This window comes from Ruminococcus sp. (genome assembly GCF_024684275.1).
On record NZ_JAIKXF010000010.1, the window covers coordinates 1 to 57,671 of the forward strand.

The 57,671-nt window shown below is 41.6% G+C and carries 50 protein-coding genes, 1 tRNA gene, 2 rRNA genes and 1 pseudogene (1 of these 54 running past the window's edge); 36 read left to right on the plus strand and 18 right to left on the minus strand.

The window, feature by feature from the left end; genetic code table 11:
• The 3 genes from K5677_RS00885 to K5677_RS00895 all read left to right on the plus strand — a co-directional run.
• A 23S ribosomal RNA gene (locus tag K5677_RS00885) occupies window positions 1–130 on the plus strand; the annotation flags it as partial.
• A gap of 59 nt (window positions 131–189) precedes the next feature.
• A 5S ribosomal RNA gene (gene rrf, locus K5677_RS00890) occupies window positions 190–306 on the plus strand.
• Between the two features lie 48 nt (window positions 307–354).
• Window positions 355–431, plus strand: a tRNA-Ile gene (locus K5677_RS00895).
• A gap of 75 nt (window positions 432–506) precedes the next feature.
• Here the strand turns inward: K5677_RS00895 and K5677_RS00900 are convergent.
• Window positions 507–2,138: a CotH kinase family protein gene (locus tag K5677_RS00900; protein ID WP_296723587.1), complete on the minus strand. Its 1,632-nt coding sequence runs from the start codon at window positions 2,136–2,138 to the stop codon at window positions 507–509.
• 163 nt (window positions 2,139–2,301) lie between these two features.
• Window positions 2,302–4,191: a GGDEF domain-containing protein gene (locus tag K5677_RS00905; RefSeq protein ID WP_296723588.1), complete on the minus strand. Its 1,890-nt coding sequence runs from the start codon at window positions 4,189–4,191 to the stop codon at window positions 2,302–2,304.
• A 1,078-nt stretch (window positions 4,192–5,269) separates the two neighbouring features.
• Between K5677_RS00905 and K5677_RS14410 the strand changes: the two are divergent.
• From K5677_RS14410 to K5677_RS00930, 5 genes and pseudogenes are all read left to right on the plus strand, one after another.
• Window positions 5,270–6,559, plus strand: a pseudogene (locus tag K5677_RS14410) (EAL domain-containing protein).
• Window positions 6,560–6,726: 167 nt separating this feature from the next.
• Window positions 6,727–7,779 (plus strand): lysylphosphatidylglycerol synthase transmembrane domain-containing protein, encoded by a 1,053-nt coding sequence (locus K5677_RS00915; RefSeq protein ID WP_296723590.1) that lies wholly within the window; start codon window positions 6,727–6,729, stop codon window positions 7,777–7,779.
• Window positions 7,780–7,883: 104 nt separating this feature from the next.
• On the plus strand, window positions 7,884–8,393 hold the full coding sequence (locus K5677_RS00920; RefSeq protein WP_296723591.1) for a MotA/TolQ/ExbB proton channel family protein: 510 nt from the start codon (window positions 7,884–7,886) through the stop codon (window positions 8,391–8,393).
• A complete protein-coding gene (locus K5677_RS00925; RefSeq protein WP_296723594.1) occupies window positions 8,390–8,947 on the plus strand; it encodes a hypothetical protein in 558 nt (185 codons plus the stop codon). The genes K5677_RS00920 and K5677_RS00925 overlap by 4 nt, the downstream gene beginning before the upstream one ends.
• 11 nt (window positions 8,948–8,958) lie before the next feature.
• Window positions 8,959–9,369: a hypothetical protein gene (locus K5677_RS00930; protein WP_296723597.1), complete on the plus strand. Its 411-nt coding sequence runs from the start codon at window positions 8,959–8,961 to the stop codon at window positions 9,367–9,369.
• Between the two features lie 34 nt (window positions 9,370–9,403).
• On the opposite strand, the gene K5677_RS00935 is transcribed toward K5677_RS00930, so the two are convergent.
• Entirely contained in the window at window positions 9,404–10,666 is a 1,263-nt protein-coding gene (locus K5677_RS00935; protein ID WP_296723600.1) for a hypothetical protein, read from the minus strand.
• Between the two features lie 221 nt (window positions 10,667–10,887).
• Here K5677_RS00935 and thyX point away from each other — a divergent pair, with 221 nt between their 5' ends.
• From thyX to K5677_RS00965, 6 genes are read left to right on the plus strand one after another with little or no spacing between them, the layout of a single operon-like run.
• Entirely contained in the window at window positions 10,888–11,664 is a 777-nt protein-coding gene (gene thyX, locus K5677_RS00940; RefSeq protein WP_296723603.1) for an FAD-dependent thymidylate synthase, read from the plus strand.
• Entirely contained in the window at window positions 11,665–12,555 is an 891-nt protein-coding gene (locus K5677_RS00945) for a phosphatidylglycerol lysyltransferase domain-containing protein (protein WP_296723605.1), read from the plus strand.
• Between the two features lie 13 nt (window positions 12,556–12,568).
• Window positions 12,569–13,111: a DJ-1 family glyoxalase III gene (locus K5677_RS00950; protein ID WP_296723607.1), complete on the plus strand. Its 543-nt coding sequence runs from the start codon at window positions 12,569–12,571 to the stop codon at window positions 13,109–13,111.
• A 1-nt stretch (window position 13,112) separates the two neighbouring features.
• Window positions 13,113–13,673 (plus strand): 5-formyltetrahydrofolate cyclo-ligase, encoded by a 561-nt coding sequence (locus K5677_RS00955; RefSeq protein ID WP_296723609.1) that lies wholly within the window; start codon window positions 13,113–13,115, stop codon window positions 13,671–13,673.
• Window positions 13,666–15,153 carry an endolytic transglycosylase MltG gene (gene mltG / locus K5677_RS00960; protein ID WP_296723612.1) on the plus strand — a complete coding sequence of 496 codons (1,488 nt, stop codon included), beginning with the start codon at window positions 13,666–13,668 and terminating at the stop codon, window positions 15,151–15,153. Before K5677_RS00955 ends, mltG begins: the two co-directional genes overlap by 8 nt.
• Window positions 15,146–16,363, plus strand: coding sequence for a U32 family peptidase (locus K5677_RS00965; RefSeq protein WP_296723613.1), 1,218 nt, complete (start codon window positions 15,146–15,148; stop codon window positions 16,361–16,363). The genes mltG and K5677_RS00965 overlap by 8 nt, the downstream gene beginning before the upstream one ends.
• 162 nt (window positions 16,364–16,525) lie before the next feature.
• Here the strand turns inward: K5677_RS00965 and K5677_RS00970 are convergent, their stop codons facing one another.
• The 5 genes from K5677_RS00970 to sigK form a co-directional block, all read right to left on the minus strand.
• Complete coding sequence (locus K5677_RS00970) at window positions 16,526–17,485, minus strand: ATP-binding protein (protein ID WP_296723615.1); 960 nt, start codon at window positions 17,483–17,485, stop codon at window positions 16,526–16,528.
• 12 nt (window positions 17,486–17,497) lie between these two features.
• Window positions 17,498–18,481: a DnaD domain protein gene (locus tag K5677_RS00975; RefSeq protein WP_296723617.1), complete on the minus strand. Its 984-nt coding sequence runs from the start codon at window positions 18,479–18,481 to the stop codon at window positions 17,498–17,500.
• 81 nt (window positions 18,482–18,562) lie between these two features.
• Complete coding sequence (locus K5677_RS00980; RefSeq protein WP_296723619.1) at window positions 18,563–19,006, minus strand: HD domain-containing protein; 444 nt, start codon at window positions 19,004–19,006, stop codon at window positions 18,563–18,565.
• Window positions 19,003–19,920 carry an NAD-dependent epimerase/dehydratase family protein gene (locus K5677_RS00985; RefSeq protein ID WP_366848676.1) on the minus strand — a complete coding sequence of 306 codons (918 nt, stop codon included), beginning with the start codon at window positions 19,918–19,920 and terminating at the stop codon, window positions 19,003–19,005. The genes K5677_RS00980 and K5677_RS00985 overlap by 4 nt, the downstream gene beginning before the upstream one ends.
• A 79-nt stretch (window positions 19,921–19,999) precedes the next feature.
• Complete coding sequence (sigK, locus tag K5677_RS00990) at window positions 20,000–20,683, minus strand: RNA polymerase sporulation sigma factor SigK (RefSeq protein ID WP_296723622.1); 684 nt, start codon at window positions 20,681–20,683, stop codon at window positions 20,000–20,002.
• 234 nt (window positions 20,684–20,917) lie between these two features.
• Between sigK and rpe the strand changes: the two genes are divergently transcribed.
• The 11 genes from rpe (at window position 20,918) to pfkA (ending at window position 33,240) form a co-directional block, all read left to right on the plus strand.
• Window positions 20,918–21,577: a ribulose-phosphate 3-epimerase gene (rpe, locus tag K5677_RS00995; RefSeq protein ID WP_296723623.1), complete on the plus strand. Its 660-nt coding sequence runs from the start codon at window positions 20,918–20,920 to the stop codon at window positions 21,575–21,577.
• Window positions 21,571–22,554 (plus strand): RnfABCDGE type electron transport complex subunit D, encoded by a 984-nt coding sequence (locus K5677_RS01000; RefSeq protein ID WP_296723625.1) that lies wholly within the window; start codon window positions 21,571–21,573, stop codon window positions 22,552–22,554. The genes rpe and K5677_RS01000 overlap by 7 nt, the downstream gene beginning before the upstream one ends.
• Window positions 22,547–23,179 (plus strand): Rnf-Nqr domain containing protein, encoded by a 633-nt coding sequence (locus K5677_RS01005; RefSeq protein ID WP_296723627.1) that lies wholly within the window; start codon window positions 22,547–22,549, stop codon window positions 23,177–23,179. The genes K5677_RS01000 and K5677_RS01005 overlap by 8 nt, the downstream gene beginning before the upstream one ends.
• Window positions 23,163–23,735: an Rnf-Nqr domain containing protein gene (locus tag K5677_RS01010; RefSeq protein WP_296723630.1), complete on the plus strand. Its 573-nt coding sequence runs from the start codon at window positions 23,163–23,165 to the stop codon at window positions 23,733–23,735. The genes K5677_RS01005 and K5677_RS01010 overlap by 17 nt, the downstream gene beginning before the upstream one ends.
• Before the next feature lie 34 nt (window positions 23,736–23,769).
• Window positions 23,770–24,972, plus strand: a complete 1,203-nt coding sequence (locus K5677_RS01015) for a putative glycoside hydrolase (RefSeq protein ID WP_296723633.1) — start codon at window positions 23,770–23,772, stop codon at window positions 24,970–24,972.
• A 40-nt stretch (window positions 24,973–25,012) separates the two neighbouring features.
• Window positions 25,013–25,972 (plus strand): HPr(Ser) kinase/phosphatase, encoded by a 960-nt coding sequence (gene hprK, locus K5677_RS01020; protein ID WP_296723636.1) that lies wholly within the window; start codon window positions 25,013–25,015, stop codon window positions 25,970–25,972.
• A gap of 41 nt (window positions 25,973–26,013) precedes the next feature.
• The gene (gene murB / locus K5677_RS01025; RefSeq protein ID WP_296723638.1) at window positions 26,014–26,916 is read left to right on the plus strand and encodes a UDP-N-acetylmuramate dehydrogenase; all 903 of its coding nucleotides are present in this window, start codon (window positions 26,014–26,016) and stop codon (window positions 26,914–26,916) included.
• Window positions 26,917–26,942: 26 nt separating this feature from the next.
• The gene (rapZ, locus tag K5677_RS01030) at window positions 26,943–27,815 is read left to right on the plus strand and encodes an RNase adapter RapZ (protein ID WP_296723639.1); all 873 of its coding nucleotides are present in this window, start codon (window positions 26,943–26,945) and stop codon (window positions 27,813–27,815) included.
• A 17-nt stretch (window positions 27,816–27,832) separates the two neighbouring features.
• Window positions 27,833–28,741, plus strand: coding sequence for a DNA-binding protein WhiA (gene whiA / locus K5677_RS01035; protein ID WP_296723862.1), 909 nt, complete (start codon window positions 27,833–27,835; stop codon window positions 28,739–28,741).
• Window positions 28,731–32,138, plus strand: a complete 3,408-nt coding sequence (locus K5677_RS01040) for a DNA polymerase III subunit alpha (RefSeq protein WP_296723641.1) — start codon at window positions 28,731–28,733, stop codon at window positions 32,136–32,138. Before whiA ends, K5677_RS01040 begins: the two co-directional genes overlap by 11 nt.
• A 139-nt stretch (window positions 32,139–32,277) precedes the next feature.
• Complete coding sequence (gene pfkA, locus K5677_RS01045; RefSeq protein ID WP_296723642.1) at window positions 32,278–33,240, plus strand: 6-phosphofructokinase; 963 nt, start codon at window positions 32,278–32,280, stop codon at window positions 33,238–33,240.
• A 42-nt stretch (window positions 33,241–33,282) separates the two neighbouring features.
• Here pfkA and K5677_RS01050 read toward each other — a convergent pair whose 3' ends face one another.
• Entirely contained in the window at window positions 33,283–34,200 is a 918-nt protein-coding gene (locus tag K5677_RS01050) for a S1 RNA-binding domain-containing protein (protein WP_296723644.1), read from the minus strand.
• 61 nt (window positions 34,201–34,261) lie between these two features.
• Window positions 34,262–34,618 carry a hypothetical protein gene (locus K5677_RS01055; protein ID WP_296723646.1) on the minus strand — a complete coding sequence of 119 codons (357 nt, stop codon included), beginning with the start codon at window positions 34,616–34,618 and terminating at the stop codon, window positions 34,262–34,264.
• Between the two features lie 170 nt (window positions 34,619–34,788).
• Between K5677_RS01055 and K5677_RS01060 the strand changes: the two genes are divergently transcribed.
• Genes K5677_RS01060 through K5677_RS01080 form a run of 5 tightly spaced genes read left to right on the plus strand, consistent with a single transcriptional unit; the run spans window position 34,789 to window position 39,218 of the window.
• Entirely contained in the window at window positions 34,789–34,977 is a 189-nt protein-coding gene (locus K5677_RS01060; RefSeq protein WP_296723649.1) for a DUF951 domain-containing protein, read from the plus strand.
• Window positions 34,978–35,026: 49 nt separating this feature from the next.
• Window positions 35,027–36,100, plus strand: a complete 1,074-nt coding sequence (gene prfA, locus K5677_RS01065; protein WP_296723652.1) for a peptide chain release factor 1 — start codon at window positions 35,027–35,029, stop codon at window positions 36,098–36,100.
• A 5-nt stretch (window positions 36,101–36,105) separates the two neighbouring features.
• Window positions 36,106–37,119: an L-threonylcarbamoyladenylate synthase gene (locus tag K5677_RS01070; RefSeq protein ID WP_296723654.1), complete on the plus strand. Its 1,014-nt coding sequence runs from the start codon at window positions 36,106–36,108 to the stop codon at window positions 37,117–37,119.
• On the plus strand, window positions 37,116–37,763 hold the full coding sequence (gene coaE, locus K5677_RS01075; protein WP_296723656.1) for a dephospho-CoA kinase: 648 nt from the start codon (window positions 37,116–37,118) through the stop codon (window positions 37,761–37,763). The genes K5677_RS01070 and coaE overlap by 4 nt, the downstream gene beginning before the upstream one ends.
• 51 nt (window positions 37,764–37,814) lie before the next feature.
• A complete protein-coding gene (locus K5677_RS01080) occupies window positions 37,815–39,218 on the plus strand; it encodes an aminopeptidase (RefSeq protein WP_296723659.1) in 1,404 nt (467 codons plus the stop codon).
• 451 nt (window positions 39,219–39,669) lie between these two features.
• On the opposite strand, the gene K5677_RS01085 is transcribed toward K5677_RS01080, so the two are convergent.
• The 5 genes from K5677_RS01085 to K5677_RS01105 form a co-directional block, all read right to left on the minus strand.
• Window positions 39,670–40,608, minus strand: a complete 939-nt coding sequence (locus K5677_RS01085) for a LysR family transcriptional regulator (RefSeq protein ID WP_296723661.1) — start codon at window positions 40,606–40,608, stop codon at window positions 39,670–39,672.
• A 309-nt stretch (window positions 40,609–40,917) separates the two neighbouring features.
• Window positions 40,918–41,523 (minus strand): DUF308 domain-containing protein, encoded by a 606-nt coding sequence (locus K5677_RS01090; protein ID WP_296723664.1) that lies wholly within the window; start codon window positions 41,521–41,523, stop codon window positions 40,918–40,920.
• 1 nt (window position 41,524) lies between these two features.
• A complete protein-coding gene (locus tag K5677_RS01095; protein ID WP_296723667.1) occupies window positions 41,525–44,281 on the minus strand; it encodes a transglutaminase-like domain-containing protein in 2,757 nt (918 codons plus the stop codon).
• A complete protein-coding gene (locus K5677_RS01100; protein WP_296723669.1) occupies window positions 44,281–45,474 on the minus strand; it encodes a DUF58 domain-containing protein in 1,194 nt (397 codons plus the stop codon). Before K5677_RS01100 ends, K5677_RS01095 begins: the two co-directional genes overlap by 1 nt.
• A 9-nt stretch (window positions 45,475–45,483) precedes the next feature.
• Entirely contained in the window at window positions 45,484–46,437 is a 954-nt protein-coding gene (locus K5677_RS01105; protein WP_296723672.1) for a MoxR family ATPase, read from the minus strand.
• Between the two features lie 443 nt (window positions 46,438–46,880).
• On the opposite strand from K5677_RS01105, the gene K5677_RS01110 reads away from it, so the two are divergent.
• The 6 genes from K5677_RS01110 (at window position 46,881) to K5677_RS01135 (ending at window position 55,558) form a co-directional block, all read left to right on the plus strand.
• A complete protein-coding gene (locus K5677_RS01110; protein ID WP_296723675.1) occupies window positions 46,881–47,852 on the plus strand; it encodes a cell wall hydrolase in 972 nt (323 codons plus the stop codon).
• Window positions 47,853–48,020: 168 nt separating this feature from the next.
• The gene (locus tag K5677_RS01115) at window positions 48,021–48,371 is read left to right on the plus strand and encodes an arsenate reductase family protein (RefSeq protein WP_296723678.1); all 351 of its coding nucleotides are present in this window, start codon (window positions 48,021–48,023) and stop codon (window positions 48,369–48,371) included.
• An 83-nt stretch (window positions 48,372–48,454) separates the two neighbouring features.
• Window positions 48,455–50,965, plus strand: coding sequence for a heavy metal translocating P-type ATPase (locus tag K5677_RS01120; RefSeq protein WP_296723680.1), 2,511 nt, complete (start codon window positions 48,455–48,457; stop codon window positions 50,963–50,965).
• A gap of 136 nt (window positions 50,966–51,101) precedes the next feature.
• The gene (locus tag K5677_RS01125; protein WP_296723683.1) at window positions 51,102–53,081 is read left to right on the plus strand and encodes a toprim domain-containing protein; all 1,980 of its coding nucleotides are present in this window, start codon (window positions 51,102–51,104) and stop codon (window positions 53,079–53,081) included.
• A gap of 11 nt (window positions 53,082–53,092) precedes the next feature.
• The gene (locus K5677_RS01130) at window positions 53,093–53,317 is read left to right on the plus strand and encodes a hypothetical protein (RefSeq protein WP_296723685.1); all 225 of its coding nucleotides are present in this window, start codon (window positions 53,093–53,095) and stop codon (window positions 53,315–53,317) included.
• Window positions 53,318–55,558: a DNA topoisomerase (ATP-hydrolyzing) subunit A gene (locus tag K5677_RS01135; protein WP_296723687.1), complete on the plus strand. Its 2,241-nt coding sequence runs from the start codon at window positions 53,318–53,320 to the stop codon at window positions 55,556–55,558. It abuts the gene before it with no gap.
• Window positions 55,559–55,685: 127 nt separating this feature from the next.
• Here K5677_RS01135 and K5677_RS01140 read toward each other — a convergent pair whose 3' ends face one another.
• The 3 genes from K5677_RS01140 to K5677_RS01150 form a co-directional block, all read right to left on the minus strand.
• The gene (locus K5677_RS01140; protein WP_296723689.1) at window positions 55,686–56,660 is read right to left on the minus strand and encodes an aldolase catalytic domain-containing protein; all 975 of its coding nucleotides are present in this window, start codon (window positions 56,658–56,660) and stop codon (window positions 55,686–55,688) included.
• 185 nt (window positions 56,661–56,845) lie between these two features.
• Window positions 56,846–57,649, minus strand: coding sequence for a putative ABC transporter permease (locus K5677_RS01145; RefSeq protein WP_296723692.1), 804 nt, complete (start codon window positions 57,647–57,649; stop codon window positions 56,846–56,848).
• A gap of 3 nt (window positions 57,650–57,652) precedes the next feature.
• Window positions 57,653–57,671, minus strand: the 3' portion of a protein-coding gene (locus K5677_RS01150; protein WP_296723694.1) for a lactate utilization protein. It continues 653 nt past the right edge of the window; 19 of the gene's 672 nt are visible here — the last part of the coding sequence; the start codon falls outside the window, past its right edge; the stop codon is at window positions 57,653–57,655.

The window sequence follows — 57,671 nt, forward strand, 5'->3', positions numbered from 1 at the left end:
CCGACCTTAAGATAAGATATCCCTTCGTAAGAGTAAGACCTCTCATAGACTATGAGTTTGATAGGCTCAAAGTGTAAGCGTGGTGACACGTTCAGCTTGCGAGTACTAATCGGTCGAGGGCTTTTCCTTTTTACTTCATTCTTTGTTCTCCCTCGCATTACGCTTTATTCGTTTCAATACTTCAAAATAGTCGGTGCTTATGGCAATGAGGTCACACCCGTTCCCATTCCGAACACGGAAGTTAAGCTCATTCGCGTTGACGATACTTGGCTGGTGACGGCCCGGAAAACTAAATCAGTGCCGACATTATATACATTATCGGAAGCTGAAAAAGCTTCCGATTTAATGTTATAAGGGCCATTAGCTCAGTTGGTTAGAGCATCCGGCTCATAACCGGACGGTCTGGGGTTCGAGTCCCTAATGGCCCACCAAAAAAGCACTTCTATTACGAAGTGCTTTTTTATATGTATAAGAAAGCCACCTGATAAACTCAGGTGGCTTTGGTATTAATTATGCCATTGGCTGTTAAGGAACTCTATCCTGCTTTCAAGCCAGGAAAGGAGAAAATCTGCTGCTTCCTTTTCAGTTTTGCATTTTCTTGCTGGTTTAGAAAGCTCGTTTACGAAATCCTCGTTATTTTTAATATTGTTCCATTTTTTGTAGTTTTTTTCAAAATCAATTTTTAAATCTGTACTATAGTTGGAAATTAGCTTACAGGTTCGATCAAAAACACCATTATCATATGCTTTTGTCCATGTTTTCTTAATCATATCCTGATACCATTCCTGATGAGCGAGTATAACAAGCCAGGGATTTATTGTGTCATATCCGTTAAATTGACTTCCTCCGTTGACATCGGGGACGACGTTAGAGGCGTAAAAGCCTGTTCCGTCAATACAGCGTTCCTTGTTGCCCATTGATGAATCGAAGTCCCAGGGAGCTTCAAATACAAGTTTTTTCTTGCCATCAGGACCGAAATCAGCATCCATATAAAAGCTTGACCAGTAAATATCTGCGTCGCAGGTAAGTTCGCTTATTATGTACATATCAACAAGGGATTGAACGTCAACGACATTTTCTATTGCTTGCTGTGGAGTAATATCCGTAGTTTCTGAAAGGTTTTTATATTCTGAGTCAAAAACGAAAGCCTTGTTATTATAAGCAGCTTCATACATTATTCTGTAGGTGTTATTTACAAAGTTATCGATAAAATCATGCTGTTCCTGAGAGTATATATCGCTTTTTATACTAACTCCTACTGGCTTTTTTTGTTCATTCGGTGAGTCGGGAAGTGCTTTTATACTTTGACCTTTATCGGTGCCGTTGAAAGTTATAAGCGGTGCATTTCCGGCTAAATCAAGGGGAAATCTGTGAAGCTCATCTTCATTTTCAAAGTAGCCGTCGTATTCCATAAAATAGCCTATATCAGTTCCTGTATAGTCTTTATCAGGCTCTGTGATATTGACTCTGTGTGATGATACCTGCTGATTATCGGAAAGAAGATATAGTCCAAAATATTCACCGTTTATCTCGACCTGTACAAAATCTAAGTCAGCTGCGAAAAGTCCGTCACTGCTAAGTATTTCCCGTGAGGCATAAAGTGCAGCTTTATTTCTGAGCATTGAGGCGTCCTTGTATTCAGCAAGCAGCAGCCAGTTTTTCTGCTCAGCACCGTTATTTAATCCGAGAAGGCTCTGCTTTTCGGTGAATTTTATTTTCAGCGGCTTTTTATCGTACAATGTTGTCCAGTTTCCTCTGACCTTGACCTTTGCCTCTGCGCTGTCAAGCATTATGTCTCCATATTTGCTTTTAAGAGTAATTGTACAATCCTCATAATATGGCTCGGGAGGGATCTTATATTTAGGAGTCCATGAGGCAATGTCTTCTGAAACGTGACCGGCAACAGGCTTTGTTATGAAATCAAGCACGTTTTCGTCCTTGCTTTTTGTTTCAATGGAAAGCACAGGTAGAACAGAAGCTATAGATTCTTCTGTCAGCGCCTGAGTTGATGTTGTGTCAGTTGTCTGCTCTTTTTGTTTTGATTCAGTATTTGAATTACTGCTGTTATTATTACCGGAGCAGCCAAATAGCATTAATGTCGCAACAGAAATAGAGATCATTTTTGAGAATATCTTCATTTTTGTTAGCTCCTTTAAAGATAAATAATACTTATATATTATCATATATTACATTATTAATCAAGTCTATTTTGCATTTCAGAATCAATTCGGTTACAGAGTAATACTGTGTTTCTTTAAAAATATGATATTTACAGAAAAAACCACACAAAAAAGGGTGGTTTTATTTTCTTATATTACGCTTGGCTTTTTTGGTTTCATACATTCTGGCATCGCTTATTTTAAGAAAGTCCTCAAGTCTTCCTGTTGCGTCAGTTTCTACGAGATAAGTTCCGCAGCTCAGTGATACTGAATAAGGTTTTTTGGAGTAACCATTGAAGCTTTCACATAGGTCATTGAGCCTTTCAGTGAATCGCTCAAGTTTTTCCTCTGTATAATCGGGAGCAAATATATAAAATTCATCGCCGCCTGCTCTTCCTGCGATCTCACCTGAGTCGCAGCAGCGAGTAATTATATCCGCAGCACCCTTTATAGCGCAGTCGCCCTCGTGATGTCCGTAATCGTCGTTTATGTGTTTAAGCCCGTCCATGTCAATAACCATAGTGCATACAGTACACTTTTTTTCAATTGCACGTATAGCCTCACGTGACATATCGTCGAAGCCACGGCGGTTCAGCATACCTGTAAGAACGTCTTTTATACTGAGATTCTCAAGAGAACATATAAGCTTATTGATTCGGTCATTCTTCATAAGTGTTTCAAGAGTCATCGCAATATTCAGCAGCCATACATTGTAGAATTCGCTGAATACATCTTTTTCTGCCATTTCTATTGCAGCATATCCGAACATACGCTCAGCGCAGTGAACACTCATTATGTAAATTGTATGGGGCTTATTGGATTTTGTTTTCGGAACCATTGATGAAAAGTCAAAGGTTAGGGGAGAACAGTCATATTCATTGTTTTTATCGATCCAGATAGCAGGCATGAATTTTCCTGAAGGATCGGTATAATCACTTTCACTTGAAAGCCTGCCGTTTTTATCTACATGAAGCATAAGGAAAAATGCATTAAATTTTCCGAAATTTGAGGAATCTGTTTTAAAAACTTCAGCAAGACCATTTAGATCATTAATTTTGTTGAGTTTAAGAACAGAGGATTCAGCTTCATACAGAGCATATGTCATAGAACGGTTTATCGCATGGATTTTATTAATATTTTCTGTTTCCTGTACATAATCCAAAGGATGACAACCACATGAATGTGTAAAAATAGAAGTAGGTACGATATGAAGATCAGGCATGACATTTTGTTCGTCACTTAGTCCTTTTAATAGCTGTATACATTTATATGCTATTTCATATCTTGCTCTTGTAGCTGTTGTGATATGCGGTACATATTCCCTTCCTTCGATCGAGCCGTCATATCCTGATACCGCTATATCTTCAGGGACATTTATTCCTCGCTCCTTCAGTGCTGATATAAGTGAAATAGCCATATAGTCATTTGCGCAGATTATAGCTTCCGGACGTTCGGGCAGCGAGAGAAAGTAATCCGCAGCCTCCTCACCCTTATGAAACCAGAAATCTCCCTCAAATACGCCTGCTCCATTCTTTGGAAATCCCCGTTTTTCCATTACTTCATTGAATACCCTGAGGCGAAGCTGTGCATCAGGGTGAGTAAGATAACCTGACATAAAGCCGATCTTTGTAAAATGGTGATAGTCGGTCATGTGCTCGATAAGCTGGCGCATACCTCCTGCGTCGTCAAAATCAATATTATAAAAGCCTTCAACATAGCTGCTCATGGAAACTACAGGACATTTAGCGCCGCGGAGCTTATGAATGATCTTTTCAGTAATTCCGTCGATATTGTATCCCTCACCGTCGTAAATAATCCCGTCAAACTGATCAAGGTCGATGAACTCTATGAGGTCAAATTCATAGTCACCGTATTGCGCATTTTTTCCGCCTATTTTCCCGAGTGAATTGATAAAAACAAGATTTACATTCAGTTCCTGAGCGGCTTCATTGAAAGCAGCCGGCAGGCTCTGTCTGTACAGACTTGAATATGAACAGCCAAATATAGCAATAGTTTTGAGTTTTTCAGTCATTATCAAGCTCACCTCGATCGGATAATACCCTAAATATCAATAAACAGCATTTCTGTTTTGTAAAAAGTATATATATATACTCTATTATATTATATATAATACCATATTTTTGTTTGTTAGTCAATGAATATTTTGTTACAAAATAACATTTTATGTGTAGAAAACATCTGTTGTTCAATTATTAAGGTAATGTAACTCGATAACAGACTTATTACATAGTATATTGTTTGCAATTTGATAGGATTTACAGAATGTTCATACATTATTATTAAATATAAACAAAATATCTGCTATAATATGCTATAATAAATATAGTATTCATTATAAATTACTTGAATACCATGTAGATTCGTTGATCAAAGGTGGATATTGCACTGAACTCAGTTCAGAAAGCGCAAATTCATTAAAATTATGGGATTTGCGCGTCATATTTTTTGTCAGACTCATGGTAAGTTGCTGAGACATTAAGTAAGCTCATTTAGGGGGTGAGTTTTTGACTCAAAGTCTACAGATGCAGCTGTGCGCAATGATACTTATGCTTCTTGTGTGCTATTTTTCCTTTAACAAGCATACTGTAATACTGAAAAGTATGCTGCTTTACAGGCATCTGCTCTTAGTTACAACAGGCTGTGTTGCTGCTGATATCATTTCAATTATTGGTATCGCTCACGCTGATCAGCCTTTGACTGATATATTATGCAAGGTGTATCTATTCTTCGTTATATGGACAAGCTTTCTGTCATTCAATTATGTATGCTATGATATTGTAAAGATCAGACGTATGTCCGGACTTCGCCGATCTTGTATGATTTTTACACTTGTCAGCAGTATTGCACTGTTTTTTCTGCCCATTGAAGTTTTCAATTCAAAAGATGAAATATACAGCTTTGGTCCTGCGGTAACTTATACTTTTGTTATTGCTCCTATATTTATTATTGCTTCTATGATACTTATCCTGATATGTAAGAAGCATATGAACCCATATCGCAGTAATGCAGTTTTTATATGGATGCTTATGGAGACCGCAGGAGCTGTTATCCAGATAAATAACCGAAGTGTTCTTCTCGTTAGCTTTACGATGGCATTAGGTGTTACGATACTATTCGCAAAGCTTGAAAATCCTGACAGCGGCATTGAACGTGTAACAGGCTGTTATCGTGCATCACTTCTGAGGGAATATATCCAACAGCTATATGACAATGATGATAAAGAAAGAGCTGTTATCATTATTGAAAATGATGAACTGGAAAGAGAGTTTTCAGCCGAAGCTATAATGCTTATTGAGATAGCAAATTTTCTTAAAGGATTAAACTGCGGAAATGTGTTTCACGGTATTGAAAATGATTTTGTTATCGTTTTAGATGATGTTAGTGAAGCTAAAAGAGTTTTTCCTGTGATCAAAGAGCGATTTGAAATGGTGTGGCATGATGGTAATATACTTCACCCACATTATCTGCTCATTCCTTCTATTACTGTATTTGAGAGTATAAGTGAGCTTTTTGCTACATATCGGTATTTTTCAAATATGACCGAGGAGAGCAGTGAGTCATTTTTCATCATAGATTCTGAAGCTCTTGAAAAAATGAAAGAGTTCCGATTCATGCAGAGCGAGATAAAGTCTGCACTTAAAGAAAACAGGTTTGTTGTTTTTTTGCAGCCAATATATTCCGTAACAGAAGGTCGATTTGTTTCGGCAGAGGCGCTCGTTCGTATGAAAAGCCGCGATGGCACTCTTATAATGCCCGGAAGCTTTATCCCTATTGCCGAAGAGACAGGACAGATCGAGCAGATAGGGGAAAGAGTGTTCGAGATAGTTTGTGATGTCATCAAAGAGCATGAGATTTAGGATCTGGGACTTAGTTATATTGAGATTAATCTTTCTGTCATTCAGTGTGAGAACCGAAATATTGCCGTTCGTTTTTCAGAGATAATCAGCAGATATGATATTGAACCTAACACTATTAATCTTGAGATAACCGAATCAGGCTCTATAAAGCAGAAGAACATACTTCTTGACAACATGGATTATCTCAGCAGATACGGCTGTACATTTTCCCTTTATGACTTTGGTACAGGTGAATCAAACCTTAATTATATAGTGAATATGCCTGTTGACATCGTAAAGTTTGACTGTTCAATGATACTTTCCTATTTTTCTACGGAAAGAGCTGGGATCATGCTTGAATATGTAACAGGAATGATAAAGCGCATGGGTATGAAGATAGTTGCAGAAGGTGTTGAGGAAAAATACCAGTTCGAGGCACTATCAAAGCTTGGTATTGACTATATACAGGGGTATTATTTCTCTAAGCCTATACCGATACCTGATTTTATCAGCTTTATCCGCCGTGCCAATATGAGAAAATAACAGCACGTACTGTTTCCACAAACAGTTTCAGAAAACTGCCTGCCGATATCATGTCGGCAGGCAGTTATGATCTTATGTTGATTATTCGTCAAATAATACGATTTGTATTGACAAAAAAAAGTGATTATGTTATAATTTAAGTTGGTAAAATTCTATATCGCGCGGGGGTGAAATTAATCAAAAAAATATTGAAATACGCGTTGAATATAGGGCTTATTCTTATTATTACACTGTTTACGCTAAATTTAATATTCAAGGAACAGGAGCTTTCTGAGATCATCCGCGATTTGAAATTAGCGGATCCGCGCTGGATAGCCTTTGGAGCGGCAGCGGCAATATTCTTTGTAGCAGGGGAATCGTCTATAATACACTATATGCTGAGAGTTCTTGATCAGAAGACCAGTTTTTTCAGGTGCCTTAAATATTCATTCATCGGATTCTTTTTCAGCTACATCACTCCTTCATCAACAGGCGGTCAGCCTATGCAGATGTACCATATGAAAAAGGATAAGATAAAAATAGGCTATTCCACTTTGATAATGCTGCTGATAACTATAGCTTATAAGTCGGTGCTTGTATTACTTGCATTGGGCTTTCTGGTATTCAATTTTGATACTGTCGCAATGTATGCAGGTGATATGAAATGGCTTATAGTTCTTGGGTTTGCTCTGAATCTTGCTTTTATAATCTTGCTTTTGCTGGTTTTCATAAAGCCTATCTGGGCGAGAGCTCTGGGTATAAAGGTCGTTGACCTGCTGACTAAGCTTCACATAATGAAGTACAGAAATAAAGAAAAATACACCGAAAAGCTCATCAGGATTTGTGATACCTACGCAATGGGTGCGGATTATATAAAGAAGAACCTTTCGGTGGTTTTCAATGTATTTCTCATGACTGCGGCACAGCGTATCTGCCTGTTTTCCACTACATGGATAATCTACAGAGCATATGGAATGAGCGGAACAAGGTATATTGATATTCTGACCATTCAGATAATGATAGCCGTTGCAGTTGAAATGCTCCCTCTGCCGGGAGCGGCAGGTATTACAGAAGGCTGTTTCCTGCTTGCATTCACTGAGATATTCACTTTAGAGCGTGTAAAGCCTGCTCTGCTTATAAGCCGCGGACTTAACTTCTATCTCATACTTCTTATAGGAGCCGCAGTGACATTTGCAGCGCATATAATCAACATGAAAAGAGACAAGAAACAAACAGAATAGAAATCTATCTCCGCGGAAACGCGGAGTTTTTTATTGTCAGATATTCGTAAAATATCTTGCATTTTGTATATCAATGCTGTATAATAGAAAATGAGGTGATATTAATGGTATTTTTGACAGACTTTATTTCAACGAATATAAATATAATAATTCTTTTGGCTGCAATTATCACTGTAGGTATTTTAATATATACATATATTATAAAAAAGGAAATTGATAACGAAATATCTAAATGGGAAAAAGAACAAGATATTACCGATATGGATAAGAATACTAATATAAAAGGGTACTATAGTAAGTTGAGCAAATATTATACTATTTTTACAACATTTATTACTCTTTTTCCACTATTTGGTATGTTAGGTACTGTTGCTGCACTTCTTTCTTTGGATATGTCGAATTATGATGCTATTGAAAATGCAAAGAATAATTTTTTTGTCGCATTGACATCTACATTTTGGGGTATAGCAGCTGCAATTTCGTTTAAAATTCTAAATGCAATTATGTTATATGATATTGAAGATATTTTACAAAGAATTCTAAAAGTTATTAAAGATTTAAGACAAGAAAGCATTGATGAATCAAAGAAACAGAATTCAGGGTGGCGAGTATGAAAATACGTGAGATTATCCTTGATTTTACATCTCTGCTCGATGTAATAATGATAATTCTGTTCTTTTTCGTCCTTTACAGTACAATGGACACCCAAAAGGCTGCAAATAAGGCTAAAGAAGCTGAACAGACGTATAATCAATTGATTGATGAACAGCAGGAGATAAATGAAAAAGCACTAATGGATTTAGAACGTATCGAATCTGCCGACGAAAATGCTGCGGCAAATCAAAAGGCGTTAAATTCATTCGATAAGGGAGATTTTTTCACTTTTCGCCTTGAGGTTACTGAGCAGAGTGACAACTGGACTTTGAGTATATCCTTTGGAAAAAAGCAGCTCGGAGAAGTTGTTTCCAAAGAAACTGATGATATTAAAAGCTCTATAAGAGAAATATTAGAAAAATCAGGATTTACGGCTGATGACACATATCTTTGTATCTTGTCCTATGACGGTCAGCAGTACGGTACGTCACGGGCTTTCGATATAATTGATAAAGCAATAGATGATATTCAGCGTGAATATCCTAAATTATATTTTTCAAATTTAAATAAGTGAGGTAATTAAAAATGAAAAAAGTATTAGCGTTTATTTTATTTGTGGCAGCAATAGCAGCTATAATATGGCTGCTTATCCATTTTGGCATTTTGGGAAAAGGCTCAGGAAGCGGAAAAGGAAAAGGGGATAACTCAACAAGCGTTTCAGAAATAGCTGAGTCAAACGGAAATACTACAGAAAATATAACCACGGAAGAGGCTGCAAAGGCGGAAAAACTGGAAATTTCCGTTTCCAAGAATGAATACGTTTATAATAACAATATGACATCATTTGATGAACTTATAAAAATAGTAGAGGATAAGGATAAGAACGTTCAAATTGAAATATCAATTGACGATACCGCTGCAAAGAACACAGTGGACGAGCTCACAGACAAGCTTGATGAGCTTGGTTATAAGAACTACAAAAAAGTCGAGAAGTAACAAAAAGGCTGCCTTTTCAGGCAGCCTTTATCATTTACTGTACGTCAAGCTTTAAATCGAATGGAGTGAATTTTCTGTATGCGGAACTGTTCTTTTCAGAAGTATATCCCTTTGCGATGCCCTTCATCATATCCTCGAATTCATCGTAGTAACGCTCGCTGAGCAGTGACTGTATAGTATTCTCAGACCAGAGATCATCAGAGTTCATACGCTCCTTAATATCAGCCTTGATGACAACATATACTGTATTATCGTCATACTGATACCTTTCAGCCTTGTATAAGCCAAGTTTATCGAATAAATAATCGTTGTAATTCTCAGAAGCCTTCTGTGAAGCAAGAGCCTCTTCGGAAGCTGTTGTTGTAGTTACATCTGTGATAGCATTAGGATCAACTGTAGTTGTTGTACGCTTTGTTATAGTTACCTCATTTGCGTATTGATCAGTTGTAGTGGTTGTTGTTGTGCCAACAGCTGTTGTAGTTGTAGTAGTTGTTGTTGTCTCGCCTGACTCCTTAGCAGCCTTTGCAGCAGCCTCAGCAGTACGCTTTTCAACATATTCTCTGTATTCCTTCTCGCATTCGTCGATCTTCTTTAGCTTGGCAGTATTTGAGCTTTCGGCATTGATGTCCTTAACATAATCATCGATCATGTTATTGAGGCGGCGCTTTTCGTCAGCACCGAATGCATCACCGTTTTCATCTATCATAGTTACAGCAAAGTACTTAACTCTTGTTGTCTTATCCTGATAGTACTGCTTGAGATCGTCCTCTGAGCAGCCCTTTTCGGAATCGATACCATAATAATGCTTGAAAATAGCTTCACGCTTGTAGTTATTTTCCATGATCTTAGTGAGAGACTCAGGACCTACTCCATTATTGGCAAACATTGCCTGTTCGCTGTTTGAAGAAACGAATTCCTTTATCTCAGTAAGCTCTTCCTTTGTAAGTGCTCCGCCGATCTTTTCAAATTCCTTTTCATTAGCAACGAAATCAATACATGATTCTGTAGCCTTATCCTGGATCCAGTCAGTAGCATCAAGTGTATCGAACTGGTGGTTCTTTACCTCGTCTACAGTAGGCATCTTGCCGAGTGTACCATAAAGCTCGTATGTTGCCTGATTGTATGCGTAAAGCTCATTATAGATAAATACGCCTGCGGGAACCTCATATCCGTCAACGGTAAGCGCTGTCTGTGTACCCTTTCCAAAAGTGATAGCCTCGGGTGCGCCGCATGAAGTTGAAGCCGCAGCAAGTGCAAATGCAGCAGCAGCCGCTGCAAACTTATTAAACTTATTCATCTGTATATTCCTCCGATATAATTGTAGATTCCAGATACTGTTTAATTATACAACATTTTTTTCTGTTTGTCCATAGCAAAATGAAAATTTTTTCCGTTTTATCACCAAATTCTCTTATTAAATAAATTACAAAAATTTAAATTCATGTTATTTCCTTGACTTAATTACAGATAAATGTTACAATAGATGTATATGCTTTATTATAAAGGAAGGTGTCTGTATTGAACGTCAAACTCTTATCACATACTCCTGACGCTGAAAAGCTTATTGCCACAGCTGCCAAGCTATGCTATTCAAGCAGCGACATTGAATCTCTCCGTGACGGTCTCACAGAGGATAAGATAAAGAGCTTTCTGGATATGCTTGTTTCTATAGGTCACGAAAGTGTTTTGGAGCACGTAAGCTTCACCTTTGGTATCGAGGGCATATCGAGAGCCTGTTCACATCAGCTTGTAAGACACCGTATTGCGTCATACTCTCAGAAAAGCCAGCGTTACGTCAACGAAAACGGTTTTGAATTCATTACTCCGCCTGCTATTGAGGAGATACCCGAGGCAAAATCAGAGTATGACAGAGTTATCGCTGAGATAACCGAGAGCTACGAAAAGCTTGTAAAGATTCTTACGGAAAAGCATACCGCAGAATTTGTATCACAGGGAGCAGATGAAAAAACGGCTCGTTCAAAGGCTTCAAAATTGGCTAATGAGGACGCACGTTTTATTCTGCCTAATGCCTGCGAAACAAAAATAGTCGTTACTATGAATGTCCGCTCACTTTTCAATTTCTTCCGTCATCGCTGCTGCAACCGTGCACAGTGGGAGATAAGAGCTGTTGCAAATGAAATGCTTCGTCAGTGTATCGAGGTCGCTCCGCATATCTTTTCTCACGCAGGACCTTCCTGTGTGGCAGAAGGAAAATGTCCTGAGGGAAAAATGACCTGCGGAAAAATAAATGAAGTGAAGGATTATTTTGCCGATATGAAGAAAAATATTAAATAAATGCTTGAATTCAGAGTTATTGACATTAAAGATAAAGAGCGTATTACTTCCGCATTGAATATATCCCAGTTTATGGGCTGTGAGTACAGCTTTTCAAATAATATGGCTTGGCGGAGGCTGGCGGATTCAAAAATAGCTTTTTACAAGGATTTTTACATCTGCTGTTCATTCGCGTCTGAGGACGGTATCCCCAGATTCTTTCTCCCATCGGGAGAGGGGAGCTACAGAGAAGTTATTTCTGTCATGAAGCAATATGCCGCTTCGCTGGGAAAACCGCTCAGAGTCTCAGGTGTGACTGATTCGTCACTGGAAATGCTCAGTGAATTATATCCTGATGGCTTCACCGTTGATACTGACGACGGGGACTGGGACTACATCTACAGCTCGGCTGACCTTATAGAGCTTCCCGGCAGAAAATACCACAGTAAACGCAATCACCTTGCGCGATTCAATGAGATTGGTGCTGAGTTCTCACTAATGACCGAAAAGGACTTCGATGACTGCATAACTTTCAGTGCTATTGAGTACAATAACAAGGCAAATATGTCAGATCATTCCTTTATCGCCGAGCAGTTCGCCATTAACACATACTTCAATTATTTTAATGAGCTCGGTCTGACAGGCGGAGTTATCCGCATAGGCGGCAATGTCGCTGCTTTCACTATAGGTGACAGGCTCAACGACGAGACATTCTGCGTTCATATCGAAAAGGCGGATACGAATTACAACGGAATATACGCCGGTATCAACAACAGCTTTTCAAAGGCTGCGGCTGTCGGCTATAAATATATCAACAGAGAGGAAGACTTAGGGCTTGAGGGGCTGCGTAAATCCAAGCAGTCATATAACCCTGCGTTTCTCCTAAAAAAATATACTGTTACATTTAAATGAAAGGAAACAGATCATGATCTACGTTTTTCTCGCAAACGGTTTTGAAGAAACCGAAGCAATCGCACCCATTGATCTTCTCAGACGTGCAGGCAAACAGGTAATTACTGTAGGTGTCGGTGATAACATCATCACAGGCTCTCATGGTATCCCTGTAGTTACAGATACTATTGCTCAGGAAATAAAGCTTTCTGATGAGCTTGAAATGATAGTACTTCCCGGTGGTATGCCAGGTACTCTCAATCTTGAAAAGTCAGATTACGTTCAGGCTGCTATCGACTATTGTGCTGCTAATAATAAATATATCGGAGCGATCTGTGCTGCTCCGTCAATTCTCGGACACAAGGGACTTCTCCGCGGTAAGACGGCTGTTTGCTATGAGGGCTTTGAAACTCAGCTTGACGGTGCTGTTATCGGCAGCAGCGGTGTTGCCGAGGACGGTATATTCATAACCGCAAGAGGAGCAGGTGTTGCCGTTGATTTCGGTCTGAAGCTTGTGGAAAAAGTTCATTCAAAGGAAGAAAGCCGACGACAGCGTAATGCTATCTTATGTGATTGATATGGAAAATAAAAAAGAACTGCGAAAAGAATTCTCACATCTCCGCGCCGAGATACGCGACAAGGTGTCAAAGGACATTGACATCACCGACAGACTTCTGGAGGAAGAAAAGATACTGGAGGCTGACAATATACTCCTTTATGCTTCCTTTGGTTCAGAAGTCGATACATACCTGCTCATTGACAAGCTCATAGAAATGGGCAAGAAAGTGGCTCTGCCCATATGCGGCGGTGAGCGCTCAATGACCTTCCATATTATCGGCTCTGTTGCCGACCTTCATGAGGGTATGTACCGTATCTCAGAGCCCGACAGTGCTCTCCCACAGCCTGTTATAACCGATAAGACTGTTTGCATAATCCCCGGTCTTGCGTTTACCGAAGAGGGCGGACGTCTCGGCTACGGCGGCGGATACTATGATACATTTATCCATGAAAATCCGCATATGACGACAATAGCACTCTCTTATGAGGAGCTTATTGTCGAACAGCTGCCGCTTATGCAGCACGACCTGAGAGTCGATATAATAGTTACAGAAGAAAGGACGGTGCTCTGCAATGGCTGATAACAAAAATAATGATGTTATCAATGATATACTTAATCAGCTTGACAATGCTAAAAAGCAGCAGGAAGCAGAGATAAAACCAATACCAGAAAAGACAGAAGAAAAAGCTGAACAGCTCGAAAGAGCAACAAAGTCTGTAAGTGAGGAAGCTCCTGCTCCTCAGCCCGCTCATAAGCCTGTACAGAGACAGCTCGAAAAACATCCTCGTATACGTACCGAGAGAGAGCATGAGGGCGCTTCAGCTCCTCCGCCTGTCAGAGCTCCAAGACCGCGCGTAAATGAGTCGGAGCACACACGAAACAGCGCTGCTGTAAAGCGCAATGCAGCTCATCACAAGAAAAAGAAGAAAAGGAGAAGAAGCAGACTTCCGGGTGTTCTGATATTGACTGTATTTATCTTCGCCGTTTCTATCTGTCTATCTCTTGTTATAATAGCATTCGGCAAAGATATGTTCGGCATCGGCAAGGACGATACCACAAAAATGATCCTCGTAAAGGAAAATACCAATACAGAGGAGATGGCACAGCAGCTTTATGAAGAAGGTATCATAAACTCGCCTAAATGCTTCCAGCTCTTCTCAAAATTCAGAAAGACCCCTGATGTATATCTCCCCGGAGAGCACTTCGTAAGCCCTAACATGGCATATGAGACTATCATTGATACTCTTACTAACGAGGCAGATGAAGAACGCAAGGAAGCTGTAAACGTGACATTCCGTGAAGCTATCACACTGTTTGAAGCAGCCGATCTTCTTGAGCAGCAGGGCGTATGCAAAGCAAGCGACTTCCTGTTCTACTTCAATGCAGGCGGCTACGGCTACAGATTCGAGGACAAGCTCAACAAGAATACAAACACTCTAAGATTTGCTGATACACGTATGGAGGGCTATCTGTTCCCGGATACCTATACCTTCACAAAGGAAATGGATCCTGAGCAGGTTTGCCAGAAGATATACTATAACTTTGATCAAAAGCTCACCGATGAACGTATCAAGAGAATGGAAGAGCTCCACCTTTCACTGGATCAGCTTATAACATTTGCTTCTATTGTTCAGGCCGAGGCTCCTAACCGTGAGGATATGAACCACGTAGCAAGTGTATTCTGGAATCGTCTTGAACACGTGGACGCCGAAACAGTCGGTATGCTCCAGTCTGACCCTACCAAGAATTACGCAGACTATACGATCAAGCCTCATATGACAGTCCTCAACAACGATATAGTCAAGGCTTATAATACCTATCAGTCAAAGGGACTTCCTCCCGGAGCTATCTGTAACCCAGGTATTGATGCCATAGATGCAGTACTACAGAAAATGCAGTCTGACGATTTCTACTTCATCGCTAATATCTATACTCAGAAGACATACTATGCTAAAACTAATGATGAGCATTTGCAGAATACTGCTATGGTAAGAGCTGACGAAGCTCAGTACGAGGCTGAGCAGGCTGCAAGAGAAGCGGAGGCTGCTGCTAATGAATAAGCTTGAGGTTCTTGCCCCGGCAGGTGATGAGGAGCGCTTCACTGCGGCTGTTGATTATGGCGCAGATGCTGTTTATCTCGGCAGAAAGCAGTTCGGTATGCGTTCCTCGCCTATGAATTTTGAGTTTGAACAGCTTTGCAAAGCTGTTCAGACAGCTCATGACAGAGGAGTGAAGGTGTACCTCACCTGCAATACTCTGCCGCGAAACAACGAGATACCGAATTTCGAGCAGTTTGTGAAGGAAGCTGTTGAAGCCAAAGTTGATGCACTTATTGTTGCTGATATCGGACTTCTAATGCTCATAAAAAAATATGCTCCCGATATGGAAATACATATCTCGACTCAGACAGGTATCGTAAACTACGTTACTGCTCGCGAGCTTTACAATATGGGCGCTAAGCGAGTAGTCCTCGCAAGGGAGCTTTCGCTTGACGAGATCGCAGAGATAAGAGCAAAAACAAGTGCTGATCTTGATATTGAGACCTTTGTTCACGGAGCTATGTGTGTGTCGTTTTCGGGAAGATGTCTTCTTTCACAGTATCTTGTGAACCGTGACGCTAACCGCGGAGAATGTGCCCAGCCCTGCCGCTGGGGTTATCATCTTGTTGAGGAAAAGCGGCCAAATGAGTTCTTTCCTGTATTTGAGGACGAAAAGGGGACATATATACTCAATTCAAAGGATATGTGCATGATCGAGCATATAGATAAGCTTGCTGAGGCAGGAGTCACAAGCTTGAAGATAGAAGGCAGGGCAAAGTCAGCATACTATGTAACAGTTGTTACAAATGCCTACAGAATGGCAGTCGACCACTACTACAAGAACCCCGATAATTTCGTGCTTCCTGACTGGATAAGAGACGAGGTATACAAAGTCAGTCACAGAAAATACTGCAACGGCTTCTTTTTCGGTACTCCCGAGGAGTCGCAGTACTACGAAAACAGCGGATATATCCGCAATTATGACGTTGTAGCTGTTGTTGAGAACTGTGAAAACGGCGTTGTATACTGCACTCAGCGAAATAAGTTCTTTGCAGGTGATACTGTTGAGCTTCTTGCTCCGTCACAGAAGCCTGTTGCAATGACGCTTGATAACCTGTTTGACGAGAATGGTGATGAGATCGAAACTGCTAATCACGCTATGATGAAGTTTTCGTTCAAATCAGACCTTACCTTCCCGAAGGGGACTGTCATCAGAAAAGAAACCACATAAGAAGTATTTTATCCTAAACCTCCAATGCAGTGTATAATAGAAGATACACTGCATTGGAGGTTTTTATAATAGACAAAAAGAAAAGACCGGCTGCTATCACAGTCGGTCTAATCATATATCCTTATTGTACAATTTTTTGTTTAAACCATATTTTGAAGTTACTCATATGCGGTTTCTGTTTTGCAGTCTTACGTCTTTGCCTCTGAATTCAAGGCAGGTATACATGGAAACTATCCTTGACATAACACGCCTGTCGTATCTTCTGGCTATTCCTTCAAGATCGAGGTTGGTGCTGATTATTGACGGTTTGCTGCGGTTAATACGGGTATTGATTATGTTGTATATCGTAGCGTTGTAGAATTGTGATTCGTACTCAGTGCCTATATCGTCAAGAATGAGCAGATCAGTGTTCATAACAAGGTCTATCATATCGGAGGAGTGCTCATAGCTGAAATGCTCCTTTTCGATGCTGCGGAGAATGTTGATAGCCGAGTCATAAATGACGCTGAAGCCTTTTTTTAGAACAACATTAGCTATCGCAAGGGAAAGATGAGTCTTGCCGAGACCGGTTTCACCGAACATCAGTATACTTTTTGACTGATGACTGAAGGTTTCAGCGTACTGCCTTGTGTATTCAAGGATATTCTTCATTGTCGTATAATTTTCGCCTGAGTAATATGTAAGGTCAAAGCTTTCAAAATCTGAGAGTTTTAACTGTGAATTCTTATTGAGTTCATCTGCAGCAAGCTTTCCGCATAGTATCTTGAAGCAGTCGCAGTAACTGCTGCCGTTATATCCGCGGTCACAGCATATTGGGCAGGTGTAGTGCATTTCAAGGTAGTCCTCAGGATAGCCATGCTCTGCAAGAATTTTTCTTGACATAGCCTGAGCGCCGAGATTGTACTGCTTGAGCTGCTCTATTTTTTCGGAAATATCCTGTCCCTTGCCGTTTGAGATGATCGAGATAAGCTGTTTTCCGGTATTAAAAAGAACATCGTTTATCTCTCTTATCTGGGGGATTTTTTTATTTATTTCTTCGATACGCGCCTCATTTTCACTTTCAGCCCTCTTGCGGCGGTTAGTGAGGATAGCCTGCGCTTTATCGAAAATTTCGCTGTCCATTTATGTTTCTCCTTAATAAAGAAATTTATTGATAACGGATTTATATTCTTCTATATCTGTGGAGTTGTTATCGTTTGAAGAAGAATTCTTTTTCTTTTTATAGTCATTTTCAGCGTTCTGAACGTCCTTGACGGTAGCGAAGCCGCTGTCTCTCCATGAGAGAAGTATCTTGTTTATGTAATCGAAATTCAGCTTATCTATGCGCTCTATTGTCTTTTCATAGGCGTATCTTATCAGCTCAACTGAAAAGCCTGCATTTTTCCACTGCTGTATTAATTCAGCCTGCTTGGTTGTAGGACGGCGATTCATTTCAAATGCACGCATTATTCCCGAAATATAGTCTCTTGATGTGCTCATACGCTGTATCTCGTCCTGTGCCGCAGCCATAGTGTTTATGTCATTTTCAGCCCAGACAGATGCTATCTTTTCCACATATGCGGTGTTAGCTTTTTCGATAGATGCGCAGTACGAGAAAAGCGTTATGATTACCTCTTTTTTTAGTCCGAGGTGGTCATACATCCATATAATAGAGTTCATCTGTCCGTTTTTTAACGGACCGAGAATGCTTTCAACGATTTGAAAAAGCTCTTTGATATCCTGAGAACCATTCATAATATCAGCAATTTCTTTTGAGCTTAAATTTGTTTTATGATCCGGTGCAGGTTCCGACGGCTTTTGTACAGCTGCTGAGGGCGAAGATTCAGCCTTCTGAACCGGCTGTTCCATTAAAGAGGGAACAGGAGCAGGTACGCCGCTTACCTGCGGACTGAGAACATTAGCCTGCTGCCAGAAAAGAACAGCTTCTTCTGCTTCCTCAGCTGAGACGCCTGTGTTTGCGGAAATATCCTCTGTGGAACACATTTTTCCCGAACATCTCAGCAGATACAGCAGGACCTTGATCTGTCCGCCTGTAGCCAGCTTGAGAAAATTATCGGCAACTATAATGGGAACACCGAACATAGCTCCCCATATACCGCAGTTGACCTTGAATTCCAAGAAAGACACCTCCGAAAAAATACTGCAAGGGAAATTATAACATATTATTTTTGAAATTGCAACTGACAAAAATCAACAATTTCAGTCTGCTTCTGTCAGTATCTTTTCTGCCTCTGCGTATTTCTGCATACGCTCCATAGTTTTATCGCTGATTCGTTTTTTTATATCAGTGATCCGGCTTATATCTGAGTTGTGATGCAGGTCAGCAAGCTTGACTGTTTTTGCAACTCTGTTTCTTTTTACAGCTCGAATATAGTCGAAATAATCAACATTATCATTGTGGGTAAGCAGCTTTACAGCTTCGGTGACCTCTGAGGGAAATTCTTTTTCAAGGTCTTCAATAGTAACATCGGTATCTTCGACAACATCGTGAAGCAGAGCAGCACAGACCGTAAATTCATCAGTCATCTGTTCTGCTAAGTGATATGGGTGAAAGATGTAGGGGAGACCGCTCTTGTCAAACTGCCCCTGATGAGCGTTGTAGGCGATGTCCATTGCTTTGCAGGTAAGTTTTGTGTAGATCATAGCTTTTCCTTTCTGAGCTCATTGTCGATAAACTCCATCAGTGGTTTTCGTACTATAGAACTGCGGTTATTTCTGAACCACTCATATGACTGCCTGAGCGATTCTTCAAGGGGAGTAAGTTCACTGATAATAGTGTTCATCGCTGAAACATCAAGAACATATTCATAATCATAAAACGGGAAGTAGCTTCTCTGAGGAATAACTTCAGATACGTATTCAAATCGCGGAGCTTTGCCAACAATATGATAGCATAGCTCAATCCACTCTTTTATGCTGACTGCAGTGTCATATCCCACATTAAAAATATGTTGATCGGGCAGCTTTTGCAGTATAGCCTCAATTACGCTGCAAAGATTGCCTATGTGGAAGAATTGAAGCTTCATTTCTCCGCATTTGGGCAGGTAAAACTCCCTGTTCTGCTCTGCACATTCAAATACAAAAGCTTCGCGGTGCAGATTGTTCATTGGACCGCAGAGATATGGAGGCCGAAGGGCATAAGCATCGGGCACTCGGCTGAAAAGTGCTTTTTCGGCTGCTGATTTATCAGTTCCGTATCTGCCCCAGTATCGGTTTTCGCCGCATTTGTCTGTTTCCCTGAAAGGCTGTGGCAGAGTTTCAGGATAAACAGCACTGGAGCTTATGAGGATATAGTTGTCAAAGCTTTCCAGACCGTCAAGCAGATCGTTCACATCTTCTGCATTATAAGCAGTTACATCTATAACTGCATCGAAATGTCTTCCGCGCAGAGAATCACCAAGCTGATGTCTGTCGGCTATTATGGGTATAACTCCGAATGACTGAGGTCGGCTGCCGCGGTTTAGAACAAATACATTATGCTCATTTTCAGAGAAATATTCGGCAATATAACGGCTTGCAAATACAGTTCCGCCTGTAACAAGAATGTCCACCCTCATCATTCCTTTCTAAAACATGGATTAATTATATCACAAAATCACAAAAATATCAATAATCGCTGCAAATATTTATTTTAACTCAGATCGATGCATTATCAAACATTTTTTTCAGCTTTCCAATGGCTTTTTTCTCAAGTCTTGATACATAAGAGCGTGAAATACCCATTTTTACGGCAGTTTCATTCTGAGTATGAGGTTTTCTGCCATAGAGCCCGTAACGGTAAACTATAATATCAAGCTCGCGTTTGTCGAGACATTCGGTCAGAAAGGTATAAAGCTGACGGGAACGGATAAGTATATCCACCTGTTCGTGAATATCTATCCCGTCGTCGATCAGGTCCATGAGAGTAAGAGCATTACCGTCCTTGTCGGTCTCAACAGGTTCGTTTATGTAAACATCACCTGCTGATTTTTTTGCTGCGCGAAACTGCATAAGTATCTCATTTTCTATACATCTGCTTGCATATGTGGCAAATTTAGCTCCTTTTGAGTTATCAAAGGAGGATACCGCCTTGATAAGCCCAACAGTTCCTACAGAGATTAGTTCGTCCTGCTCATCTGCTCCCGAAGCGTACTTTTTAACGATATGAGCCACAAGCCTCAGATTATGCTCGATAAGCCTGTTTCTTGCCGAACTGTCACCATTTGACATTAATGAGAAGCATTCATCTTCTTCCTTTTTTGACAGCGGCTTCGGAAATACAGAAGAGCTTTCGATGTGGAGGGCAAAAAAGAAGAGATTACGCAGTAATTCAATAAACATAGTACATCACCTCATGATTTCAGATATAAAATAATATGAGAAAAAGCATGGACAATATAAAAAATAAATCAATTTAACATTTCAGTATGTAGATATGTTTTTATAAAAATAAAATAAAAAACAATTTATCTGTATTGACGTTGAGGGATAAATATTATATAATAATAGTGTATGGATTTTTTAAGAAATGTTTTGTCTGATTTTCAGACCAGCTACATCGGAAGAAGTGATAAATTGAAAAATTATGTTTCAGCTTCTGTTTTGAGTGCAGATATGCTTGAACTTGGCAAAGAAGTAAAAAAGCTTGAGGATAATGGGATAGATATGCTCCATTTTGATGTTATGGACGGTATATTTGTACCCAATATAACCTTTGGGATACCTGTGCTTCAGCAGGTGAGAAAGGTCACTGATATAACTCTTGACGTTCATCTCATGATTGCTGATCCTATAAAATACGTTAAGCACTTTGCTGAAAGCGGTGCTGATATAATCTGTTTTCATATAGAAAGTGACAGCGATACCCTTGAAACTATCAAGGCAATAAAGGAATGCGGAGTAAAGGCAGCACTGGCTATAAAGCCTGCTACTCCTGCCGAGAGCGTTTTTGAGTATCTGCCGTACCTTGATATGGTACTTGTTATGACAGTAGAACCGGGCTTCGGCGGTCAGAGCTTTATATCTGACACCGTGGACAAGATACGTGCTGTACGTCATAAGATAACCGAGCTTGGGCTTGATGTCAATGTTGAGGTAGACGGCGGAATTAACGGTAAAACATCAGGCATAGTACGTGAAGCAGGCGCTAATGTGCTGGTATCCGGCAGCTATCTGTTTGCTGCTGATAATATGGCTATGGCTGCACAGTCGCTTAAGGAAGAAATGCCATGCTGAAAAAAGCGAGAAAAGAACGCCTGATATGGCTTGATATAATGCTTACTCTCCTTACTCTGGAGCTGATGTCCTATTTCTATTACGGAATGCGTTCTGTTGTTCTTGCAGGAGTCTGTGTGGCTGTTTCAGTGGCTGCTGAGTTAATATCTCTGCGTATTATGAATAAGAAATTTACCGCCGACGACCTCACCTGTACCTCTGATGCGCTGATACTTGCGCTTATGTTTCCGGCTGTAATGGACTACAAGGTGGCGTCGATCGCTGTTTTGTTTTCTGTAATCGCTGCTAAAAACGTCTTTGGCGGAAGAATAAACATGATATTTTCACCTGCGGCGGCAGGATATATATTCGTGCTCACCTCATGGGGGAGACAGCTTCTTCAGTACACCGAGCCATATACTAAGACAGGTGTATTTGAACGCCCTGCTGCACTGGTGAAGTCAGCTTCATATATATTCAACACAACGAGAGCTTTTTCACATTCGGATTTTGAGCTTCTTCTTGGAAACTTCAGCGGACCTTCGGGTTCTGTAAGTGTTCTGCTGCTTTGCGTTGCAGCCGTTGTGCTGATGATGAGAAGATGCATATCAGCAGGAGCTTTTATCGGAACGATTTTTGGTACAGGATTTTTTGCAGTAGTTACTCCTGTCCTCAGTTCGAGAGCAGCTTCTCTTAAATACTCTCTCGTGCTGAATATGGTCCTGTTTTCAGCCATATATATAGTTTCCGATGTAAGAATAGCACCTAAGCGAAATTATTATGCTTTTTTCTACGGACTTTTCATCGGTGTCATTTCCTATGTACTTGTTGCTACAGGGGTAAAGGAAAATGCTATTATCATTGTATCTGTGCTGTTTACTCCTATTGCTCTCGGCTTTAAAAATCTTGAAAAGAAGATCGAGATAGCCGAAAAGGAACATATTGAAGCTTTAACAGCTCAGATCACTGACGGAGAGGGGGCTGCTGTACGTGAATAACAATAGAAAGCAGCTTCTCGGCGGCATACTCGGCGATAATATCGTTCTTTCAGGGCTTATGGTAATATCTCCTGTAATAATATGCGGAGATACACTGAAAAACGCTGAAGCTCTTGTTTATGCATTTACAGCCATAACCTTTCTTTCGGTGCTGATCTCTTCATTCGTGCCGAAAAAAATGCCTTATACCGTGAAGATCATACTTTATGCTATCATATCCGCTCTGGTTTATATTCCCGTAAAGCTTGCTACAAGCGAGTTCTTTCCCGGAGTTATCGAGCGTATAGGCATATATTTCCCTCTGCTTGCAGTGAATTCACTTATAGTTTTTCAGACAGAGGCTAAGTTCTTCCGCATGAAAAGGTTGGATATGGCAATATCGCTCATATTCTGTATAATCGGCTTTGATGCAGTAATGCTTATAACAGGAGTTCTCAGAGAGCTTTTTGCCTATGGAACTATCAACAGCCGAATAGTTGATATAAACACATTGATAAGCGGACTTTCACAGCCCTTCGGAGGATTTATTTTTCTGGGGCTTATGTGCGGCGTATATAGATTTATCCGCGGGCTTGTATCAAAAAATAATGAAGTAAGGAGTGAAGCCGATGTTTCTGATAGATGAACTGATAGCTCTCCTTGCTGCAAATCTTATTTTATCACAGGCGCTTGGAACAAGCACAATGTTCATAGCAGCTGACAGTAAGAAGAATATGCTTGCTACCTCATGTGTTATCACAGTTTTTACCACGCTTGGTTCTGCGGCGGCATTTGTTATCGACAGTATACTTCCAGGATCAGTTGCTGACCTGAGACTGCTGCTTTATACGGCGGTTATCGGTGTCTTGTATATAATAATGCTTACTGCGGCTTATTTCACAGGCAAGAATCGGTTTGCGGATTTTCGCAAGTATATCCACGTATCGGCATTCAACTGCGCTGTAATGGGTACGCTTTTCACTATAAGCGGCAGAGCAGCTGAGAACAGTTCGGCGTTTGATCTGGGCTGGTATGTCTCAGCAGGCTTTGAGGCAGGCATAGGATTTATTGTGGCAGCATTGATCCTTGCTGCTGCATATCGTAAGCTGAATTCAGCAAAGGTACCTGCGTCGTTCAGGGGATTTCCTGCGATGCTCGTATACCTCGGGATCATTTCAATGGCAGTATATTCGCTGAAGTAAGAGTAATATACTGATATTATAGGAGAGTTATTAAATGAAATTCAAAAGCAAAGGAAGAAAGATTTATAAGACTAAGGAGAAGAATTACTATGGTAAAAGTCCTGTAGGAAAAGCTTTTTCCGTCGGTCTTACTGTTCTTCTGATAGGCGGCATCGGCTTTATTGGCTACAGCGTTGCCGAGCCGCTTATAAATTACTCTAAGAAAAAGGGTGACAATACAGAAAGCTCTTTTGTGCAGGCGGCTACGGAGGAACTCACCGATGAAAACGGTGAGGCAGTTACCGAAAATACTGTCCCTGATGTTCCTGTACCTGTAAGCACTGAAAAATACAGAGCATATTCGCTCACTACTGCCGATCTTACGGGCACTGATACCCTGAAAGATGCATTAAAGAGAGTTCCGGCAGCTGAAAACATAGAATACGTAGAGGTGCCGCTCAAGGTCGGCGGCGGAGATATTTACTATGCTTCAAACAATTATTACGCAACATCAGCTGGTCTTGTGCGTTCGTTTATCAGGCTGAAGGATATAGTTTCCGTGATAACCGATGCAGGGTATAAGCCGGTTGCCTGTGTTAGTACATTCAATGATAATACGCTTCCGAATTATTTCCGTGATATGAGCTATCTCTGTGTCGATGACGGCTCACAGTGGATAGATAATACAGTTGAAGCAGGCGGAAAGCCGTGGATGAATCCGTTTTCGGAAACAGCGGTAAGCTATAACGGCGATATAGTTGAGGAAATATCATCAGCAGGCTTTGACAAGGTAGTATGCTATGATTTCATCTTTCCTGATTTCCGTCCTTCGGACACTGAATATCTTGGAAATGAGGTAACCGGACCTGACAGATATATGGCTCTTACCTCAGCTGCGAACCTTATGTATGATAAGATAATGCATAATGGTGCGACAATGCTTCTTGAAGTTGACGCTGCTGACCTGCTCAGAGGCAAGGACGACGTTCTGCAGCCAATGCTTCTTAAAGTGAATACAGTTATACTTAATATAGATGTTGACGCTATAAGCTACGGAGTATACACAGGTGAAACCGTTTATGAGTTTAACGGTACTCCTGCTGAAAACGTAAAGAAAATGCTTGATCTTGTGAGTGAGGACGTTGAGGATTTCAACGTTGCAGTACGTGTTTCGGGCGTTACGGCAAGCACACAGGATCTGCTCGATGCAAAGGATGAAATAGTCGAATACGGCTTCGATTCATATGTACTCGGCTAAAAAATAACTCCCGACAGAACGTCGGAGAATGGAGCTTATCATGGCAGATAATTTTAAAGTCTCGCTTCAGCGATTGATCGAAGAATTTAAGCTGGAAAACATTTACGCCCCGAAGGATCCTAACGAGATAATGATCGATGAAAACGATGTAAACCGTCCCGGCTTGCAGCTCATGGGCTTCTATGAGTATTTCAATCCGGAGCGTATCCAGATCATCGGAAAAATGGAGTTTGCTTATCTTTCTACGATTGATGAAAAAACAAGGAGAGAACGCCTGCAGCGTCTTTTCTCACAGCGTATCCCTGCTCTTATAATCACAAGAGAGCTCCCGTATTTTGCGGAAATGCTTGAGCTTGCTACAGAATTTGAGGTCCCGCTTCTCAGAAGCAAGGAGAGCACATCAAACTTTATTTCAGGTCTTATCGCTTTTCTTAATCTTACACTTGCTCCGCGAATCACACGTCACGGTGTTCTCATTGAGATATACGGTGAAGGTGTGTTTATCACAGGTGAGAGCGGCGTAGGTAAGAGTGAGACAGCTATTGAGCTTGTAAAGCGCGGACACAGACTTGTTGCCGATGACGCTGTTGAGATAAGAAAGGTCTCAAATATAAGTCTTGTCGGAAGCTCGCCCGACAATATCCGCCATTTCCTTGAGCTCAGAGGTATCGGTATCATAAATGCAAGACGCCTCTTCGGTATCGGTGCTGTTAAGATGACCGAAAAGATCGACCTCGTCGTTGAACTGGAGCAGTGGAGCTCTGAAAAGATATACGACCGCATGGGAGTTGATACCGAGTTTATGAACATACTTGGTGTAAAGATACCATGTCTTACCATACCTGTAAAGCCCGGCCGTAATCTTGCGGTAATACTTGAGGTTGCAGCTATGAACAACAGACAGAAAAAAATGGGCTATAATGCAGCGCGAGAGCTTCTTAACAGACTTGGCATGGAGTCCGATCCTAAGGAAGTCGTACGTGAGTATGACGCATTCTGATAAATGTGCTGAATAATCGAAAGATTCAGGGGGAAACTACTTTGGATATCAATGAATTGACAAAACTTTGCGATAAGCTTGGGTGCAGGATAACTCCCGAGGTATCTCTTAAAGAATATATAACCTTCAGATTCGGCGGACCGTGCAGAGCTCTTGTAAACATCAATTCTGCTGCTTCCGCTGCCGAGCTGATAAATTACTTGAAGCAAAATGGTATCAAATACGGTATCCTCGGCAGAGGAAGTAATGTACTTGCTTCCGACGAGGGCTTTGACGGAGTCATACTTCATTTCGGCAGCGATTTTTCTGCAATTGAGGCTGAAGGAAATACTATCCGCTGTGATGCGGGAGCACTTCTTGCTTCTGTCTGTGTCCGTGCCCAGCAGCTCGGACTTACAGGCATGGAGAACCTTTTCGGTATCCCCGGTACTGTAGGCGGTGCGCTTTACATGAACGCAGGCGCTTACGGCAGCGAAATGAAAGACGTTGTTGTCTCAGCCGAGTATATCGACGAGGACTGCACCATAAAAACGATAAAAAGTGAGGATATGGAGCTTGCCTACCGAAGAAGCTTTTTTTCGGGCTCTGACAGAGTCATAACATCTGTTACTATGGAGCTCCAAGCAGGAGATGCCGACGAGATAAAGGCGGCAATGTCCGAATGTATGGCAAAGAGAAGCTCCAAGCAGCCGCTTGACTATCCAAGTGCAGGCAGTACATTCAAGCGTCCCGAGGGAAGCTATGCTTCACTGCTTATCGACCAGTGCGGACTGAAAGGTCTGACCTGCGGCGGTGCTATGGTTAGCGAAAAGCACAGCGGCTTTGTGATAAATAAAGGCTATGCGACCTGCGCAGACGTTTTGGAGCTCTGCGAAAAGGTCAAAAAGGTAGTAAAGGAGAAAACAGGATTTCAGCTTGAGCTCGAACCTGTTATCCTCAGCTGACCTTTAAAGTAATTAAGGAGAGAATTATGCAGTTACTGATAGTAACGGGGATGTCAGGCTCGGGTAAATCAAGTGTTATGGACGTAATGGAGGATATCGGCTTTTATTGTATAGACAATATCCCTCCAAAGCTGATAACACAGTTCGTTGACCTGTGCAGGCAATCCGAAACTGATATCAATAAAATAGCCGTGGCGGTAGATATCCGTACAGGCGATATGTTTGCGGAGATATACCGCTCGTGGCTTGAACTGAAGCGCCAGCCCGATGTTGATGTTAAGGTGTTGTTTGTTGAAGCAACTCATGACGTACTGCTGAAGCGTTATAAGGAAACACGCCGCAAGCACCCGCTGTCGGATAAGTTCAGCGGAAGTATTCACGAAGCAATTAACTTTGAGTGGACTCAGCTTTCACAGCTTCGCGAGATAGCCGACTATTACATAGAGACATCTAACTTTACCACTTCTCAGCTAAAGGAGCAGGTAAAGTCCATATTCCTTGAAAAGAGCTCAGATTCGCTCATAATCAAGGTGATGTCCTTTGGATTTAAATACGGTGTCTCCACTGAGGCAGACTTAGTATTTGACGTAAGATGTCTGCCCAATCCGTTTTATATCGAGGAACTTCGCAATCATACGGGCTGCGACAGCTGTGTAAGGGATTACGTTATGGGATTTGAGCAGTCTAAGGTGCTTTTTGATAAACTAAAGGATCTTATAGACTATCTCATACCGCTCTACGTACAGGAGGGCAAGAGCCAGCTTGTAATAGCCTTTGGCTGTACAGGCGGAAAGCACCGCTCTATAACCTTTGCAGAGCTTATGGCAGATCATCTTATTGATAATGATTATAAGGTACAGAAGTACCACCGTGATATAACAAAAGATAAAAAATTCTGAGCAGGGAGTGAGTTGAAATATCCTTCTCAAATGATGTAAGGCATGAGATATGTTTATCTGTAAACGATAAAGACAGGCGTTTTGCCTGCCTTTATGGTATGCTGCTGTTTTGCAGGACGCTTTCCTGTGAGCATATCTGCTTTCAGAGCGAAAGCAGAGTCTCGGCAGAGCTTTTTTGCAGTCTTTTTGAAGCTGTTTTCCGCAAAAAGCTCAGTATAACCGATCATACCCGAAAAAACGGCATCGTTCTTTGCTCCTGTGATATAGACAGCGAATCTGCCGAAGCGGTTTTTCAGAAATACCGCCTTTCGGATAAAGAAAGGCTTATTGATTCCGAGATTATTGCTACAAATAGTCTCGGAGTTTTTACAGCAGGAGTATTTCTTGCCTGCGGAAGCGTAAACGATCCAAACAAGGAATATCACCTTGAATTTGCCTGCCCCGAGGAGAAGCTTGCACATCAGCTTGCAACTCTGCTGGGAGATATAGGCGTTACTGCAAAAACTGTGGTCCGCAGGGGACAGCATATAGTCTATATCAAGGGCAGTGAGTCTATAGAGGATACACTGACCTTTATCGGTGCGTCCCAGTGTACTCTGGAACTTATGAACACCAAGATATACAAGGATATCCGCAATAAAGCCAACAGGATAGCCAACTGCGATGCAGCTAATATCGACAAGGTAGTAAAGGCTGCGATGAAGCAGATAGAGGATATAAATCTCATAGACCGCGCGGTAGGACTTGATACACTGTCTGACGAACTTCGCGAGGTAGCGCAGCTCAGGCTTGATAATATTGATATGAGCCTGCAGGAGATAGGCGAAACTCTCAGTGAACCTATAAGCCGTTCAGGTGTAAATCACCGCTTCAAGAAGCTTGCTAAGCTTGCAGACGAGATACGCGGAGGTTCGTATGAGAAGTGACGAGTTTGTAAATCTTCATGTCCATACCGAGTACAGCCTCCTTGACGGTGCCTGCCGTATAAAAGAGCTCATATCCCGTGTAAAGGAGCTTGGACAGACAGCTGTAGCTATAACCGATCACGGCAATATGTATGGTGCGGTAGAGTTCTGGAATGCGGCAAGAGCCGAGGGTATAAAGCCTGTTATCGGCTGTGAGGTATACGCAGCGAGGCGTACACGCCATGACCGTGAACCAAAGCTTGATTCTTCACCGTATCATCTGATACTTCTCTGCGAGAACAACGAAGGCTACAGAAATCTTGTAAAGCTTGTTTCAATAGCAAGTATAGATGGCTTTTATAACAAGCCGCGAGTTGATTTAGAGCTTCTGAAAAAATACCACAGCGGACTTATCTGTATGTCAGCCTGTCTTGCAGGTGAAATACCGCGGCTGCTTGTGGACGGTCACTATGATGAGGCAAAGGCTGTTGCGCTTAAATACCGTGATATATTCGGCGAGAAAAATTATTTTATCGAGGTCCAGAATCATGGTATCAAAGAAGAATTAATGATACTTCCGCTGCTTTATAAGCTTTCAGCAGAAACGGGTATTCCTCTTGCGGCTACAAACGACTGCCACTATATAGAAAAAAAGGACGCCGAAATGCAGAACGTCCTTATTTGTATACAAACAGGTAAAACTCTTGACGACCCAAACGCTCTGCGTTTTGAGACAGATGAGTTCTATGTTAAATCCTCAGAGGAAATGTCAGCTTTGTTCAAGGGGCACGAGGAGGCAGTCAGCAATACCTCTCTCATTGCACAGCGCTGTAATGTTGAGTTTGAGTTTGGCAATATAAAGCTCCCTAAGTTCACTATAGAGGGAGTCGATGATAACAAGTCCTATTTCCGAGAGCTTTGCCGAAAGGGAATGATAGAGCGATATGGCGAGACTCCGCCGGAAAATGTCATTGAGCGTATGGAATATGAGCTTGATGTTATAACAAAAATGGGCTATACGGATTACTATCTCATTGTCTGGGATTTTATCCGCTACGCCCGTGAGCACAATGTACCTGTAGGTCCCGGAAGAGGCTCGGGAGCAGGCAGTCTATGTGCGTATTGTATAGGTATTACAGGCATAGATCCTATTAAGTTCAATCTTCTGTTTGAACGATTCCTGAATCCGGAAAGAGTAAGTATGCCTGATTTTGATATTGACTTTTGTATTGAGGGACGTCAAAGTGTAAAAGACTATGTAGTCCGCAGATACGGTTCGGATTATGTCTCGGAGATTATCGCTTTTGATACGCTGAAAGCCCGTGCGGCAGTACGTGACGTTGGCAGAGTTCTTGGTATATCTTATCAGCTCTGTGACAGAGCCGCAAAAGAGATAGACCCCCGTGCAACTCTTAGTCAGGCTATGAATGAATCCGATGAGCTCAGTGGACTATATCATTCCGACAGGGATATGCGCAGGTGCATAGAACTTGCAAAAAAGCTTGAGGGAATGCCTCGCCATGCCTCTACCCATGCGGCTGGCGTCGTAATATCGGCAGTGCCTCTCAGCGACCTTGTGCCGCTGCAAAAAAACGACGATACTGTAGTAACTCAGTATACTATGGGAGTTCTTGAATCACTGGGACTTCTGAAAATGGACTTTCTCGGACTTAGAAACCTTACCATTATAAGAGATACTGTCAATGAGATACACAAGATCAAACCCGACTTTGATATAAGTTCAATACCTGTTGACGATAAAGAAGTGTACAAAATGATGACAAAGGGCGACACTGAGGGCGTATTTCAGTTTGAAAGCGAGGGAATGACGGCTCGCGTTATGGAGCTTGCTCCTGAGCGGCTTGAGGACCTTATAGTTATAATCTCTCTATACCGTCCGGGACCTATGAAGTCTATACCGGTGTATATCGAAAACAAAAAACACCCCGATAAAGTCACCTACAAGCATCCGCTCCTGAAGGATATACTTGAGGATACCTATGGCTGTATGGTATATCAGGAGCAGGTAATGGAGATATGCCGCAAGCTTGCAGGCTATTCCTATGGCCATGCAGATATTGTCCGCAGAGCAATGGCAAAAAAGAAGCATGATGTAATGCTTAAAGAGCGCGAAAGCTTCGTTAAAGGAGCAGCAGATAACGGTGTTTCTGCGGAAATTGCCGATTCTGTATTCGATGAAATGGTAAGCTTTGCCTCATATGCGTTTAATAAATCCCATGCCGCAGCCTACGCTTATCTTGCTTATCAGACCGCCTATCTTAAATGTCATTACCGCGGCATTTATATGGCAGCCCTGATGTCAAGTGTTATGGGACAAAGTGATAAGCTTGCCGAATATATCAACTCCTGTAAAGAAAACGGCATAGAGATATTAAGCCCTGACATAAATAAAAGCAATAAGGGCTTCACCTATGCAGACGGAAAGATGTACTTCGGTCTGCTTGCCATAAAAAATGCAGGAAGCGGACTTGCTGATAAAATAATCGCAGAGCGTAAAGAAAACGGCAATTTCACAAGCTTACAGGATTTCTGCGAGCGTGTCGGAGGCAGGGAGCTGAATAAAAAAGCTCTTGAAAACCTTATAAAGTCGGGAGCCTTTGACGGTCTCGGTTATAATCGCAGACAAATGCTTGAAAGCTACGACGAGCTTCTTGATATTACTGGAGCCGGTACAAGAGGCGTCATCGAGGGACAGCTGAATTTCCTTGAGGGTACAGACACCTCAGAGATGAATGTACGAATACCATATAAGCAGGAATACGATGCAAAGCAGCTCCTTGCAATGGAAAAGGAAGCCACGGGAATGTATCTCAGTGGACATCCTTTGTCACCGTTTTACTGGATAGGGGAGCTTATGCACGTGCGCAGAATAGGTGATATACTCACAGACAGCTCAGCGAGGGACGGTACGCCTGTAAAGCTTTTATGCTGTGTGGAGAGCGCAAAGCTTCATGTTACTAAAAATGGTGATAAGATGAGCTTTGTCACTTTTTCTGATGAAACAGGCGAGATAGAAGGAGTTGTATTTCCTGATCTTTTTATGATAAGCGGCGGTAAGCTTGTTACCGATGGGATAGTTATTGTAAACGGCAAAATATCCGTCAAGGACGACAGGCTTACGGTGATATGCGGTGCAATTATAGCCGATACGGAATTTGAAAGATACATTTCTTCTATGAAGCTATGTATCAAAACTGTCTCAGCAGATGCTTCATTTTCAGAAGATTTTATCGGGTTTTGCAGCAGAAATACCGGAAATACAGCAGTATGTCTCTACCTTATGGATATTAAAAAAACTGTTATCCCGCGAACCAAACTCAGCGTAAAGGTCACAAAGGAATTTTGTGAGGAGCTTAAAAAGCACTATAAATCCTCCCAAATAGGGCTTATACAGTGATTTCGGATATGAATGAGGAAAAAATACGGAATTCTCTTGACATTTTTTCCACAAAGTAGTACAATATAAGAGTATGGAATTACGCCGCAGTATTCCTGCGGTTAAACAATATATGCCAAGTGCAGAATGGAGAATATGTATGATCAAGAAAATTGGTGTTTTAACAAGCGGTGGTGACGCTCCCGGAATGAACGCTGCTGTAAGAGCTGTTGTAAGATCTGCTCTTGCTAAAGGCATGGAAGTTTACGGTATTCGCAGAGGTTATGTCGGACTTCTCAACGGTGATATCATCAAGATGGACGAGAGAAGCGTTTCTGATATTATACACAGAGGCGGTACAGTTCTTTATACAGCAAGATGTCCTGAATTCAGAACTCAGGAGGGCGTTGCAAAGGGTAAGGCAAAGCTTGATGAGCTCGGTATCGAAGGTCTCGTAGTCATCGGCGGTGACGGCTCGTTCAGAGGCGCAGCTGATCTTTCTGCACAGGGCTTCCTCTGTATAGGTATCCCGGGTACTATCGACAATGATATTGCCTGCACTGATTACACTATCGGATTCGATACAGCTATGAATACAGCTATGGAGCTTGTTGATAAGCTTCGTGATACATCACAGTCTCACGACAGAATCTCAGTTGTTGAGGTAATGGGAAGAGGCGCTGGTCATATTGCTGTAAATACAGGTATTGCCTGCGGAGCTACAGATATTATCACAAAGGAAGTTCCTTATGATATCAACGCTATCGCAAATACAATGCTGGCTAAAAAGGCAAAGGGTAAGCAGAACTTTGTAGTTATCGTTGCTGAGAGTATCGGTCATTCAGATGAGATCGCAAATATGCTCCACGAAAAGACAGGCATCGAGGCAAGATCAACTATTCTCGGTCACGTTCAGAGAGGCGGCTCTCCAACAGTAAGAGACAGAGTTGAGGCTACAAGAATGGGCTACTATGCAGTTGAACTTCTTGAGCAGGGCGTTGGCAACCGTGTTATCGGTATCAAGGACAGCAAGCTTGTTGACTATGATATCCAGGAAGCACTTGCAATGCACAAGGAGTACGATGAAAAGCTCCACCACATTGCTGAGGAGATCGCATACTAAGAATAATACTAATGCACCTGTAAAAACAGGTGCATTTTTTTATCAGAAGCTTGTGGAGATATTTTTATCAGAAGATTCAGAGGAATATTTCCAATAGTCAATATGATCTGAGCTTATGAAGTATTCTATCTCTTTCGGCGGAGCATATTCGCCGCAAACGTCTACGATTATTAGTTTGACCTTCATTTTTTCTGGAATAATAGCCTTTATGTAGACGCTGACGCTCTGACCTACGGATATTCCTTCTCGTGTTTCGGCAAGTCCTGCCAGATTTGGTGTAAGCTCAACAAAAACACCGTAGTTTTCGATAGAACGTACTACGCCCGGTACAGTTTCGCCGGTTCTGAATTTTCTGGCATTTTCCTCCCATGTTCCGAGAAGCTCCTTATGTGTGAGGAAAATCCTTTTGTTTTCTGTTCCTTTGACGATCACTTTTATGAGCTGGCCGTTTATAAATCTGTCAGTGGGGTGAGATATACGTGAAACTGACATGGCATCTATAGGTATTAGAGATGGGATTCCGCAGCCTATATCCACAAAGCTGCCAAACTTTTCTATGTGTGAAATTCTTGCATCGATTATATCGCCTGATTTTAGTTTAGATACGAAGTTATTCTCACAATCTGTCTGAGCTGCTTTGCGGGAGAGTTTTGCTTCAAGCTCTCCCGTTTCAGTAAGCTCAAGCTCTGTTATCTTGAAGCATACTATTTTATTGACGCGTGATATAATAGCTATATCCCGCGTCTTTCCCTCACTGATGCCTATAGCTCCTTCCTCGCGCGGGATAATACCTTTTGCACAGGGAAGGTCAACTATAAGGTCGTGTGAGCTTGTACAAAGTATTGCTTTAGCTTCAAGAATAACGCCTTTTTCCATTGCCTCTGTCAATCCCTCGGCTGAGGAAATATACCTCTGGTTTGACGGCAGAGCATATAAGCAGCCTTCTGGTCTGAAATTCATGTTTTTACCTCCGTTATAATAACTTTGTAGTCAATCATATGCGGATGTATTGGTTTATATGCTACTGAGCAAATCGAATGTTCAGACCTCCCATAGCATTGAGAACGGATATAACATTATCAACCGCAGCACTTCCGCAGACAATGCAGGCAGTGGTCTTTCTGTTTTGTGCAGGTTCAGGTATAATATCCTTTGAGGTAGGCGACTCTATTACGGCAGTGAGAAAATTAGTATGGGTATTACAATATGTGGGGATAACCGTAAATGCAGAGCTGCGTCCAAGTCTTGCAGAACGCTCGGCTATCCTGTTATACATCATTTTAGCAGAATAAACATAGTCTACACTTTCACGTACACGCCTCATAGCGTACTCTGCAAGCTCGGGGGATTCAAATTCGGCAGTAACTCTTGAGATCATAAAAATTTCCTTTCTATTTTTTGTATGGGTTCAATATGAATAATTGCAAGTTTTTATTATTTTTCACCAAAATGAAAAAAATATACTCGTAAAATATTGATTTGAGAGCATTTTTAGGGTATAATAAAAATGTTCGATTTTTTCTATTTACGCGAAAGGGGGATAATGTCTTGGATATCAGACCGGGTGATGTACTTACAATGAAGAAGAACCACCCATGCGGCTGCAGTGAAATGTTCGTAATTCGTGCAGGAATGGATTTCAGATTAAGATGTGTCAAGTGTGCAAGAGAATTTATGGTCGCCCGCAATAAGATTGAAAAGAGTATCCGAAGCGTAAAACACGCCGATGAGGGTTAGCACAGAACAGTATTTTTTGTAATATTTTTAGCATTAAGGAGAATACTGAATGTTTGAAAAGCTTGCATTAATGGAGCAAAAATATGAAGAGATAAGTGCTAAGCTCTCTGATCCTGATATTATCAGCGATAATAAGCTGTACACTCAGCTTATGAAGGAGTTCAAGAACATGACTCCTATTATCGAGAAATACAGGGAATACAAAAAAGCACAGTCAGACTTTGATGAGGCTAAGGAACTTCTTGAAACCGGAGGTATTGATAAGGAGTTCAAGGAAATGGCTCAGGCTGAGTACGAAGATTCAAGAGAAAAAATGGATACTTGTACGCAGGAGCTAAAAGTTCTTCTCTTGCCAAAGGATCCAAACGACGATAAAAGCGTTATTATTGAGATCAGAGGAGGCGCAGGCGGCGAGGAGGCATCGCTGTTTGCCAATTCCCTCTATCGTATGTATACAATGTACGCAGAGACTATGGGATGGAAGCAGGAAGTCCTCAGCGCCAATCCGACAGAACTTGGCGGATTTAAGGAAATTAGCTTCTCCATAGAGGGCGACGGTGCTTATTCACGTCTGAAGTATGAAAGCGGAGTCCACCGTGTACAGCGCGTTCCCGAAACAGAATCACAGGGACGTATCCACACCTCGACAGTTACCGTGGCTGTTCTCGTTGAAGCAGACGAGGTAGAGCTTGAAATTAATCCCACGGATCTTAAAATAGACTATTTCCGCGCAAGCGGTGCAGGCGGACAGCATATAAATAAAACAGAGTCCGCTGTAAGAATAACTTATCTCCCCACTAATACTGTGGTGGAGTGTCAGGACGAAAGAAGCCAGCATAAGAACAAAGATAAAGCAATGAAAATTCTGCGCTCACGAATTTACGAGGCTATGCAGGAGGAGCAAGACGCAAAGATCGCATCGGAGAGAAAAATGCAGGTCGGTACCGGTGACCGCTCCGAAAGGATCAGAACATACAATTATCCGCAGGGACGTCTTACGGATCACCGTATAGGTCTGACAATTTACAGACTTGAGGACATTCTTAACGGAAATCTTGATGAAGTGTTTGATGCGCTTGCAACTGCCGATCAGGCTGCCAAGCTCGCAAGTCAGGAAGCGTAGTTTTTATGGATACAGTTTTACTAAATAACAAGGAAAAAGACCTTGAAATAGCTGCTGAATTTATTAAAAAGGGCGAGATAGTCGGTATACCTACAGAAACTGTCTACGGTCTTGGTGCAGATGCTTCCAATGAAGCTGCTGTACGCAAGGTATTTGAGGCAAAGGGCAGACCTGCTGATAATCCACTGATCGTACATCTTGCAGACTTTTCACAGGCTGTGGATTATACCTCTTTTATACCGTCCCTTGCATACAGACTTGCCGAGCGTTTCTGCCCGGGACCTCTGACAATGGTACTTCCTAAAAACGAGAGAATACCTATGATAACCTCGGGCGGACTTGATACCGTAGGCATAAGAGTACCTTCTCACCCTGTAATGCATAGGATAATCGAGCTTTCAGGCAGACCTATTGCTGCTCCGTCAGCGAATACATCGGGATATCCAAGCCCTACATCAGCAGAACACGTTATGCGTGATATGAGCGGCAAGATTGCAGCTGTAGTTGACGGCGGAAGCTCAGAGTTCGGTGTTGAGTCAACAGTGATCTCAATTGAGGGTGAGGGGACAGCAAGGATACTCCGCCCCGGCTGTGTCACAAGGGAAATGCTCCTTGAAGTATGTGATGAGGTCATAATCGACCACGCTATACTTCATGAGCTTGAAGCAGGACAAAAAGCCGCTTCTCCCGGAATGAAGTACAAGCACTATTCGCCAAAGGCAGATATAATCATGGTCGAGGGCTCGCTTGAAGGCTTTATCTCCTATGTGGGAGCCCATAACGGCGACGGCGTGTATTCGCTTATTTTCGATAATGACAGAGAGAATTTTCCATACAGATATATGACCTATGGCGCAGACAGTTCTCAGCAGGCACATCTTTTGTTCCAGAGACTCCGAGAGCTTGACGATATAGGTGCAAGGACAGTCTATGTCCGCGCTCCCGAAACAGAGGGTGTCGGACTTGCAGTATATAACCGCCTTATAAGAGCGGCAGGATTCGAGGTGATAAGGATATGAACAGTCTCAACGGAGTCATGGTCGTAGGACTTACTGGGCAAACAGGGGCAGGGAAGAGCACGGTCTCTAAGATATTTGCCTCCAATGGCTTTACAGTTATCAACTGCGATCAGGTGGCTCGCAAAATAGTTGAAAAGGGCACTAAGTGCCTCGATGAAATAGCTGATCTTTTCGGTTCGGCTGTTATAAATGAGGACGGAACTCTGAACAGACGCGGACTTGCAGGTATAGTTTTTTCCGATAAGTCCAAGCTTGAAGCACTTACAACTATTACATATCCTTACATCACAGGCGAGATACTTCGCCAGATAAGAGTACATTCAATGAAAGGCGAGAAGCTGATACTTCTCGATGCTCCTACACTGTTTGAGAGCCGTGCTGATGATTTCTGCGAGATAATCATTTCAGTCCTTGCAGATGCTGATATACGCGAAAAGCGTATCATCGCCCGTGACGGACTTACAGCAGAACAGGCTCACAGACGTATGAACTCTCAGCTTGATGAAGAATTCTTCAAGAGCCATTCAGACTATATAATCCACAATAACGGCAATATGGACACAGTGAACGGCATAGCATGGGAGGTATCAGGAAAGATACGTGAGCTTTTTAAAAGCAAACAGACTCCAATGAAGGTGCAATAACTCAGTCATAAACGGCTGTGCTATAGATTTTCTGCGAAAGGAGAAATATTAATGGCAGAAAAAAAGGATTCCGTAAAGAAGCTCAAGGAAAAGCTTCTTAAACAGCACAAAAACGCTTATCATCTTGTTTCTGACAAAGAGGTTAAAGCCTGCGATAAATTCTGCGAAGGCTATAAGGACTTCATGAATAAGGCAAAGATAGAGCGCGAAGCAGTTATATACTCAATTGAACTTCTCAAGAAAAAAGGTTTTGTTGAATTTAAAGCAGGCATGAAGCTCAAAGCAGGAGACAAGATATACCGCAATAACCGCGGCAAGTCTGTTCTTGCAGCTATCATCGGTACAGCTCCTATTACAGAGGGCATAAGACTCTGTGCGGCTCATATTGATTCGCCAAGACTTGATCTCAAGCAGAATCCTTTGTATGAGGACACAGAAATGGCTTTGTTCAAGACTCATTACTACGGCGGTATCAAGAAGTATCAATGGACAGCTATCCCTCTTGCACTTCACGGTGTAGTTATAAAAGCTGACGGTACAAGCGTTCCTGTAAATATCGGTGAGGACGATAATGATCCTGTTTTCTGTGTTACTGACCTGCTGCCGCATCTTGCAGCAGCACAGATGCAGAAGCCTCTTGCAAAGGGCATCACAGGTGAGCAGCTTAATATTGTCATCGGCTCACGTCCTTTCAAGGACGATGAGGAGAGCGGCTCTGTAAAGCTCAATATAATGAATATTCTTTTTGAGAAGTACGGCATTACTGAGGCTGATTTTATTTCATCAGAGCTTGAAGCGGTTCCGGCATTTAAGGCAAATGACATCGGCTTTGACAGAAGCATGATAGGTGCTTACGGTCACGATGACAAGGTGTGCGCTTATCCTGCGCTTATTGCAACAGCAGAGTGTAAGAAGCCAAAGCATACCGTAGTTACAATACTTACCGATAAGGAAGAGACAGGCAGCGACGGAAACACAGGTCTCCGCTCCGCATATCTTAAATATTTCGTTGCGGACATCGCTGAAATTCTCGGCAGTGATGCAAGAACTGTTCTTTCAGCTTCTGAATGCTTATCAGCAGATGTAAATGCTGCATATGATCCTACATTCCCAGAGGTAAATGAGCGCAATAACAGTGCTTATATAAACCACGGTGTAGTTATTACAAAGTATACAGGCGCCCGCGGCAAGGCCGGCACCTCAGATGCTTCTGCTGAATTCACCGGTCGTATCAGAAGACTTATGGATTCAAAGAATGTTATCTGGCAGACAGGTGAGCTTGGCAAGGTGGACGAAGGCGGCGGCGGTACAGTAGCTGCTTACATTGCTAACCTTAATGTAGACACCATCGACCTCGGAGTACCTGTGCTTTCGATGCACGCTCCATATGAGATAGTTTCCAAGCTTGATACCTATATGGCGTATAAAGCCTTTGAAGTATTCATGGCAGACTAATATCAAAGCCCTCGGCGATGTCGAGGGCTTTTTTACAAATAATTACAATTTGGAAATATATACTTAAATATTACTTATCAACAATCTATATATCGGGATTAATTATTTATATTTGCAATAAGTATTGCATTATGCTATAATAATTTATGGAAAGTCATTCTTTCATAAATGACAATCTCATATCCCCTTATTAAGAATGAGAACCTCCCCCCTAATGGCTCTCATTCTTTTTTTTACAAAAAATCCCCGATCAAAGACGGATAACCGTCTGATCGGGGTTTATTTTATATTTACTCATCAACTAATAATTGGCTTTATACAGTTTTAAAAAACCAATTTTTAGTTGTCAAAGTGCAAGAAAAAATAAATAAACCAATAGTTTTTCTTGCGCTTTGTTTTGCCCGACAGGGCAAAATGAGCTTGATATAAAAGAATGTGATGCACAAATTATTTATATTTCAAGACCTTCGATTTTGTCTGCATATTCATAAACAGTCCTTATGCAGTCTGAAATAAGGGCGTTGTTTTCGCTTGCCTTACGATAGATGATCATATCGCGGTTAAGGTTATTAGCATAAGAGCACTTTCTTGTAACAAGCTCGTTGAACCTTAAAATGCTCTGTGACATAGGTGCGACCCACATATAGGCATTTTTTACAGTCTTGAGCATACTTATCTGAGTACCTCTGTCATAGATGAGGATACGTTTTGTAGAGCGCTTTTCATCATAATCCTGATTGATAGCAGCTCGTCTGACCATTTCAGGCTCATCATCACCGTGGATTATCTCCGGGTATTCTGAAAGACGCTCAAATGGGACATCATCATATTTAGCAAGAGGGTGTTTAGCGCTCATAACGATCTGTAGCGGGAACTCCATTATCGTTCTGCCGACAAGATTTCGTGCTTTAAGGCGGCTTTCGATCATTTCCGCATATGTGCTTGGAATACGGATAAATCCCACATCGTATTTGCCTGCACAAATATCCTCAAGTACCTTTGCAGTGCTTGTTTCCATTACATGGACCTCGATCTTGTCAGTTTTATCAATATATTTACTGATAAATTTGCCGATAGCCGCAGTAGCGTAAGTGGAACGTGCAGCAGCTACCTTTAGTTTCATTTCGTTATCAGGAGTCTGTGCGTAGTCTCTTTCAAGGCTCTGCATTTCATCAACAATAGTCTGAGCACGGGCAAGGAACTCTTCGCCCTCAGGAGTTAATATCATACCATTGGGAGAACGATTGAATATCTGTATACCGAGTGAAGCCTCCAGTTCTTTAAGAGCTATACTGATATTAGGCTGAGCCTGATAGAGCTTCTTAGCCGCTTTTGTAATACTGCCTTCTCTTGCGACGGCAATAACATATTCAAGCTGCTGTATTTTCATAAGCAAATCCTACCTTATTTTTATTTTATAGCAAACTATATAAATATTATATCACCATATAAATGAAATTGCAATACCAATTTCAGAATAATTTAATTTAAGCTAAAGATGCTAAATTAAGTTATTTTATTATGATTTAAAATAAATTATATAAGCTTTGCTTTATCTCAAATTCACCGCATTAATAAATTTTGTAAAGGTGCTTTTGAGCAAACATCGAGTACTATTGTATCACAAAATCCGTGATTTGTCAAAGCTTAATTATGTTTTCTAAAAAAGGACTGCCGATCTCTCAGCAGTCCTTTTTTATTATTGGATCTTAGGTTGGTTGTCGCTGTCATTTACATCGTGACCTACCGTATCGATTATGTCATCATATCTTTTAGCGGCTGAAGAGCTGTTTACAACTCCGCCATTTCGCTCACTGATAACATAGGCAACATAAAAGTTGAACAAAGCATAGCAGATCAAGATGATGCCGACAATGATTCGTATCAAATTTCCGCCCTTGAAAGGTTCAAAAATAAGGAATACAGAGCTGATAAGAAGAATTATACCAAAAATAAGCTGAATTATTTTCAAGCCTTTTTTCATTTCCTTTGACAGCGCTTTGATTATTTGAACAATAGCTATTATCAGGATAGCAAAGCCTAAAATGATAGAGATATGAGCACTTATGACTTTTGGGAGACACATTATGAATAATCCTATTGCGATCCCTATACCTCCTGCCGGAAGCAGTGAGCCGTCTCCCTTAGTGATACCGCCAAGAGATGTCAGCAAACTTCCTACGACGATTATTCCGCCTAAGATATAGAATGTCCAAGATATAACATTAGGGAAGAACGCAAAGCATACACCGCATACTGCAAGAAGAATACCCTTTATAATATATCCTGAGTTGTCTATCTTCATATTATTCCCCCTTTACAAGGACTTTTAGATACATAAGACTGAATTTACCGAGCCTGTCTGACTTTTTGAATATAGTCTTTGCAAGATCATTCAATACTTTTTCACATTTTTTAAGATCTTCCTCACTGGGAGTTTCATTGTTAAATGCAGTTCTTAGTGCAATATCAGTTATCTTTTCAAATCCGCCGTTTTCAAAGTATATACCTCCGTGCCATTTTTCAACGTTTTCAGCAAATTGCTTATAATTTCCATATTCTCCCCTGAGATTTATTTCGGCGAGAAGCTTTTCTGCATATGAATACATATATCTTATACGTTTTCGTGCGTCACCTGTCTTTATGTGTTTTTCTCTTATTTTTAGTATAAGAGCCCTTCTTCCGCGCATCATTATCACTAATGCTCCGATAAACAGGATAGTAATAAAGATATTCTTGATAAACGACGGGATATGTATTCCCTTGCCATTTTTGCCGCCCTTTACAATAGTTGTAGCTGTAACGCTTGTACCTATTGCAGAAGTTGTTGTGTGTGCTGAGGTGAGGGCTGTATTCTTTGTTGTATTTGATACAGAAGTATCAGTTGTAGTAGTTTGATCAGGGGGAGCTGATGTAGTTGTTTCGTCAGCCTGTGTAGTCTCAGGCGGTATATCCATCTGTGTGTAACCAGCTGTAAACTCATATGGTATCCAGCCTATACCGTCGATGTAGACTTCAGCCCATGCGTGGCTTCTGTTATCTTTAACATTTATGGTTACAGAATCATCACTATTTTTTTTGCCGGCTTTCAGGTCGTTTTCCACAAGGATATAACCGGTAGCATATCTTGCAGGGATACCTGCCATTCTTGCAAGAATAACTCCTGATGTAGCATAATGGGTACAATATCCCTTATGAGACTTCATCAGAAAATAATTGACAAAATCACGCGAGGAGGGGGTTGCTCCCGGCTCAAGCGTATAAGTGCTGTTAGAAGCCATTCTTATTCTTATATTATTGAGTATCTCGAATACTTCTTCCGCTGTACTGCCGTGTTCAATATTTACAAGGTCGCTGTAAGCCTCTCTTACTTCTTCCATGTCCTTGTTTTGCGGAACATCAAGATAGTTTTCATAAACGAAGTTCTTATAGCTGTTCTGCAAAAGCTCAGCCATGATGATATTGCCATGCTCATAAAGATATGAAGTATCGGCAGAGAGCTCGTAATCTATGGTGAAATAATCGTCGTAGTTAATGAGATCATTATCCTTGCAGTATTTTAGTACTTTATCGCTCCATTTTTGGTCGGTTATTTCCGAGGCTGAGAAAACAGTTCTGTTAGAAGTAAAAGCAGAGTTCGGTGTAGGATCAAAGACGAGACTGCCGTTTTGGCTATCGTCTAAAAATACTTTCGTGTCTTTGTCGAGCAGAGCTTCTATATCATCGGGAGAGATCGGTACAAATTTATAAGAGGTCTCACCTTTTTTTTCGGTTTCTGGGAAAACAAGAGTATCATTTTCGTATTTTATCTTGCCGAAGTTCTCAATGCCGTACGGAGAGTATACTCGGCGTTTTTTTCTGGGACTGTTTTTGATCCAGATAGTATTCTTGTCCTCTTTTCTTTTTATGTACGTTCCGAAGATAGCAGGGAAGTTCTGTGGAGATATGCCATATTCTTCAAAATCATTGAACATCTTGTCATTGTATTTTGATGACGGCATCTCGAACCACTCATTATCATGATATAGTGCTCGTATATCCTCTTTAAGATACAAAGGACCTGATACAGGCTTTTCAATAGTAATTGTAAGGTCTGTGATATTTTTGTAGCGGACATGATCACTGGTTCCGAGCTTGTGATTCTCATAGTCAAAGTTAAATCCGAAGGCATTAGTAAGATTTGCAATACTTTCGCCAAGATTATGGAATGAAAAATCCTCTGCTGCTTCTGTAATATCACGGCGCTTTTGATTTATAGAATCACTTCTCTTATAATGTGTGATATTGAGATAACCGTTTGCGAGAACAGCTACTATCATAACAGAGGCAATAACAAACATACCGCATCTCTCGGTAACCTTTAGCTTCATATGCCGCTTAGGGAAAAACAAATTGTTTTTTCGGACAAATCCGCTTTGACCGCCGGAATATTCTCCCACATCAATAGTTGACATAGCCAGAATTGCGAGCCAGTACGATATACACATAACTCCCCAGAATACAGGCATTTTCACACCGTTGTACAAACCTATTTCAAGTAATGGGAATGTCACCATAAGCGGGAGGACCGGATTCGGTCTGCATATGGTAAAATAGCAAATCACTATTGCAAGGAGCCATATGTAAAAGACAAAAAGCGTTGTTACAGATGGTATTTCAAGTGCTTTTTTTAAGTCTTTGAAATGAACAGCATTGGGATCTATGGATTCTTTGTATATTACGTTGTATACGTATTTAAATCCTTTAACTAATACTTCCGATTTTCTCCATGCCAATAATAAGAATCCAAGTACAGACAGCAGATATGCACCGAGGGCTTTTCCGCCCTTGAGAGCGATCAGGATATGGAATACTGCAAAACAGAAAAATGCAGCAGCGACCGCACTCTTATCATACCGGAAATGAAACATTCCCAAAAAAGACATAAGAACGGAAAGCATACCTATTATAGTGATAGCTGCCGCATAGATTTTTCTTCTGCTCGGGTGTTTTTGTTTTACGGACATTACTATGCTGTCGCTGATATTAATGCCGTTGGTGTTTTGTATGTTCTTTCTTTTCATTATATATCTATATCCTTTATTGAGGCAGATATTCTGCCTACCACGACAGGTATAACGTTAAGTGAAGAATAACCGCCGCTTAAAGAAGCGGTTTTTTCTATATCATCAATGATCATAACAGCGTTCTTGAAGTCAGCATCTACTTCCTCATCAATGCTGTCAAGTAGTTTTTCATTGAAATCAGAGCTTATATATGTGAATGAAGCAAATGAGAGCGAATCATTCTCCTTGAAATAAACATCAGGATCCTGACAGTATCGAGTGTCATCAACTGAGTTTATAATCGTCTTGACGACCGCTGCAAGATCAGTCGAACTTGTTATGCTGTATTCTGCAAACCGATTCTGTAAAGCGTTGAAAAATACAACTGAGTGACATCTTTCATTATCCAGCAAAAACTGCGAGATAGAAAGAAATGTTTCAATAAGAGTATCTGTCACAGGTAGGGCAGCAGCACCTTCCGAATAGCATTTCAGATCAAGGAACAGCATACACGGAACATCTATCGGCAGGCTGTAATCCTTTACGATAAACTCGTCCTTTTTTGAACTCAGCTTCCAGTGTATGCGATTGAGCTTATCGCCGGCGTTGTATTCGCGCAGGTCAAAAACCTCCGACGGATCATCACCGGGGCGGTGTTCCGAGAAAAGATCGCTTTCCTCGTTTACGCGGTCACTGTAATGAACGATGCCGCCGATATCATGTCCCTCGGGCATGATAGTCACCTCTGAATGGACACTGCTTGCCGCTTTGAACTTGAATATCCTGAGCGGATCATAAATATTGAGATATAGTGTTCTTATTTTAATAGTACCGCAGAATTTTGAGTTGAGCTGAAAGGTCACACGCTGCGAATTCCTTGACTGTATGGGAAGAAAAAGATCAAAGGATGAAATGTCATGGCTGAATGAATTGTAGTATTCCACCTTTGCCTCAGCCTTTCCGATAGGGAAAATGCTTTTATTTGTAACAACAAGCTGAACGGGGAAGTCCTTTGATTTTACAGTGTTCTTTTCTTTTACAGCAAATTCTACCTTGATACAGTGTTTTGTAATCAATGTAGAGACAAACATAATGATAGGCACAGCTATCATTACGATAAGAAGTACCAGAGCGAAGTCCCATATATATAGTATATAGAAAAGTGCGCATACTATTATGAGAATGATGAAGAGCAGCTTTGTAAGTACCATGCCGCCGCCTTACTTTTCGCCGATCCCGGGAACAGGGACTGTTCTTAAAATTTCTGTGATTATATCAGAAGCAGTCATATCCGAGAGCTTTGCTTTGGAATTCAGCATTATACGGTGCTCGAATACGTCATTGCAGATATATGAGATGTCCTCTGGAATAACGTAGTCGCGTCCCATAGCAACAGCGATTCCCTTTGAAAGCTGCATAAGAGCAAGAGTACCGCGCGGACTGACGCCAAGCTTTAACATTGGATGATTACGTGTCGCGGCTGAAATAGAAACGATATACTCGTATATCCTATCGTCGATATAAATATTTGATATGTATTCCTGAAGCTCGGTAATAAATGCGGCGTCTGCAACAGGGCTTACGCTTTGAAGCGGATTATCATTATGCTTAGCTTTAAGTATAGACACCTCGCCGCTGAAATCAGGATATCCCATGCTGAGCTTGATCATGAAACGATCAAGCTGAGAGTCGGGAAGATTATGTGTACCGGCTGAACCGATAGGATTCTGAGTAGCTATTACAGTATAAGGCTCGGGAAGCTTATAGGTGTTACCGTCAACAGTAATGCTTTTTTCCTCCATAAGCTCAAGAAGGGCTGACTGTGTCTTGCTTGATGTACGGTTTATCTCATCAGCAAGAAAGAGATTGCAGAATGCAACACCGGGGCGAAACTCGAATTTTCCGTTACTCTTATTATATATGGAAAATCCTGTAACATCTGAAGGGAGTACATCGGGAGTAAACTGCATACGATTGTGTTCAAGAGAAAGTGCCTTTGAAAATGCAAGTGCAAGAGTTGTTTTACCTACGCCCGGGATATCCTCTATCAGGATATGCCCCTTACACAGCATAGCCAGCAGTGCCTTGACTATTATAGCATCCTTGCCTATGACGGCTTTTTTTACTTCTGTGATTACAGAATTTATTTTATTAGTGTAATAAGTCTTGTCCATATTGTTTCTCCTATAAATTTGTTTATACTATATTATTATAGCATTAAACCCTTGCATTTGCAATAGCTCTCTGTATATTTCTGCAAATGTTTTTTGTAACTATTCAGTTACCGGAAGTATACTTGTAAAATGTTATAAAATGGCGAAAACAACGTAAAACAGGGAGTTGAATTTTCCTCGGATACACAGTTAAAGGAAAGGCATTGTTACTATTTTGTAACTAAACGCGGTTAAAACTCAATTGTTATTAACAATTTATTTACAGATAGTCTATTAAATCTCCATATAATATGTGCACATTTACTCCGAGTCAATAAATACCGTGGAAAATATTGACCACAAAATGGAAAAAATCCTGAAAGTATTGCCATTTTGAGGAAGATGTGTTATCATATCAACAGCCCGAAAAATTTGAAAACACTTTTTCAGGAAAGGATGAGTTGATGGGTAATCTCAAAGCCGCAGCGTTAGCTTGCGGAGTAGTTGCTTCAGTTTTGGGCGGAGGAATCGGAGTTGCATATCTTACATCTTCGACCGTAAGTACATCTGATATAGTTAGTGCGGAGGGCCCGGTGGCAAACGCTATGAGTGCTGTTTCAAATACAGCATCTGAGCTTTCTGTAATGACAGAAAAGGCAACTGCAAACAAAAGAACAACCACCAAGAAATCTTATACAGTCGAAAAGTCGACGGCTGCAAGCAAAAAAACTGCTGCACAGGAAGGCACAACTTCTCTGTACGGTATAGAAGTAGCTACAACAGCTGCTCAGATTTCAAGATCGGTGCCCGCACCGGCTCATGCGCCGGCTGCAATCACACAGCCTGCTACGCAGGCATCTACAACTGCTGCGATCGTAGCAAGAGCTACAGAGGCAGTTAAAGCAACTACTGCAAAGCCGGTAGTTACAACAACATTGATGACAACAACGACTGCTACCACCACGACCACGATGGTAGAAACAACAATTGCTGCAGAAGATTATGTTGAACCAACAACTGAAGCTCAGCAGGAACCAACAGAGACTTATGTTGAGCCTGAAACAGAGCCTGTAGTGATCGATGTTGAAACAGAAGAGGACTCATTGCCTATAACCGATGAAGAGTACGTGCTCCTTTGCAACGCTGTGGCACACGAAGCAGGCTGCAACTGGATCAGTACCGAGGATAAGGCAAAGGTAGTAGAAGTGATTATGAATAGAGTTTCTTCTCCTAAGTTCCCGAATACGATTTACGGTGTAATCACACAGCCGTACCAGTTCTCGGGTTCAAGTACATACGCAAACTTAAACACATACAGTTCTCACGTTACACAGAGCGTGAAGGACGCGGTTACTCTTTACTTCATGGAAAATGGATCCTTTACTCAGGGTTACATTGGTTTCTGGGGTGACGGTTACAGTAACCACTTCTATTAATTAATAGTATTAAAACAGTCGGCATACAGCCGGCTGTTTTTTTACATATAATTTAGAAAACAGCAGCAATCGAGGCAAAAGGCGGTGCCGGCTCTGCGCTTATTGCATTAAAACTGCCGATGTGGTATAATATATTAAAAATAAGATATAATGAAAAGGAGAATATATATGAAATTTATCTGCTATTCAAAGTGCACTACTTGCCAGAAGGCAAAAAAATGGCTGGACGACAGAGGCATATCTTATGAGCTTAGAGATATTAAAGAGAATAATCCCTCAGAGTCTGAGCTAAGGGAATGGTATAATAACAGCGGTCTGCCGATAAAAAGATTCTTTAATACAAGCGGTCTGCTATATAAATCAATGGAGCTGAAAAATAAGCTTCCAAATATGACCGATGATGAACAGATCAAGCTTCTTGCATCAGACGGAATGCTTGTTAAAAGACCTATACTTGTTGACGGCGGTAATGTACTTGTGGGATTTAAAGAAAAGGAATACGAGGAGCTATTTAAGTAACACTATTTTAAAAAATGTTAGCAGTGGCTAATTGACATTTGTCAGGCTTTGCGGTATAATAAATTAATGAAAGGAGCTGACATATGAAGCAGTATAATGTTACGGGAATGAGCTGTGCCGCTTGCAGTGCACGTGTAGAAAAGGCTGTATCGGCAGTTGAGGGAGTTACATCATGTTCTGTCAGTCTCCTTACTAATTCAATGGGAGTTGAGGGGAATGCTTCCTCCGAAGCGATAATTGCCGCTGTAAAAAATGCAGGCTACGGTGCGACTGCAAAAGGTGAAAGTAATACATCGGTTTCAAAAGAGGACGAGCTCAAGGATACAGAAACTCCTAAAATGAAGCGCCGGCTTATAGCTTCTATTGTATTTTTGCTTATTCTTATGTATATATCAATGGGACATACAATGCTTGGTGCTCCATTGCCCTCTGTTATGAACGGAAATCACGTTATGACAGCTCTTGCGGAGCTTCTTCTTGCCGCAATAGTAATGGTTATAAATCAGAAGTTCTTCATAAACGGATTCAGGGGCATTGTAAACCGTTCGCCTAATATGGATACTCTTGTAGCTCTTGGTTCGGGAGCTTCTTTTGTGTACAGTACAGCTGTTTTGTTCATGATGACTGCTGCACAGCAGAGAGGCGATAGAGCAGCAGTTCACGCTTATATGCATGATCTGTATTTTGAATCGGCAGCAATGATACTGACACTTATAACAGTGGGCAAAATGCTTGAAGCCCGCTCTAAGGGAAAGACTACCGACGCTCTTAAAAGCCTTATGAAGCTTGCTCCTGAGACAGCTGTTGTAATTCGTGACGGAGAAGAAGTCATCGTGCCTGTCGAGCAGGTGAAAAAGGGCGAAATATTTGTTGTAAGGGCAGGGGACAGCATACCTGTTGACGGAATTGTAATTGAGGGCGAAAGTGCAGTAAATGAAGCTGCACTCACAGGAGAGAGCATACCTGTGGACAAAACAGCGGGTGACAGTGTATCCGCGGCTACAATTAACAGCTCAGGATATCTCCGCTGTGAAGCTTCGCGTATAGGCGAGGATACTACACTGTCACAGATAATAAAAATGGTAAGCGACGCGGCAGCTACTAAAGCTCCTATTGCGAAAATAGCCGACAAGGTATCGGGAGTATTTGTTCCTGTTGTCATCGGAATAGCTCTGCTGACATTGATAGTATGGCTTATTATCGGAAGATCAGTAGGCTTTTCACTTAGCAGGGCGATTGCTGTACTTGTTATCAGCTGTCCCTGTGCTCTGGGACTTGCTACCCCTGTTGCAATTATGGTAGGAAACGGCGTAGGAGCTAAGAACGGTCTGCTTTTCAAGACTGCGGCTTCTCTTGAAGAGGCTGGCAAAGCGCAGATCATTGCTCTTGACAAAACAGGTACTATTACAAGCGGTGAGCCTAAGGTCACAGACATTATCCCTGTAAAAAGTCACAGCGAAGATGAGCTTCTCAGGTTAGCTTATTCGCTGGAAAAGAAAAGTGAACACCCGCTTGCAGGCGCTGTAGTGAAATATGGAAATGAAAAAGATATTATCGCTGATGATATTACAGAATTCAGAGTTCTTGCAGGCAGCGGAGTATCTGGCAAATGCGGAGAAAGCTCATGTATAGGCGGAAATCTCAGCTTAATAAGCTCATCAGCTGATTTAGATGAAAATATCATATCCTTGTCTGAAAAGTTGTCAGAGCAGGGGAAAACTCCTCTTTTCTTTGCCAAAAACGGGGAGCTTATAGGGATCATCGCCGTTGCTGACGTTATAAAGGATGAAAGTCCAAAGGCAATACGTGAATTACAGGATATGGGTATCCATGTAGTAATGCTTACAGGTGACAATGAACGTACAGCAAATGCTATCGGTGGTCAGGCAGGTGTTGACGAGGTAATAGCAGGTGTTCTTCCGGACGGCAAGGAAGCAGTCATACGCAGGCTGAAAAAGCAGGGAAAGACGGTTATGGTCGGTGACGGTATCAATGATGCACCTGCGCTTACAGCAGCGGATATAGGAATAGCCATAGGGGCAGGGGCTGACGTAGCCATTGATGCTGCGGATATAGTTCTGATGAAAAGCCGGTTAAGCGATGTACCTGCGGCAGTAAGGCTCAGCAGAGCAACACTAAGGAATATCAGGCAAAATCTTTTCTGGGCATTTATCTATAATATTATCGGCATACCTCTTGCGGCAGGAGTTTATTCAAAGCTTTTCGGCTGGCAGATGAATCCCATGTTCGGAGCGGCAGCTATGAGTCTTTCAAGCTTTTTTGTTGTCAGCAATGCTCTGAGACTGAATTTCTTCAAGGTACACGACAGCAGCCGCGATAAAAAACGTATTAATAAGCTTTCCGAAGCCTCAAGTGAAACAAGTACGGTACTTATAAAGATAAATGGTATGATGTGCGGACACTGTGAAGCAAGGGTGAAAAAAGCTCTCGAGGAGCTTCCGTTTATTGATGAAGCAGCTCCAAGCCATGAAAAGGGCACTGCGGAGCTTAGTTTATCGGGAGTATTAGATGAAAAAGCAGTAAAAAAAGCAGTTACCGATGCAGGCTATAAATATATTGGCATAAAGCAGTAGAAAAATATGAAAAAGCAGTCTTTACGGCTGCTTTTTTCAGTATATCGTGAAATTTTTCTGCTCACTTGCATTTTGAGGATTTTTGTGCTATAATAACTTTTGTATGCATTAAAATGTGACCGAAAGGCAGAGAGTTATGGCTAAAAAACAAGATTACGGAAATGACAGTATTTCAATGCTCAAGGGTGCGGATAGAGTTCGTAAGCGCCCTGCTGTTATATTTGGCTCGGACGGTCTTGACGGCTGTGAGCATTCAATATTTGAGGTCATCTCAAACTCAATAGATGAAGCACGTGAGGGATACGGAAACAAAATAATAATCACCCATTTCAGAAATAACGAAATTGAGGTCGAGGATTTTGGCCGAGGATGTCCTGTTGACTATAATAATAATGAAAAGAGATATAACTGGGAGCTGGTCTACTGCGAGCTTTACGCCGGCGGTAAGTATGATACTTCCGCTGAATCCTACGAATATTCTCTCGGACTTAACGGTCTTGGACTCTGCTCAACTCAGTTTTCATCTGAATTTATGGACGTTGAGGTAGTTCGTGACGGCTTTAAGTATGATCTTCATTTTGAAAAGGGCAATAACGTCGGCGGCCTTAAAAAAGAGCCTTGCAAGAGAAAACAGACAGGTACAAAGACACGTTGGCGCCCCGACCTTGAAGTTTTTACGGATATTGATGTTTCTGACGAATTTTTCTGCGATATACTCAAGCGTCAGGCTATAGTAAACCCCAATATCCTGTTTGTATTCCGCAGTGAGAATGAAGCAGGAGGCTTTAACGAGCAGGAATTTTTCTATGAATCCGGTATAACCGAATATGTTCAGGAAATAGCAGGCAATGGTGCTCTTTCATCTATACAACACTGGACTGCTGAGAAAAAGGGCAGAGACCGTGAAGATAAGCCGGAATATAAGGTAAAGCTTGACGTTGCACTCACGTTCTCGAATAAAGCCAAGCTTACCGAGTACTATCATAACTCAAGCTTTCTTGAACACGGCGGTTCGCCTGCCGAAGCTGTAAAAAGAGCATTTCAGGCTCAGATAGACAGCTATATCAAGTCCATAAACGGCTATCAGAAAAACGAGAGCAAGATAACCTATGCTGATGTTGAGGAGTGCCTTATACTTGTATCCTCGTCATTCTCTACACAGACATCATACGCAAACCAGACCAAAAAGGCTATCACCAACAAGTTTATCCGCGAGGCCATGACAGAGTTCCTCCGCCACCAGCTTGAGGTCTACTTCATAGAAAACCCTGACGAAGCTCAGAAAATAGCCGAGCAGATACTCATAAACAAGAGAAGCCGTGAAAATGCAGAAAAGGTTCGCCTAAACGTAAAAAAGAAGCTCACAGGTACTATAGACCTTGCAAATATGGTCGAAAAGTTTGTGGACTGCCGTACTAAGGACGTTTCACGCCGCGAAATATACATCGTGGAGGGCGACTCGGCTCTCGGTTCCGTAAAGCTTGCAAGAAATGCAGAATTTCAGGCTATCATACCTGTCCGCGGCAAGATACTTAACTGTCTTAAAGCTGAATACTCAAAGATATTCAAGAGCGAGATAATCACAGACCTTATAAAAGTATTGGGCTGTGGAGTTGAAGTAACTACAAAAGCCAATAAGGAACTCTCAAACTTTGATATAAACAATTTCCGTTGGAGCAAAATAGTTATATGTACCGATGCTGATGTTGACGGTTTCCAGATAAGAACTCTTATACTTACCATGCTCTACAGACTTACTCCGACTCTTATTGAGCAGGGCTATGTATATATCGCGGAATCTCCGCTTTTTGAGATAAATACAAAAGAAAAGACCTATTTTGCCTATACAGAGCAGGAAAAACAGCGTATACTCGAAATGATAGGCGACAAAAAGCATACTATCCAGCGCTCAAAAGGTCTCGGTGAGAATGAGCCTGACATGATGAGCCTTACAACAATGAATCCCGATACAAGACGCCTTATCAAGGTAACCGCCGATGATATAACCGAGTCCGCTGAGGTTTTTGAAATGCTTCTCGGCGACGACCTACAGGGACGTAAGGATTATATCTCTGAATATGGCGCAGACTATCTTGAGCTTGCGGATATAAGCTAAGGAGCTGTCTTATGAAAAAGATCAGAATGACAAAATGCCGTTTCTGCGGCGGTACTGAATTTATAACAGGGTATCAGAACTTTTACGGAGCTGTTTACAGTGCTGACAGCCTTATGCGCACAACATCGCTTTATCATACTATTTGCCGAGACTGCGGAAGTGTTGTCAGGTCTTATGTAAAGGACCCCGAAAAGCTCCTGAAAAAGAGCGAACGACGTAAAGAAGGAGAAGAATAAATGCCAAAAAAAAAGGAAACTCCAAAGAAACAGCCTGTTTTCAAGCATGAAGCTTATATAGAGGGCTCGGGCAGTATTGTCGATGAGAAAATAACCGATACGCTGAAAAAGAACTATATGCCTTATGCTATGAGCGTTATAATCTCCCGTGCACTTCCTGAGATAGACGGCTTCAAGCCATCTCACAGAAAGCTTCTTTATATGATGTATAAGAGGGGACTGCTCAGTCCCGATAAGGAGCGCTCTAAGTCCGCTAACGTGGTCGGTGAGACTATGAAGCTGAATCCTCATGGAGATCAGGCTATATACGAAACTCTTGTGCGTATGACAAGAGGCAATGAAGCTTTGCTGCACCCGTATATAGACAGCAAGGGCAACTTCGGCAAGCAGTATTCAAGCAAGATGCACTTTGCTGCACCACGATATACAGAGGTAAAGCTTGAAAAGATCTGCAATGAGCTTTTCCGTGATATTGACAAGGAAACTATAGATTTCGTTCCTAACTATGACAATACTATGCAGGAGCCTACTTTGCTCCCTGCAACATTCCCGACTGTACTTGTAAACTCGAATACAGGTATCGCAGTATCTATGGCAAGCAATGTCTGCCCATTCAATCTTGAAGAGGTCTGCGAAACTACTATCGCTCTCATGAAGGACCCCAGCCATGATATAATCAGCACTCTTAAAGGTCCTGATTTCCCGGGCGGAGGTCTTATGCTATATGATGAAGCGGAGCTTAACAAGGTTTATGAGACAGGCAGAGGAAGCATAAAGGTACGTTCTAAATACAGCTATGACAAGAGTGCTAACTGTATTGAAGTAACCGAAATACCTTATACTACTACCGTCGAGGCTATAATCGAGAAGATTATCGACCTTGTAAAGCAGGGCAAGATAAGAGAGATATCCTATATACGTGATGAGACCGATATTGACGGACTAAAAATTGCTATCGACCTGAAACGCGGAACTGATCCTGACAAGCTCATGCAGAAGCTTTATCGGCTTACGCCGCTTCAGGACAGCTATCCATGCAACTTCAATATTCTTATCGCAGGTACTCCTAAGGTTATGGGAGTCCGCGAGATACTTATTGAATGGACAGCATTCCGCGAGGAATGTGTTCAGCGCAGAACATACTATGACCTTCAGAAGAAGAAGGAGAAGCTTCATTTACTTGAAGCACTTTCAAAGATACTTCTTGATATAGATAAAGCAATAAAGATAATCCGCGAAACTGAGAACGAAGCTGACGTTGTGCCAAACCTTATGATAGGCTTTGGCATCGATGAGATACAGGCTGAATATGTTGCTGAGATAAAGCTCCGCAACATCAATAAACAGTATATTCTCCGCCGTGTAGAGGAAGTAGATCAGCTCAAAAAGGATATTGAGGAGATGGAGGATATTCTCCGCGACAAGAAGAAGATACGCAGGATAATAGTCAACGAGCTTCGCGATGTAATAAAGAACTACGCTCAGCCAAGAAAGACTATGTTCTATTATCAGTCTGACATCGAGGAATCAGAGGAGATCGATGATACTCCCGATTATCCTGTTAATATCTTTGTTTCCGACAGCGGATACTTCAAGAAGATAACTCCGCAGTCACTGCGTATGAGCAGTGAACAGAAGCTCAAGGAAGGGGACTTTATCAGTCAGAGCTTTGAGGCTACAAACAAGACTGAGCTGGTATTTTTCTCGGATAAGGCTCAGGCTTATAAGTCACGAGCAAGCGCATTCGATGATACTAAGGCGAGCGTTATGGGTGATTATATCCCTGCAAAGCTCAGCTTTGACGAGGGCGAGAGTCTTAAAATGGTGGTCTCTACCATTGATTACAGCGGATATGTCATATTCTTCTTTGAAAACGGAAAGGCTGCAAAGGTACCGCTGAAATCCTATGAGACAAAGACTAACCGAAAGAAGCTTGCAAAGGCTTACTCTGAAAAATCTCCGCTTGTTTCTGCGTTATTTGTTTCTGAAGACTGTGATATTCTTCTCAGAACGACCAGCGGTCATGCACTTGTGTTCAATACAGGTATGATACTTCCAAAGTCTACAAGAGATTCTCAGGGCGTACAGGTTATTAATTTAAGGAAAAAAGCTTTGCTTTCATCTGCTTCTTTCATAGCTCCTGAGGAGCTGCCCGAGCTTGAAAAATACCGATCAAAGAGCGTTCCCGCCGCAGGTAAGCCTGCTAAGGAATTAGGGGACAGCAATCAGCTCACGTTCTAAACAGTTCTTCTATATATGCTCCCAAAACAGGTATTTTTCAATGTAAACACGTTGAATTTCAAAAAAATAAATCCGAACTTTGTATACTTGTACAAAGCTCGGATTTTTTATTTTATCTAATTGTTGGTCATTCCTGTGAAATGATCTCTTTGTAGAACTCAGAGAAGTCCTTACGCTTATCCTTAGTGAACTGGATAGCTGTTCTTGGATGCTGATTGAAAAGTCCTGTGAGGAGGTACTGAAGATCATAACCCCATACAGCACCTTCTTCGCGGAGCTTTTCCATGTGCTTTTCAATGAACTGAAATACAGGGTAAACATTGTACTTTGGATTTTTTAGGAAGCCAAGAAGAAGCTCCATTGCACAGTTGCCAGCGCCTCTGCCCATTGATGAGTATGTGGCATCAAGCCAGTCAACACCGTCGCCTACAGCCTCAATAGTATTAGCAAAAGCAAGCTGCTGGTTGTTGTGAGCGTGGATACCGACCTTCTTGCCATATTTAGCAGCGGCTTCGAGATAAATATCTGCGATCCGTGCTAACTGTTCAGGATAGAGAGCGCCGAAGCTGTCAACGATATAGAATACATCAACAGGGGACTGTCCGAGAATGTCAAGAGCTACTTTAAGGTCGCCCTCCTGGGCATTTGATATTGCCATGATATTGCAGGTAACTTCATAGCCTTTTTTCTTTGCATCCTCGATCATATCAACAGCAGTTGGTATCTGGTGGAGGTATGTAGCAACGCGGATAAGATCAACAGGGCTGTTTTCGCGCTCAACAATGTCCTGCTTATAGTTGCAGCGTCCAACGTCAGCCATGATAGCTATCTTGAGGTCTGTGTGGTTTTCACCGACGATAGAACGGATATATTCGTCATCACAGAACTTACATGGACCGAAATCCTCGACCTTGAACATTTCCTTGTCTGCTCTGTAGCCAAACTCCATGTAATCAACGCCGGCTCTGATATTTGACAGGTAAAGATCTCTTACAAATTCATCAGAAAATCTGAAATCATTTACAAGTCCGCCGTCACGGAGAGTAGCGTCAACAACTCTCACATCTGATCTGTAATTCATAAGCTTAGATATTTCTTTCATATTTATCCCTCTTTCGCAAAGTAAACTGTAACGCTTTTAAGCTTTTGAGCTTTAAAGCGATTGTTTCTTTGATTAGTATACCATAGATTTTGTACTTTGTCAAATACTTTTTTTCAGTTCAGAATTATGAATTTTTATGAAAAATAACAAGGGACCTCATAAGAGGTCCCTTTGAATTGATAGGATCATTTATCTTTTGACTTAGAGTTGAAGAGCTTTTTTATGTCGTGAAGTTCAAGTTGTGGGAATGCTTTTGAGAGTCGTTTTAATGTAAAGCTTCTCTTTTCAAGCAGTTTATAGTATTTTTCACGGAGCTCGTCGGCTTTCTGCCTGTATTCAGCTGTACGTTCATCGAGTTTATTTTTTCTGTCCATAATATGTTCGACATGCTCAAATAGCTTCTCGCCTGTTTTATTAGAAATTTTCCGCATTTCAGCCGATATTCCTTCAAGCACTACAAGTCGGTGTTTAATATGGATTATGCCGCATACAGTAATGATCGTATCCCCGAGAAAGCCTGTCAGTATAACGATCAATAAGATCACCCCAAGCGTTTGAGGGAGCATATCAACGTATCTGACGGTCAGAGGATGTATAAGTCTTACGGTCACAAGGCAGGCAACGCCCCATAGGAGGGAGAACTTAAGACAAATGTAGCCTTTAAGGTTGAATCTTTCCTGTGAGTAGTCCCACCATTTCTGCGCAAAAACTTTTTCAAGGAAAAAGCCTGTAATCAGTTCAAGAAAGGTTGTCAGCAATACTGAACCAACGTATAAAACCACTATGTTTTCTTTTATAGGTTCGAGAGAAGCACATACAAGAATGACTCCGAAGCCGTAAATAGGGCAGTATGGACCATTCAGAAAACCACGGTTAATGAATTTTCCGTGCTCCACAGCCTGATAGACAACCTCAAGGCACCAGCCCAAGAAGGCATATATAATAAAGTATGACGCAGTCTGATAGAGCGTCAAAGCAGTTTCGTTCATAGATCAATAACCAAGTTCTTCA

What these genes read in the sequence shown, in the direction of transcription:
- K5677_RS00900 (WP_296723587.1), bottom strand. Translation starts at nt 2,138, where the DNA reads ATGAAGATATTCTCAAAAATGATCTCTATTTCTGTTGCGACATTAATG.
- K5677_RS00905 (WP_296723588.1), bottom strand. Translation starts at nt 4,191, where the DNA reads ATGACTGAAAAACTCAAAACTATTGCTATATTTGGCTGTTCATATTCA.
- K5677_RS00920 (WP_296723591.1), top strand. Translation starts at nt 7,884, where the DNA reads ATGGTATTTTTGACAGACTTTATTTCAACGAATATAAATATAATAATT.
- K5677_RS00925 (WP_296723594.1), top strand. Translation starts at nt 8,390, where the DNA reads ATGAAAATACGTGAGATTATCCTTGATTTTACATCTCTGCTCGATGTA.
- K5677_RS00930 (WP_296723597.1), top strand. Translation starts at nt 8,959, where the DNA reads ATGAAAAAAGTATTAGCGTTTATTTTATTTGTGGCAGCAATAGCAGCT.
- K5677_RS00935 (WP_296723600.1), bottom strand. Translation starts at nt 10,666, where the DNA reads ATGAATAAGTTTAATAAGTTTGCAGCGGCTGCTGCTGCATTTGCACTT.
- K5677_RS00945 (WP_296723605.1), top strand. Translation starts at nt 11,665, where the DNA reads ATGCTTGAATTCAGAGTTATTGACATTAAAGATAAAGAGCGTATTACT.
- K5677_RS00950 (WP_296723607.1), top strand. Translation starts at nt 12,569, where the DNA reads ATGATCTACGTTTTTCTCGCAAACGGTTTTGAAGAAACCGAAGCAATC.
- K5677_RS00955 (WP_296723609.1), top strand. Translation starts at nt 13,113, where the DNA reads ATGGAAAATAAAAAAGAACTGCGAAAAGAATTCTCACATCTCCGCGCC.
- mltG (WP_296723612.1), top strand. Translation starts at nt 13,666, where the DNA reads ATGGCTGATAACAAAAATAATGATGTTATCAATGATATACTTAATCAG.
- K5677_RS00965 (WP_296723613.1), top strand. Translation starts at nt 15,146, where the DNA reads ATGAATAAGCTTGAGGTTCTTGCCCCGGCAGGTGATGAGGAGCGCTTC.
- K5677_RS00970 (WP_296723615.1), bottom strand. Translation starts at nt 17,485, where the DNA reads ATGGACAGCGAAATTTTCGATAAAGCGCAGGCTATCCTCACTAACCGC.
- K5677_RS00980 (WP_296723619.1), bottom strand. Translation starts at nt 19,006, where the DNA reads ATGATCTACACAAAACTTACCTGCAAAGCAATGGACATCGCCTACAAC.
- K5677_RS00985 (WP_366848676.1), bottom strand. Translation starts at nt 19,920, where the DNA reads ATGAGGGTGGACATTCTTGTTACAGGCGGAACTGTATTTGCAAGCCGT.
- sigK (WP_296723622.1), bottom strand. Translation starts at nt 20,683, where the DNA reads ATGTTTATTGAATTACTGCGTAATCTCTTCTTTTTTGCCCTCCACATC.
- K5677_RS01000 (WP_296723625.1), top strand. Translation starts at nt 21,571, where the DNA reads ATGCTGAAAAAAGCGAGAAAAGAACGCCTGATATGGCTTGATATAATG.
- K5677_RS01010 (WP_296723630.1), top strand. Translation starts at nt 23,163, where the DNA reads ATGTTTCTGATAGATGAACTGATAGCTCTCCTTGCTGCAAATCTTATT.
- K5677_RS01015 (WP_296723633.1), top strand. Translation starts at nt 23,770, where the DNA reads ATGAAATTCAAAAGCAAAGGAAGAAAGATTTATAAGACTAAGGAGAAG.
- hprK (WP_296723636.1), top strand. Translation starts at nt 25,013, where the DNA reads ATGGCAGATAATTTTAAAGTCTCGCTTCAGCGATTGATCGAAGAATTT.
- rapZ (WP_296723639.1), top strand. Translation starts at nt 26,943, where the DNA reads ATGCAGTTACTGATAGTAACGGGGATGTCAGGCTCGGGTAAATCAAGT.
- K5677_RS01040 (WP_296723641.1), top strand. Translation starts at nt 28,731, where the DNA reads ATGAGAAGTGACGAGTTTGTAAATCTTCATGTCCATACCGAGTACAGC.
- pfkA (WP_296723642.1), top strand. Translation starts at nt 32,278, where the DNA reads ATGATCAAGAAAATTGGTGTTTTAACAAGCGGTGGTGACGCTCCCGGA.
- K5677_RS01050 (WP_296723644.1), bottom strand. Translation starts at nt 34,200, where the DNA reads ATGAATTTCAGACCAGAAGGCTGCTTATATGCTCTGCCGTCAAACCAG.
- K5677_RS01055 (WP_296723646.1), bottom strand. Translation starts at nt 34,618, where the DNA reads ATGATCTCAAGAGTTACTGCCGAATTTGAATCCCCCGAGCTTGCAGAG.
- prfA (WP_296723652.1), top strand. Translation starts at nt 35,027, where the DNA reads ATGTTTGAAAAGCTTGCATTAATGGAGCAAAAATATGAAGAGATAAGT.
- K5677_RS01070 (WP_296723654.1), top strand. Translation starts at nt 36,106, where the DNA reads ATGGATACAGTTTTACTAAATAACAAGGAAAAAGACCTTGAAATAGCT.
- coaE (WP_296723656.1), top strand. Translation starts at nt 37,116, where the DNA reads ATGAACAGTCTCAACGGAGTCATGGTCGTAGGACTTACTGGGCAAACA.
- K5677_RS01080 (WP_296723659.1), top strand. Translation starts at nt 37,815, where the DNA reads ATGGCAGAAAAAAAGGATTCCGTAAAGAAGCTCAAGGAAAAGCTTCTT.
- K5677_RS01085 (WP_296723661.1), bottom strand. Translation starts at nt 40,608, where the DNA reads ATGAAAATACAGCAGCTTGAATATGTTATTGCCGTCGCAAGAGAAGGC.
- K5677_RS01090 (WP_296723664.1), bottom strand. Translation starts at nt 41,523, where the DNA reads ATGAAGATAGACAACTCAGGATATATTATAAAGGGTATTCTTCTTGCA.
- K5677_RS01095 (WP_296723667.1), bottom strand. Translation starts at nt 44,281, where the DNA reads ATGAAAAGAAAGAACATACAAAACACCAACGGCATTAATATCAGCGAC.
- K5677_RS01100 (WP_296723669.1), bottom strand. Translation starts at nt 45,474, where the DNA reads ATGGTACTTACAAAGCTGCTCTTCATCATTCTCATAATAGTATGCGCA.
- K5677_RS01105 (WP_296723672.1), bottom strand. Translation starts at nt 46,437, where the DNA reads ATGGACAAGACTTATTACACTAATAAAATAAATTCTGTAATCACAGAA.
- K5677_RS01110 (WP_296723675.1), top strand. Translation starts at nt 46,881, where the DNA reads ATGGGTAATCTCAAAGCCGCAGCGTTAGCTTGCGGAGTAGTTGCTTCA.
- K5677_RS01115 (WP_296723678.1), top strand. Translation starts at nt 48,021, where the DNA reads ATGAAATTTATCTGCTATTCAAAGTGCACTACTTGCCAGAAGGCAAAA.
- K5677_RS01120 (WP_296723680.1), top strand. Translation starts at nt 48,455, where the DNA reads ATGAAGCAGTATAATGTTACGGGAATGAGCTGTGCCGCTTGCAGTGCA.
- K5677_RS01125 (WP_296723683.1), top strand. Translation starts at nt 51,102, where the DNA reads ATGGCTAAAAAACAAGATTACGGAAATGACAGTATTTCAATGCTCAAG.
- K5677_RS01130 (WP_296723685.1), top strand. Translation starts at nt 53,093, where the DNA reads ATGAAAAAGATCAGAATGACAAAATGCCGTTTCTGCGGCGGTACTGAA.
- K5677_RS01135 (WP_296723687.1), top strand. Translation starts at nt 53,318, where the DNA reads ATGCCAAAAAAAAAGGAAACTCCAAAGAAACAGCCTGTTTTCAAGCAT.
- K5677_RS01140 (WP_296723689.1), bottom strand. Translation starts at nt 56,660, where the DNA reads ATGAAAGAAATATCTAAGCTTATGAATTACAGATCAGATGTGAGAGTT.
- K5677_RS01145 (WP_296723692.1), bottom strand. Translation starts at nt 57,649, where the DNA reads ATGAACGAAACTGCTTTGACGCTCTATCAGACTGCGTCATACTTTATT.